General features: G+C 58.7%; 49 protein-coding genes (1 of these 49 running past the window's edge). 15 read left to right on the top strand and 34 right to left on the bottom strand.

Annotated features, from left to right (window positions below; genetic code table 11):
* The 4 genes from BUC26_RS17090 to BUC26_RS17075 form a co-directional block, all read left to right on the top strand.
* Nucleotides 1–9, top strand: the final stretch of a protein-coding gene (locus BUC26_RS17090) for an electron transport complex subunit E (protein ID WP_073377937.1). It extends 603 nt beyond the left edge of the window; 9 of the gene's 612 nt are visible here — the last part of the coding sequence; its start codon lies off the left edge, out of view; the stop codon is at nt 7–9.
* Nucleotides 10–86: 77 nt separating this feature from the next.
* Nucleotides 87–659 carry an electron transport complex protein RnfA gene (locus BUC26_RS17085; RefSeq protein ID WP_073377935.1) on the top strand — a complete coding sequence of 191 codons (573 nt, stop codon included), beginning with the start codon at nt 87–89 and terminating at the stop codon, nt 657–659.
* A gap of 94 nt (nt 660–753) precedes the next feature.
* Nucleotides 754–2,817, top strand: coding sequence for an FAD-dependent oxidoreductase (locus BUC26_RS17080; RefSeq protein WP_073377934.1), 2,064 nt, complete (start codon nt 754–756; stop codon nt 2,815–2,817).
* A gap of 83 nt (nt 2,818–2,900) precedes the next feature.
* Nucleotides 2,901–3,398, top strand: coding sequence for a Crp/Fnr family transcriptional regulator (locus tag BUC26_RS17075; protein ID WP_073377932.1), 498 nt, complete (start codon nt 2,901–2,903; stop codon nt 3,396–3,398).
* A 15-nt stretch (nt 3,399–3,413) separates the two neighbouring features.
* Here BUC26_RS17075 and BUC26_RS17070 read toward each other — a convergent pair whose 3' ends face one another.
* The 3 genes from BUC26_RS17070 to BUC26_RS17060 are packed head-to-tail and all read right to left on the bottom strand — an operon-like array spanning nt 3,414 to nt 7,236.
* Nucleotides 3,414–3,710: an HNH endonuclease gene (locus tag BUC26_RS17070; RefSeq protein ID WP_073377931.1), complete on the bottom strand. Its 297-nt coding sequence runs from the start codon at nt 3,708–3,710 to the stop codon at nt 3,414–3,416.
* Nucleotides 3,703–5,052, bottom strand: a complete 1,350-nt coding sequence (locus BUC26_RS17065; protein WP_073377930.1) for a bifunctional folylpolyglutamate synthase/dihydrofolate synthase — start codon at nt 5,050–5,052, stop codon at nt 3,703–3,705. The genes BUC26_RS17070 and BUC26_RS17065 overlap by 8 nt, the downstream gene beginning before the upstream one ends.
* Before the next feature lie 27 nt (nt 5,053–5,079).
* Nucleotides 5,080–7,236, bottom strand: coding sequence for an ATP-dependent helicase (locus tag BUC26_RS17060; protein ID WP_073377929.1), 2,157 nt, complete (start codon nt 7,234–7,236; stop codon nt 5,080–5,082).
* Between the two features lie 237 nt (nt 7,237–7,473).
* On the opposite strand from BUC26_RS17060, the gene BUC26_RS17055 reads away from it, so the two are divergent.
* Nucleotides 7,474–7,887: a hypothetical protein gene (locus BUC26_RS17055; RefSeq protein WP_073377928.1), complete on the top strand. Its 414-nt coding sequence runs from the start codon at nt 7,474–7,476 to the stop codon at nt 7,885–7,887.
* Between the two features lie 76 nt (nt 7,888–7,963).
* Here BUC26_RS17055 and BUC26_RS17050 read toward each other — a convergent pair whose 3' ends face one another.
* Complete coding sequence (locus BUC26_RS17050; RefSeq protein ID WP_073377927.1) at nt 7,964–8,968, bottom strand: GGDEF domain-containing protein; 1,005 nt, start codon at nt 8,966–8,968, stop codon at nt 7,964–7,966.
* Nucleotides 8,969–9,348: 380 nt separating this feature from the next.
* Between BUC26_RS17050 and BUC26_RS17045 the strand changes: the two genes are divergently transcribed.
* Both BUC26_RS17045 and BUC26_RS17040 read left to right on the top strand, forming a co-directional pair.
* The gene (locus BUC26_RS17045) at nt 9,349–10,386 is read left to right on the top strand and encodes a glycoside hydrolase family 3 protein (protein WP_073377926.1); all 1,038 of its coding nucleotides are present in this window, start codon (nt 9,349–9,351) and stop codon (nt 10,384–10,386) included.
* Nucleotides 10,386–10,811, top strand: a complete 426-nt coding sequence (locus tag BUC26_RS17040; RefSeq protein ID WP_073377925.1) for an NINE protein — start codon at nt 10,386–10,388, stop codon at nt 10,809–10,811. Before BUC26_RS17045 ends, BUC26_RS17040 begins: the two co-directional genes overlap by 1 nt.
* A gap of 66 nt (nt 10,812–10,877) precedes the next feature.
* Here BUC26_RS17040 and BUC26_RS17035 read toward each other — a convergent pair whose 3' ends face one another.
* Nucleotides 10,878–12,752 carry a hybrid sensor histidine kinase/response regulator gene (locus BUC26_RS17035; RefSeq protein WP_073377924.1) on the bottom strand — a complete coding sequence of 625 codons (1,875 nt, stop codon included), beginning with the start codon at nt 12,750–12,752 and terminating at the stop codon, nt 10,878–10,880.
* A gap of 273 nt (nt 12,753–13,025) precedes the next feature.
* On the opposite strand from BUC26_RS17035, the gene BUC26_RS17025 reads away from it, so the two are divergent.
* Both BUC26_RS17025 and BUC26_RS17020 read left to right on the top strand, forming a co-directional pair.
* Nucleotides 13,026–13,310 (top strand): HP0495 family protein, encoded by a 285-nt coding sequence (locus tag BUC26_RS17025; RefSeq protein ID WP_073377922.1) that lies wholly within the window; start codon nt 13,026–13,028, stop codon nt 13,308–13,310.
* Nucleotides 13,311–13,823, top strand: coding sequence for a hypothetical protein (locus BUC26_RS17020; RefSeq protein ID WP_073377921.1), 513 nt, complete (start codon nt 13,311–13,313; stop codon nt 13,821–13,823).
* Between the two features lie 192 nt (nt 13,824–14,015).
* Here the strand turns inward: BUC26_RS17020 and pabB are convergent, their stop codons facing one another.
* Together pabB and BUC26_RS17005 are read right to left on the bottom strand one after the other, a co-directional pair.
* Nucleotides 14,016–15,941 carry an aminodeoxychorismate synthase component I gene (pabB, locus tag BUC26_RS17010; protein ID WP_084540734.1) on the bottom strand — a complete coding sequence of 642 codons (1,926 nt, stop codon included), beginning with the start codon at nt 15,939–15,941 and terminating at the stop codon, nt 14,016–14,018.
* A gap of 376 nt (nt 15,942–16,317) precedes the next feature.
* Nucleotides 16,318–17,265, bottom strand: a complete 948-nt coding sequence (locus BUC26_RS17005) for a YkgJ family cysteine cluster protein (RefSeq protein WP_073377918.1) — start codon at nt 17,263–17,265, stop codon at nt 16,318–16,320.
* Nucleotides 17,266–17,557: 292 nt separating this feature from the next.
* On the opposite strand from BUC26_RS17005, the gene BUC26_RS17000 reads away from it, so the two are divergent.
* Together BUC26_RS17000 and BUC26_RS16995 are read left to right on the top strand one after the other, a co-directional pair.
* Complete coding sequence (locus BUC26_RS17000) at nt 17,558–17,752, top strand: hypothetical protein (protein WP_073377916.1); 195 nt, start codon at nt 17,558–17,560, stop codon at nt 17,750–17,752.
* Nucleotides 17,753–17,826: 74 nt separating this feature from the next.
* Nucleotides 17,827–18,639, top strand: a complete 813-nt coding sequence (locus BUC26_RS16995; RefSeq protein WP_073377914.1) for a histidinol-phosphatase — start codon at nt 17,827–17,829, stop codon at nt 18,637–18,639.
* On the opposite strand, the gene BUC26_RS16990 is transcribed toward BUC26_RS16995, so the two are convergent.
* Nucleotides 18,593–20,212 (bottom strand): HEAT repeat domain-containing protein, encoded by a 1,620-nt coding sequence (locus tag BUC26_RS16990; RefSeq protein WP_073377912.1) that lies wholly within the window; start codon nt 20,210–20,212, stop codon nt 18,593–18,595. The genes BUC26_RS16995 and BUC26_RS16990 overlap by 47 nt on opposite strands.
* 98 nt (nt 20,213–20,310) lie before the next feature.
* Nucleotides 20,311–22,035 (bottom strand): FAD-dependent oxidoreductase, encoded by a 1,725-nt coding sequence (locus tag BUC26_RS16985; RefSeq protein WP_073377911.1) that lies wholly within the window; start codon nt 22,033–22,035, stop codon nt 20,311–20,313.
* Between the two features lie 443 nt (nt 22,036–22,478).
* Here BUC26_RS16985 and BUC26_RS16980 point away from each other — a divergent pair, with 443 nt between their 5' ends.
* On the top strand, nt 22,479–23,240 hold the full coding sequence (locus BUC26_RS16980) for a class I SAM-dependent methyltransferase (protein WP_161949874.1): 762 nt from the start codon (nt 22,479–22,481) through the stop codon (nt 23,238–23,240).
* Nucleotides 23,241–23,796: 556 nt separating this feature from the next.
* Here BUC26_RS16980 and BUC26_RS16975 read toward each other — a convergent pair.
* The 23 genes from BUC26_RS16975 to BUC26_RS16865 all read right to left on the bottom strand — a co-directional run bounded on the left by BUC26_RS16975 (nt 23,797) and on the right by BUC26_RS16865 (nt 50,505).
* Nucleotides 23,797–24,603, bottom strand: coding sequence for an ABC transporter permease (locus tag BUC26_RS16975; protein ID WP_073377908.1), 807 nt, complete (start codon nt 24,601–24,603; stop codon nt 23,797–23,799).
* Entirely contained in the window at nt 24,600–25,292 is a 693-nt protein-coding gene (locus BUC26_RS16970) for an ABC transporter ATP-binding protein (protein WP_208609822.1), read from the bottom strand. The genes BUC26_RS16975 and BUC26_RS16970 overlap by 4 nt, the downstream gene beginning before the upstream one ends.
* Nucleotides 25,240–26,694 carry a sensor histidine kinase gene (locus BUC26_RS16965; RefSeq protein ID WP_084540732.1) on the bottom strand — a complete coding sequence of 485 codons (1,455 nt, stop codon included), beginning with the start codon at nt 26,692–26,694 and terminating at the stop codon, nt 25,240–25,242. Before BUC26_RS16965 ends, BUC26_RS16970 begins: the two co-directional genes overlap by 53 nt.
* Nucleotides 26,687–28,483 carry a radical SAM protein gene (locus tag BUC26_RS16960; protein ID WP_244155886.1) on the bottom strand — a complete coding sequence of 599 codons (1,797 nt, stop codon included), beginning with the start codon at nt 28,481–28,483 and terminating at the stop codon, nt 26,687–26,689. Before BUC26_RS16960 ends, BUC26_RS16965 begins: the two co-directional genes overlap by 8 nt.
* 23 nt (nt 28,484–28,506) lie before the next feature.
* Nucleotides 28,507–29,724: a cell division protein FtsZ gene (ftsZ, locus tag BUC26_RS16955; protein WP_073377906.1), complete on the bottom strand. Its 1,218-nt coding sequence runs from the start codon at nt 29,722–29,724 to the stop codon at nt 28,507–28,509.
* A 117-nt stretch (nt 29,725–29,841) separates the two neighbouring features.
* A complete protein-coding gene (gene ftsA, locus BUC26_RS16950) occupies nt 29,842–31,122 on the bottom strand; it encodes a cell division protein FtsA (protein WP_244155885.1) in 1,281 nt (426 codons plus the stop codon).
* Nucleotides 31,122–32,120 carry a cell division protein FtsQ/DivIB gene (locus BUC26_RS16945; RefSeq protein ID WP_073377903.1) on the bottom strand — a complete coding sequence of 333 codons (999 nt, stop codon included), beginning with the start codon at nt 32,118–32,120 and terminating at the stop codon, nt 31,122–31,124. Before BUC26_RS16945 ends, ftsA begins: the two co-directional genes overlap by 1 nt.
* Nucleotides 32,117–33,067, bottom strand: a complete 951-nt coding sequence (murB, locus tag BUC26_RS16940) for a UDP-N-acetylmuramate dehydrogenase (RefSeq protein ID WP_073377901.1) — start codon at nt 33,065–33,067, stop codon at nt 32,117–32,119. Before murB ends, BUC26_RS16945 begins: the two co-directional genes overlap by 4 nt.
* Before the next feature lie 10 nt (nt 33,068–33,077).
* The gene (murC, locus tag BUC26_RS16935) at nt 33,078–34,460 is read right to left on the bottom strand and encodes a UDP-N-acetylmuramate--L-alanine ligase (protein WP_073377899.1); all 1,383 of its coding nucleotides are present in this window, start codon (nt 34,458–34,460) and stop codon (nt 33,078–33,080) included.
* A 6-nt stretch (nt 34,461–34,466) separates the two neighbouring features.
* Nucleotides 34,467–35,579: an undecaprenyldiphospho-muramoylpentapeptide beta-N-acetylglucosaminyltransferase gene (murG, locus tag BUC26_RS16930; protein ID WP_244155884.1), complete on the bottom strand. Its 1,113-nt coding sequence runs from the start codon at nt 35,577–35,579 to the stop codon at nt 34,467–34,469.
* Nucleotides 35,576–36,967, bottom strand: a complete 1,392-nt coding sequence (gene murD, locus BUC26_RS16925) for a UDP-N-acetylmuramoyl-L-alanine--D-glutamate ligase (protein ID WP_084540731.1) — start codon at nt 36,965–36,967, stop codon at nt 35,576–35,578. Before murD ends, murG begins: the two co-directional genes overlap by 4 nt.
* Complete coding sequence (gene mraY / locus BUC26_RS16920; RefSeq protein ID WP_073377897.1) at nt 36,967–38,046, bottom strand: phospho-N-acetylmuramoyl-pentapeptide-transferase; 1,080 nt, start codon at nt 38,044–38,046, stop codon at nt 36,967–36,969. The genes murD and mraY overlap by 1 nt, the downstream gene beginning before the upstream one ends.
* Before the next feature lie 14 nt (nt 38,047–38,060).
* Nucleotides 38,061–41,159, bottom strand: coding sequence for a UDP-N-acetylmuramoyl-L-alanyl-D-glutamate--2,6-diaminopimelate ligase (locus BUC26_RS16915; RefSeq protein ID WP_084540730.1), 3,099 nt, complete (start codon nt 41,157–41,159; stop codon nt 38,061–38,063).
* A complete protein-coding gene (locus tag BUC26_RS16910; protein WP_073377893.1) occupies nt 41,160–43,067 on the bottom strand; it encodes a PASTA domain-containing protein in 1,908 nt (635 codons plus the stop codon). It lies immediately after the preceding gene.
* Between the two features lie 12 nt (nt 43,068–43,079).
* On the bottom strand, nt 43,080–43,445 hold the full coding sequence (locus BUC26_RS16905) for a hypothetical protein (protein WP_073377891.1): 366 nt from the start codon (nt 43,443–43,445) through the stop codon (nt 43,080–43,082).
* 16 nt (nt 43,446–43,461) lie between these two features.
* Nucleotides 43,462–44,361: a 16S rRNA (cytosine(1402)-N(4))-methyltransferase RsmH gene (gene rsmH / locus BUC26_RS16900; protein WP_073377889.1), complete on the bottom strand. Its 900-nt coding sequence runs from the start codon at nt 44,359–44,361 to the stop codon at nt 43,462–43,464.
* The gene (locus BUC26_RS16895) at nt 44,361–44,831 is read right to left on the bottom strand and encodes a division/cell wall cluster transcriptional repressor MraZ (protein WP_073377887.1); all 471 of its coding nucleotides are present in this window, start codon (nt 44,829–44,831) and stop codon (nt 44,361–44,363) included. Before BUC26_RS16895 ends, rsmH begins: the two co-directional genes overlap by 1 nt.
* A gap of 500 nt (nt 44,832–45,331) precedes the next feature.
* Nucleotides 45,332–46,393, bottom strand: coding sequence for a Holliday junction branch migration DNA helicase RuvB (ruvB, locus tag BUC26_RS16890; protein WP_073377885.1), 1,062 nt, complete (start codon nt 46,391–46,393; stop codon nt 45,332–45,334).
* Complete coding sequence (ruvA, locus tag BUC26_RS16885) at nt 46,390–47,016, bottom strand: Holliday junction branch migration protein RuvA (RefSeq protein WP_073377883.1); 627 nt, start codon at nt 47,014–47,016, stop codon at nt 46,390–46,392. Before ruvA ends, ruvB begins: the two co-directional genes overlap by 4 nt.
* 15 nt (nt 47,017–47,031) lie before the next feature.
* The gene (ruvC, locus tag BUC26_RS16880) at nt 47,032–47,505 is read right to left on the bottom strand and encodes a crossover junction endodeoxyribonuclease RuvC (protein WP_073377882.1); all 474 of its coding nucleotides are present in this window, start codon (nt 47,503–47,505) and stop codon (nt 47,032–47,034) included.
* Nucleotides 47,506–47,539: 34 nt separating this feature from the next.
* Nucleotides 47,540–48,286, bottom strand: a complete 747-nt coding sequence (locus BUC26_RS16875) for a YebC/PmpR family DNA-binding transcriptional regulator (RefSeq protein WP_073377881.1) — start codon at nt 48,284–48,286, stop codon at nt 47,540–47,542.
* A gap of 59 nt (nt 48,287–48,345) precedes the next feature.
* A complete protein-coding gene (locus BUC26_RS16870) occupies nt 48,346–48,963 on the bottom strand; it encodes an SAM-dependent methyltransferase (protein ID WP_073377880.1) in 618 nt (205 codons plus the stop codon).
* 3 nt (nt 48,964–48,966) lie between these two features.
* Nucleotides 48,967–50,505, bottom strand: a complete 1,539-nt coding sequence (locus BUC26_RS16865) for a tRNA nucleotidyltransferase/poly(A) polymerase-related protein (RefSeq protein WP_143166053.1) — start codon at nt 50,503–50,505, stop codon at nt 48,967–48,969.
* Nucleotides 50,506–50,644: 139 nt separating this feature from the next.
* On the opposite strand from BUC26_RS16865, the gene BUC26_RS16860 reads away from it, so the two are divergent.
* Genes BUC26_RS16860 through BUC26_RS16850 form a run of 3 tightly spaced genes read left to right on the top strand, consistent with a single transcriptional unit; the run spans nt 50,645 to nt 53,760 of the window.
* Nucleotides 50,645–51,940 (top strand): mechanosensitive ion channel family protein, encoded by a 1,296-nt coding sequence (locus BUC26_RS16860; protein WP_073377878.1) that lies wholly within the window; start codon nt 50,645–50,647, stop codon nt 51,938–51,940.
* Nucleotides 51,937–52,893, top strand: coding sequence for a tRNA-dihydrouridine synthase family protein (locus BUC26_RS16855; protein ID WP_244155883.1), 957 nt, complete (start codon nt 51,937–51,939; stop codon nt 52,891–52,893). The genes BUC26_RS16860 and BUC26_RS16855 overlap by 4 nt, the downstream gene beginning before the upstream one ends.
* 21 nt (nt 52,894–52,914) lie before the next feature.
* Nucleotides 52,915–53,760, top strand: coding sequence for a DMT family transporter (locus BUC26_RS16850; protein ID WP_208609821.1), 846 nt, complete (start codon nt 52,915–52,917; stop codon nt 53,758–53,760).
* Nucleotides 53,761–53,787: 27 nt separating this feature from the next.
* Here BUC26_RS16850 and BUC26_RS16845 read toward each other — a convergent pair whose 3' ends face one another.
* On the bottom strand, nt 53,788–55,104 hold the full coding sequence (locus tag BUC26_RS16845) for a histone deacetylase family protein (RefSeq protein WP_073377875.1): 1,317 nt from the start codon (nt 55,102–55,104) through the stop codon (nt 53,788–53,790).
* A gap of 116 nt (nt 55,105–55,220) precedes the next feature.
* A complete protein-coding gene (locus BUC26_RS16840) occupies nt 55,221–56,912 on the bottom strand; it encodes a hydantoinase/oxoprolinase family protein (protein ID WP_073377874.1) in 1,692 nt (563 codons plus the stop codon).
* Nucleotides 56,913–57,671: the final 759 nt, after the last annotated feature.

The raw sequence follows: 57,671 nt of genomic DNA, 5'->3' as shown, positions 1-57,671 counted from the left end.
GGTAAATGATGTGTGCCGATCGCCGCAGGTCAACCGGCAGTTTACGCGAACTGCCATGACGGAGACCATTACCGCAGGGAGGTTCCATGGGATATCTTGAGCTCATTGTCAGCTGCATTTTCGTCAACAATATCCTGCTCGCCCAATTTCTCGGCAACTGCCCCTTTCTGGGAACCTCGAAGAAAATGGAAACCGCCGTCGGCATGGCTGGTGCCGTTGTTTTCGTCACGGTGCTCGCCGGAACGATTACCTGGATTATTTATCACCAGATCCTGGTTAAGTTCGATCTCGTCTACCTTCGGACCTTCTCGTTCATTCTGATAATCGCGACACTGGTTCAGTTCGTCGAGATGTTCCTGAAGAAAATGATACCGGTGTTGTACGCCGGTCTTGGCATCTTCCTGCCCCTGATTACCACCAATTGTGCGGTGCTGGGCATTTGCGTAATCAATATCGACGAAGAATTCACGTTCTCCGAAGCGGTCTCCGCTTCCCTGTTTTATGCGGTCGGATTCGGTCTCGCCCTGATCCTTTTTGCCGGAATACGGGAAAGAATCCTGTTGGCCCGGGTACCGAAAGCCCTGCAGGGAACGTCTATCGCGCTGATCACCGCGGGTTTTATTTCCTTAACGTTTTTCGCTTTCAGGGGCATGGTTTGAGCCCGGCGACGAACAAAGAGGCGACAGGCGCAGGCCCCCAGCCCACCCCTGTCATTGCGGATAACAAACTGAAACGCAATATGGTACTTATCTCATGCTCGAATCCATCCTGGTCACCTTCTCCATTGGCGCGGTTTCCGGCGTAGCGCTCAGCTATGCATCGAAGCTTTTTTATGTCTACGAGGATCCCCTGATCGCCAAAGTCGAGGGACTTCTTGCCGGCGCCAACTGCGGCGGTTGCGGGTTCGCCGGCTGTTCGGCGGCGGCCGAGGCGATCGTCAACGACAAGGCTCCGGCAAATGCCTGCATCCTGATCGATGAAGAAAATATCAGGGAAATTGCTGCAATTACGGGGGCCCATGCCGGTCCTCCCGAACCGCCATCGTCCTACAACAACTGCAGCGGCGGCAAGCGGGCGACCGACCGGTTCATCTACAGCGGCATCTGGTCGTGCACTGCCGCCGCCGCTCTCTATGGCGGTAATCGAGACTGCGCAATCGGCTGTCTTGGCTTTGGCGACTGCATCAGGGCCTGCAGGTTCAATGCAATCAAAATGGGAGGCCACGGTTTCCCCGTAGTTGACTATGACAAATGCGTCGGGTGCGGAGCCTGCGAAGCGTCCTGCCCGAAAACAATCCTGGAAGTCAAAACCCTCTCCCAGCGCCTGTTTCATCTCAGTTCCGCCGGCGACCCGCTTGCCCCCTGCTCGCAGGGGTGCCCCGCCGAAATCGATATACCCCGGTACATCGACCATATCAGGAACATGCGGTATGAAGAGGCACTCGACACCATCAGGGAAAAAAACCCGATGCCGCTATCCTGTGGCAGGGTCTGCCCTCACCCTTGTGAGTCTCTCTGTCGGCGAGGGATAGCAGATGAACCGGTCTCCATCAACCAGCTCAAACGATTCGTCGCCGATTACGAAATGAATTCCGGCCGGCGCCTGCCCATCGCCTGCAGCCCCGCTACCGGTAAGCGGATTGCCATAATCGGCGGAGGCCCCGCGGGAATCAGCTGTGCGTATTTTTTGAGACGGGCCGGTCATCACCCTGAAATTTTCGAAGCGATGCCGAAACTCGGCGGTATGCTCCGGTATGGCATCCCAGAATATCGCCTCCCCAAAAAAATACTGGACTGGGAGATCCAGGGAATCCTGAAACTGGGAATCGAAAGCCACACCAATGTGAGACTGGGCCTCGATTTTGATTTCTGCTCCCTTGTTGCCGCTGGATTCGACGCCGTCTTTTTCAGCGTGGGCGCCTGGAAGGATTACAATCTCGGCATTCCCGGCGAAGAATTGTCAGGTTGTATGACCGGAATAAATTTCCTTTCACGGGTGGGCGGCAGCAAGCCTCCCGCTATCGGTAAACGAGCGGCGGTGATCGGCGGTGGCAACACAGCCATCGATTGTTGCCGAACCCTGATCCGAATGGGTCTCGATAAAGTGTACCTGGTCTACCGAAGAACCAGGAAAGAAATGCCGGCCAATGAAGCTGAAATCGTTGCTGCCGAACATGAGGGCATCGAGTTTGTTTTTCTTGCGGCTCCGAACAAGATTATCGCCGACGAGGAAAAACAGGTGGCAGGACTTGAGTATCTGGCCATGGAACTCGGAAAACCGGACGCAAGCGGTCGGCACCGACCCGTTCCCATCGAGGGGTCGGAGCAGATTCTCGCCGTGGACACGGTTATCACCGCCATTGGCCAGTCGCCGCTGCTTTCGTTTCGCGGACGGGGCAATCGACTCGACGATTTGAATATCAGTCGGTGGAATACCTTTGAAGTGGAACCATCGACTTGCCAGACGAACGTTCCCTACATTTTCGCCGCCGGGGATGCGGCGACCGGGCCGGCACTCGTCGTCGATGCGATTGGGGGCGGCAGGAAAGCCGCTCGTTCAATCGATCTGTTTTTACGGGGAGAGGAGGTTAATCCGCAGGAAGACGCACTGCTGAACAAACCCATTGGCGAATCGATTTTCCCGTCCGTTCCCGGAGTCAGACCCATGGGCAGAATAGGACTGGATGAGATCGATGTAACTAATCGAATTCAAACGTTTGCCGAGGTTGATCTGACCATTTCCGAACGTGACGCCCTCGCCGAATCAAACAGATGCTTGAGTTGTTGCCGGCTCTGTTATAATGTGGATACTCACTGAAACAGATCAGTATCGCACGGTCATTTTTCCGCCGATCGGGAAATACCCGCATCGGTCCTGATTCTCACTTGCCGGGAGAACCCATGGTTTGGCTCAAAGAGTTGGAGACGACTTCGGTATTCAGGGGGTTGAACGATCAGCAACTGGAAACATTGAGTGCCCTGTGCACGATGGAATCCTACAAGCGCGACGACTGTCTGTTCAAGGAAGGCGAACCGGCGGAACACATGTGGATCGTCACCGAGGGGCAGGTGGATCTGCGTTTTGAACTCCCGGGGAACAGAACATCTTCCGCAGAAAACACGGTGTCGTCCTTTACTGCGCAGGAGGACAGGAAAAGAGTTCTCGGCTGGTCGTGCTTCGTGCCTCCCTACAGGATGACGCTCTCGGCGTATTGCGTCAGTCGGACCTGTTCCGTGATAAAAATCGGTCGTGCAGATCTGCTGGAAACATTTGAGCAGGACATGGCAATGGGATACAAGGTCATGTCCTACCTCATCAAGGTAGTCGGCTATCGGTTTCAGCAGTTCCAGGAAGAACTCGTCAAAGTTCAGGGACGCGATATCATGCACTCCTGGTAGCCATCCATCCTGTTCTTACAAAAATCGCTTCAGGTAATCTTCCCACTCGATGGGCAGTAACGACTTCTTCTTGTTGTTGCACTCTTTGCAGCAGGGCACCAAGTTGTCCTTGGTGCTGCGGCCACCGCGGGTCAGCGGCACGAGATGATCCATGGTCAGGTCGCGATGGGCGACTCTCTGGCCGCAATAGTAACAGGTTCCGGCAGCGGTCTTCTGCTGCCACCAGCGGGTCCTGCGCAGCTGGCGGGCCTTGGCCCGCTCCCGCTTGATCTGGGCTTCGTCAATCCCGTCCAGCCAGGAATAATCATTCATCGCCGACCACCTCCCCGACCAGCAGTCGGCGAAATTCACCGATCAGGTAGAGCGAACCGGCCGCCACCACCAAATCACCGGGTTGGGCCAGGATCGTGGCGCGAGACAATGCCTCGGCAACAGTTCCATGACAACTGACCCGTGACGGGTCGCTCTTTACAAGTATTTTGGCCATCTCCGCCGGCGCCGCCGCCCGCTCGCTATGCGGTCTGGTCAACAGCACCAGGTCGGCCAGGGAGGCCATCGCCCGGAGCAGGGGGGCGTAGTTCTTATCGGCCATAGAGGCCCAGACAACAATCAGCCGCTCGTAGATGAATTGCTCTTCGATACCGGCAATCAGGCACTCGACACCGGCCTGGTTGTGAGCGCCGTCGAGCAGAAACCGCAGAGGAGTACCCTGGCCTCCCTGCTCGTTGCGATCTTGACAGGGGACGATCACTTCCAGGTATTCCATGCGTCCCGGCCAGAAGGCAGCACCGATTCCGGCACGGATCATGTCGTTCGTCAGCGCAAAGCCTTGATCACGCAGGGATAGTGCGGCGGCAATGGCGCAGGCGCTGTTATCGAGTTGCCAGACCCCGTTTCTCGAAACGGGCAAGCAATCGATAACGGTTTTTCCACCCCGTTCCTGCCATGCCCAATGGTCCTCCCCGTCAGCTGCCGCCCGGAAGTCGCGCCCCAGGATGGAGAGCGGCGCCGCGCGCTCGACGCAGGTCCGCTCGATAACCTCCCGGGCCGGGGAATCGGTTACTCCGGAGATAACCGGAACTCCGTCTTTGATGATACCGGCTTTTTCGAAGGCGATCTGCTCGATGGTATCGCCGAGATATTGCTCGTGGTCGAGACTGACCGTGGTGATCACCGAAAGCAGCGGCACCACCACATTGGTCGCGTCGAGTCGGCCGCCCATGCCGGTCTCGAGGATAACGACATCACAGCCGCTGTCGGCGAACCAGCTGAAGGCCAGGGCGGTGGTGCACTCGAAATAGGTGATTTTCTCGGTGCCGAGACTGCGCCGGATACGCTCCAGCAACCGGGTAAACTCGCTTTCACCAATAAAACGGTCGTCGATCCGGAACCGCTCTCTGACCGAACTGAGGTGCGGCGAAGTGTACAGGCCGGTTCGATAGCCGGCACGGCTGAGCATCTCTCGCAGCATCGTACAGACCGAGCCTTTGCCGTTGGTGCCGGCCACGTGAATGGCCGGACAGCGCTTTTCCGGGGATCCGAGCTCGGCCAGGACGGCACGCATCGCCTCAAGGCCGAGTTTGATCTTGTGCATCTGCAGGTCGTCGAGAAAACAACAGGCCTCGGAATAGGTCGTCAGCGGGGATTCGGTCATGGTCACCCGGGATGGCAGCAGGAAATCCTAGCCATCGACAATATTCAAGGTAGCGTAATCAAGGTGCAGCGTCTTCAGGCCGTGGCGGTCAAAGGCCACATCGAGCGAGCGCGGGGCACTCAGTTTCCGTACCGTTCCGGCACCGAAGAAGGGGTGATTGACCCGGCAACCGACGGAAAAATCTTTCAGCGCCAGTTTCTTCTTTTTGGTCGGTGACGGCAGCGGCTCCGACGGCCGCGCCCCAAAGGAGAAAACGTTGCTGTCGGCGGGACGCGGCTCGAGCCGCTCGTAACTCCCCGGCGACAACTCGGAAAGAAACGGCGACATGCCGACCCGGGCAAAACGCCGGTCGGCCCCCATCAACTCGCGTGGGTAGCTGAGGTACAATTGCTTTCTCGCCCGGGTCGCCGCCACGTAGAGCAGGCGCCGTTCCTCCTCCCACTGCTCGCCGGGAAAGGCCGAGGCATGTGGGAATCGACCGTCAGCCAGACCAATAACGAACACCACCTCCCACTCGAGCCCCTTGGCCGAATGGATGGTAGACAGTATCAGGGCCTCACCGTCGTCACGATAGGCCTGCGGGTCGGCTTCCGGCGGGTCGAGTGCCGTGTCGTCGATAAAGCGCCGCAGGTCGTCGTAGGAGGCGATGATGGTCTGCAATTGTTCAAGGTCCTTCTGCCGTTTCGGATAATCGTCGGCATAGAGCCGCTCGAATACCGGTTGATACCAGACCAGCACCGCACCACAGAGTTCTCCGGGAATCGGTTCGCGGCGCTGCAGGTCCTGAAACAGGCCGACCAGCCGGGCAAATCCCTCCTGCCAGCTGCGGCCGGCCGGATAGGCGGCCAGCGCGGCAACCGGATCGGCGGCGTCGGAGAGAACGGCGGTGATCTTTTGGGCCGTCTTCGGCCCGAGCTTGTCGATAGTCAGCAGCAGGCGGTTCCAGGACAGGTTGTCGAACGGATTGACGAGCAGGCGCAATACGGCCAGCACATCCTTCATGTGCGCCGACTCGGTCAGCTTCAGACCACCCCGTTTTTCGAACCCGATGCCATGGCTGCCAAGCTCGAGTTCCAGTTTGAAAGAGTGAAACCCGGAGCGAAAGAGAACCGCGATATCACGGAGGCCGACACCCTCGTCGCGCAACTCCCGAACCCGGCTGACAACGAAATCAGCTTCGGCCTTTTCGTCGCGTGCGGCATAGAGCATCGGCTTGCGAGTCCCTTCGATCCTGGTGTACAGAGTCTTGGTGTATTTCTCGACCGCGTTGTTGATTATATCGTTGGTCAGGGTCAGGATCGGCTGGGTCGACCGGTAGTTCTGCTCGAGCTTGATGATCCGGGTGCCCGGAAACGTCTCGGGAAATCGCATGATATTGTAGAAATCGGCACCGCGGAAAGAATAGATCGACTGGGAATCGTCCCCGACCACCATCACGTTATCATGGCGATAGGCGGCCAGCCGAACGATGTCGGCCTGGATTGGGTTGGTGTCCTGATACTCATCGACCATGATATAGCGATAGCGGGCCGAGATCTGTTCACGGGCCTCCGGCGATTGCGTCAGCAGCCGCTTCCAGTTGACCAGCAGATCGTCGTAGTCCATCAGGCCGTGGTCGATCTTGAAACTGTGGTAGTGCTTCTGCAGCAAGATGATATCTTCGGCAAATTCGCTCAAGTGCGCGTAATCTTCGAAGATCAGATCCTCGAGTGGCCGTGCCTTGTTTACCGAACCGCTGAGCATGTTGACGATGATCCGCTTGGATGGAAATTGCTTACGGTTGACGGTGAGCTGCAACGAGGACTTGAGCAGATTGATGATCCCTTCGGCATCGGCTCGATCGATGATGGTGAACGACGAGCTGAAGCCGATACCGGCGCCGAATCGTCGCAGCAACATATTGGCGACGCTGTGAAAGGTGCCGCCGGTCACACGGCTGCAGGAATCGTTGAGCAGTCGACCGGCCCGCCAGAGCATCTCCTGGGCGGCTTTTCTGGTAAAGGTGAGCAGCAGGATGGCCTCCGGCTCGACACCACCGTTGATCAGGTGCGCGACCCGGTAGACAAGGGTGCGCGTCTTGCCGCTGCCGGCACCGGCGATGACCAGTACCGGTCCTTCGGTCGTTGATACCGCCTGAAATTGAGACTCGTTGAGTTCGTCGCGATAGGAGGATAGTTGATTCATGGCTGGCAACTGTACCACGACGCCGGAAGGCCCGCAACGCCGGTTGACAATGCTTTGACCGAACGGGTATTATTTGGCTGTTTCGGGGCTTTTTCAGAGCCACAACCGCCGGCGAACGTTGCACGGTTGAGGTGGCCCGCCATTGGGCCGGCTCTGGCCGTTTTTCGCAAGGATACCACACACCACATATCCGATGTGGTGTACACGTTTGCAAACCAGAACACTTCAGGTTGTCAGATGACTTCAACCAACGATCCGCTGGCTTCCCTGTTTTCCAGCCAGACCTGCGCCACCCTGCTGCCGCCGTCACGGGCGGACGAATTATTCGAGGCCATGTTCGGTGATGCCGAGGACGGGGCCTACGATTTGGCAATCGAATACATCGACACACACGGCTCGACGCTGCGCTTCGATATCCTGCTGACAGAACGACCCGGCCACTGCCTGGCCTGCAATCTCACCTATGGCCTGCCGCAGGTCTTTTCCCGACATCCGGTCCTCGATATTGCCGGACTGGTCGATAAAATCGATGCGATCCTCGGCCAACGGGGCACTGTCGGCGGTTGGCTGCTCGGTTCTACCAGCCAGCGCAGCCGCTCGTTGCACGTTATCCCGCTGACCATCGATTATCAGCCGACTGCTGCCCTCTGAGCACGGAAACAAAAAGGCCGGCTCACAACTGAGCCGGCCTTTTGCCTATAGATCTACTGACTCGTTTGCTGTGCTGTCAGGAAACCGCCACCCGGGCCCTTCCCTGCGCCTTGGCATGGTAGAGGATGTCGTCGGTCCGCTCCAACCAGCTGCGCAGATTTTCGCCCGGCACCATCTGGGCCATCCCGATGGAAACGCCGAGTTTTACCGTCTCTGAGGCCCGCACATCGAGATCATCGATTTTCTTGACCAACCGTTCAGCCAGGATCCGTCCCTGCTGCTGGTTGGTATTGTCCAGCACCAGCAGGAATTCATCACCGCCCATCCGCACCAGCAGGTCTGTCGACCGCACCGCCGCTGCGAGCACTTCGGCTACCGATTTAAGTACCTCGTCGCCGGCCTGGTGACCGAGATTGTCGTTGATATCCTTGAAGTGGTCGAGATCGAGCGACAGCATGGTCAGCGGATGCTTGTAGCGCGTGGCGCTGTCCATCATGCCGCTGATTCTTCGATCAAAGACGCGCCGGTTGGACAATCCGGTCAGTGGGTCGGAGCTGGCCCGTTCGAACAGGTCTTCGTATTCCAGCCCCCGCTGCAACGATTCGGCCAAGATGGTCAGAGAGTCGTTGATGATCGCCATTTCCGTATCGTCAAGTTCCCTGCCTTCTTTGAGGACCAGCAGAATACCGGCATCATCCACCGTCTCGAAAATCCACTTGTGGCCGAATTGTCCGTCATCGCTTTTAACCGCCCGACGCGGCGAGGTGCCGTCTTCTATCAACTGCTCGGCAAAGGCAATCGCCCGACGGCGATTAGGGCCATGACCGGAACAGAACAGATGCTTTTTCCCCCGGGCATTGTTGTTATAACCGATCAGTTCATGTTCGACGATCGGCATGAGCCAGACCGAATAAGCCTCAATCATGCCCGGCACACTGAGAACTCCGGCCAGTCTGGCGTGCAGGCGGTTCATCTGATCAAGACGTTCCGACTGACGCTTGAGCTGATGCAGCTCGAGCATCACTTGACTCAATTCATCGAGACTGGATGCCAGGGATGTCAGTTCAGGTCTTTGGGTCATGGTACTCATGGCTGCTCGCTTTCTGTGATGCACGAACCGGGTATTATTATTATCTATATCGGCTCATGACAGAGAATCTTTAGCGATTGTACACAATAATGACAGCAATATGCGTGCCAGCGCACGGAGCAGTTGATCGAGTCGTCGTCGACAGCAAATAAATCATACAAATACAATTAATTGTCAACACTAATACACTGTTTGGCCACCCGTCACGACCAAATTCCCGACAGCCGATGACAGAATACTGACACATGCGGGATCAAGAATATCATCGCCGGCAAAACAAGGCGAGACAACACGATCTGGACGAAGTAACATGGTAACTGCCTAAAACGATACCTCATTACGCTGTGCTTCGACTGTCGCTGTAACGAGACATGGATCTGACCAGACAAATCGCCACTCTGCTGATCGTCGGTTTTCCCGGCAGACGGTTCGCTGCCGATTCCGAGATCGCCCGAGACATCTCAAACCGCGGGCTGGGCGGTGTTATCCTGTTCAATCGCTGCCTGCATGATCCGGGGCAAGAGGGCAACATCGGCCCGGCCGAAGAGTTGCAACGCTTGACCACTGCACTGCAGGGCCTCAGGGACGAACCGCTGCTGATCTGTGTCGACCAGGAAGGCGGCTCGGTGCAACGCCTCGGCAGAGACAACGGCTATGCATCCATCCCAGCGGCACGGCAACTGGCCGAAAACGGGGCAGACACGTCGCAAACGGAACGCTATGCCGAGGAAACGGCGGCATTGCTGGCAGATGTTGGCGTCACCGTCAATTTCGCACCGGTGATCGATGTCGACCGCTGTCCGGAAAATCCGGTTATCGGCCGGTTGGGCCGCAGCTTTTCCGACTCACCCCAACTCGTTGCCACCCATGCCGCAGCTTGGATCAAGGCGCACCGCCGGCACGGCGTCATTTCCTGCGTCAAGCATTTCCCGGGACACGGCAGTTCCTGCGTCGACTCCCATCTCGGTTTCGTCGATATTACCGCCAGCTGGCATGTCGACGAGCTGCTTCCCTACCGATCCCTGTTGGCGGACGACCTGGTCGACATGGTCATGACCGGTCATCTCTGTAATCGGGCCATCGACCCATCCTTTCCGGCGACCCTGTCGCCAGCCACCGTCACCGGCCTGCTGCGCAACGAACTCGGATATCGGGGAGCTGTGGTCAGCGACGACCTGCAGATGCAGGCGATTACCGCCCATTACCCGTTTGGGGAGGCACTGTGCTGCGCCCTGACGGCCGGTGTCGACCTGTTGGTAATCGGCAACAACCTCACCTATCGCCCCGGTATCGTGGAGCACGCCGTGACGGCAATTCGAAACGGCATCGACCGGGGCCTGGTGACCGAAGCACGCATCCGTGAAGCTCACGGTCGCAGACAAAACCTGATAGCAAGGGAGAACCACTGATGACGAGTAGACAGTCGACAACCCATGAAGTGCTGGTTGGGTATTTCCTGTGGATTTTCGGCTTTCTCGGGGCGCACCGCTTCTACTACGGCAGACAGATTTCGGGAACCATCTACTTTTTCACACTCGGCCTGCTGTTCATTGGCTGGATTGTTGATCTTTTTCTTATCCCTTCTATGAACCGGGATGCCGATTTCCGTTTTATCGAAGGTCCGGTGAACTACAATATCGCCTGGCTGCTGCTCACTTTCCTCGGTATCTTCGGCATTCACCGAATGTATTGCGGCAAATGGCTTACCGGATTGATCTTTCTCTGCACCCTCGGTTTGTTTGGTATCGGAATCATCTATGATTTCTGGACGCTGAACGCACAGATCAGTCTGATCAACCACGCCGCCCGGAAAACCGCAACTCCCCCGCTCTGATCGACACTATCGCTCGGGGAGTCACACGTCAGGGTTGCCGGGGCGTACGCGTCGTCCAGACGGTAATCAGTGGGTATTGGCGATTAGCCGGGAGACCGTTCGCGCCAACTCGCGCAGGGAGACCGGTTTCATGCAGTATTCGTCTATGCCGGCATCCGCCGCCGCCTCCCTGCTGAGCCGCTCGGAGTAGCCGGTAAACAGGATAATCGGGATGTCCGGCCGGAGCTGTTTAATCCTGGCACTGAGTTCGGTACCGGTCAGGTGGGGCATGGTCAGGTCGGTCAGCACCAGGTCGTACTCTCCCTGATTTTCCTTGAAATGGTCGATGGCCTCGATCGAAGAGGTCCAGCCGCTGACCTGATAACCGATGCTTCGCAGCAGTTCCGCCGTTACCTGAACCACCTGCTTTTCATCGTCAACCAGCAGGATTCTCCCCTCACCGCCGGCAAGCTGTTCCGGACTGACGATATGATCAAGCTTGGTAGGTTTCTCGGTGATCGGCAGAAAAATTCGAAACACCGTTCCCGCCCCCTCCTCGCTTTCTACCTCGATCCTTCCGTCGTGCCGGGAAATGATGCTATGCACGAGCGCCAGGCCCATCCCGGTACCCCGTCCTTTTTCCTTGGTGCTGAAATATGGCTCAAAGATCCGCTCACGGAGTTCTCGATTCATACCGCAGCCGGTATCGCTGATGCTGAGCTCGAGCCATTCATTCTCGCCCCCGGAAAGCGACGTCTTTTTCAGCGCGACGGTCAAAACGCCATGACCTTCACCGATAGCATCGGCGCTGTTGGTGCAGAGATTGATCAGCACCTGGTGGATCTGAACCGGGTCGACCCGTACCGGCCCGCATTTCTCGTCGATATCTTGTTTAATCTGGATGGTCGAAGGCAAGGTGGAACGAAGCAGTTTCACCACCTCCTTGACAATCGGGTGCAGGTGTTGCGGGCTTTCCTTCTGTTCGGTATTGCGGGAAAAGGCAAGAATCTGCTCGACCAGTCCTTTGGCGCGCTTACCGGCACGAAGGATCTCGCCGAGATACTCGTCCATCGACTCGTCGGCAAACCCTTTCTGCTGCATTTTCAGCTTGAGGATTTCCGCATACCCCATGATCGGAGTCAGTATATTGTTGAAATCATGAGCTATACCACCGGCAAGCGTGCCGATTGCTTCCATTTTCTGAGCATGCCGGAGCTGTTTTTCGAGCTTGAATCGCTCGGTCACGTCACGGGCGATGACGATCACGCTCTCCACCATACCGGAACTGTTTTTCACCGGCGTACCGATAATCTCATAATAAAGCGACGCGCCGTTATTTCCCTGTTCGATCTGCTGAATACCGATTCTCACCTCTCCGGTCTGAACACTTTTCGGCACCGCGCATGCGGCGCACTGCTGATCGCTCTTGCAGATAATCTCGTGGCAGAATCTGCCGATCGGCATGTGTACCGACCGTCGGACCGTATCATTGACCCAGATCGCCCCCAAATCACGATCGAACAGCACGATCATCCCGGGAAAGCCGTCAAGGATGGCCTTTTTCTGGGACTCGCTGGCGACCAGGGCCTCCTCGATAGCCTTCAGATCGGTAAGATCAACCATCGTCGTAACGATGCCGGTTACCTCGCCGGCGCCATCATGGACGAGCGCCTTACGATACACCACGTGAAAGCGTCGTCCCCCGGCACCGAGAGCATCGTCTTCAAACGGCTGGATGGTACCGTTGTCCAGCAATGTCCGGTCAAGCTGCCGGTGCCGATCGGCCTGTTCTCCGGACAGCAAACGGTAAACTCCCTCGCGACGGACCTCGTCATCGGTTTTTCCGACAAATTGCGAGAAGGCTTGGTTAGAGCCGAGAAAAGCTCCGTTGATATCCAAAAAAAACAGCGGGATAGGAATGGCATCAACCAATTCCTGTTGATAGCTCTGGGATACGGCCATGGACACGTCCTTTATCTGTCAAACTCAGGTTTTCATGCAAACGGCACCGCCTCACATCCGGGAAGCATCATTGCCAGCCCACCGGGCAGCCATTTCCAGCAACAAGGAATTATAGCACCATTGGCCAGCAATTACCAAAAACCTGCCGAGACGTTGAAAACGTGCCGGAAGCCCGCTTTTGCTTGACTTTTCCACCGGCTCGTTTTCTATTTTCGGCAACTGACAGCCGATTTTTTCCCCGTAACCATAGCCGCAAACAAGGCCGACCAGCACATGACCGATTCTTCTGCAGACAATTCAACAGGCACCCCGTGCCGCCCCGAGATCAACTATCCCTGCATCTGGGAATACCGGGTTATCGGCACCGATCGGCAGCGACTCACGGAGATCATCATGTCCGCCTGCGAACCGGCTGTACCGACGATCAGAGACGGCAACCGCAGCTCGCAAGGCAGATATTGCAGTGTCAACGCGACCGTGGAGGTCAGCAGTGAGGACATGCGCCTGGCTATTTTCGCCAGGATCAGCAACAATCCGGAAATAAAACTAGTGATCTAAATGAGCACGACCGCTGCCAACAAACAATCCCGCTTGATCGCCATTCTTCGCGAAGGTGTCGGCCTGGTCCAGATGATCTTTTTCAAGGAGATGAAAAACCGCCTCGATCACGATCGTCCCGATCTCGACGTTCCGGCTCGATCCAAGCTTGCCGGCGCTGTGACCAACGAGCTCTTCGGCACCATCAACCCGGCCGCGGAATTCATGGCCTTTCGCCAAGAACACCAGGCCCTGATCGAACAGGAACTCCTCGGACTGGCGACCAACCTGCCGCACCTCCTGCCCGCTCTTACCGACGCCCTGCGCCTGCAGACTCTCTGCGACAACCAGGAAGGGGTGGCCACGGACGACACACTGGTAACCGCCGACAAGCTCGGTATATTGCTCAGGGATCGAGAGACACCGCTGCCATCAGCCTTTATGACCATGATCCGGGAACTCGGCGCCCGTTACCACCTGATTGTTCCCCCGACACCGATCACCGAGGAAGACGACCGCACCATCGTCCACTAACCCCCCATCACGAGACCTGACAACAAACATTAAAAACCGGCGTCATGGTCGGAAGGGCTGGCCGGTCCTGCCTCCAGGTGCTGCGCTGCGGCCTGATTCTCCGGCCCGCCGGGCCTTCGCGATGCAGCCTCCGACAGAACCGACCAGCCCGGGGAAATGATTTCCATATACCCCCCGGCCAGACGGGCGTCATCACGCCAACTGGCCACCACCATCGCCGATCAGCCGTGCCGGCAACACACCGCGCACCGCGTTGCAGAGATAGAGCCGCTCGGCCCGTAACAAATCATCGCGATAGATAATGCGCTCCCGCACCGGCAACGGGCCGGCAGTTGCCAGCAACCACCCGCGCATGGCTCCGGCCAAAAGGCCGCACTGCAGCGGCGGCGTCACATAACTACCGTCGAGCAGCACGAAGAGATTACTGATACAACCCTCGGTGATCTCCTGACGCTCGTTATGCCAGAGCACATCGAACAAACCGTCGGCTTCGGCCTGGAGCAGCCCCTGCTGGTAGGCCGGACGGTGGGTGGTCTTGTGAAAGAGCCAGGGGCTTGAAGAATCGACGGCCTGCCCGGCCAGACCAATCGCCACTTCGGCGGTGATCCCGGCCGCCTTTTCATCTGGCCAGTAGAGAAACTGCGGCGCAACGCACGCCGTTGTCGAAATCTGCAGATCGCCGTGCCGAGACAGGGTCACCCGGACCCGCCGGCACTCATCCCACGCCTCATCCTCGGCCAGATCGTGCAAGGTCCGCAGTATCCGCTGCCGGTCGCAACGAAAGGAAAAATACTCCGCAGAACGAGCCAGCCGATCAAGGTGGCCGGCCAGCAGGAAATAGCCTTCGTGCGGTTGATACAGCATCGTCTCCAGCAATTCGAACGTTGGCAACGGGTGGGTCAGGAACCGTGCTTTCAGCAAACACTCGCGCCACTCTTCAGCCGACGTGGAGTCGGCGACGATGCCGGAACCGATTCCCATTTCACCCTGCTCACCGTCGAGCACGACGGTGCGGATCGGCACGTTGAAGACGGCCCGCCCTTCCGGAGCGAAATAGCCGATGGCGCCGGTATAGACGCCGCGCGGCTCCGTTTCCAACTCGTCGATGATTTCCATGGTCCTGATTTTCGGCGCCCCGGTCACCGAACCGCAGGGGAAGAGCGCGCGAATCAGCTCGGCAGGGGGAACACCGTTGGTACGAGCGTACTCGGCAACCACCGTTGATGTCATCTGCATAACCGTTTGATACCGTTCGACATCGAACAGCGACGAGACCCGCACCCGGCCGCCGCCAAGACTCTCGACGAGCCGCGCCAAATCGTTGCGCAACAGATCGACGATCATCACGTTCTCGCTGCGGTTCTTCTCATCACGTTGCAAGAACTCGGCCTGAGAGCGGTCTTCCGCCAGCGTTCGCCCCCGGACACAGGTGCCTTTCATCGGCCGCGTTGTGATAGTGCCGGGCTCAGTGCGAAAAAACAGTTCCGGGGAAAACGACAGCAGATGGCGGCTGCCGTGTTTCAGAAAACAGCCATAGGGGACCGGCTGACTGCGCCGCAGATCGAGATATAAACCCGCCACCGAGCCGCTGAAGCGAAAGCGCATCTTGCAGGTGTAGTTCACCTGATAGGTATCACCGGCAGCGATATAGTCGAGGATGGCATCTACTGCCCGGCAATATGCGGCCTGCTCCATGTTCGGCGCCAGATCGCGGAGTCTATAATCATCCTGCTCAAGGGACGGAAGATCGGTCAGAACGGGAAACGATCCTGCATGCCGGTAGTGATCATAGATCAGTGGTCGGCGATAGACGCCGAATTCGGCCAGTATCTCCGGTGATGATTCGGTGACGGTGCCGCGCCGCTCGTGAAAAAATTCATAAGCAAACCAACCGGCAAGAAAAAAACCCCGGCCGAGCACGCTTTCCATCCGCCGCAAAAACGGTGCACGATTTTCGTTCGCCCGGCAGACCAGAAAGTCAACCGGATCGACGAAGAGGAGCGATTGGTTGTTGAGCCGGTCAGGTTTCGAGGTATCGAGCAGCAGATAGTGTTCGTGGCCGGACAGGTAGGCCAACAGGCCGGCGATCTGTTTGTCTGAAAGAGGGCTGCCGTTCATCACCGTCCACTGCGTCTACCGGGTGCCCCCGGGAAAACGTCTGCGACCATCAGAACCCCCTCGCTATCGTAGAGAAGCAACAGCCACCCGGCGAGCGGGCAAAAAATCCGTTCCGGCGCCCCCCTTGACGTGACGTCACAAAGAACAATGAAAATCGGCGCAAGGTCGAAAGGACTGGGCGGTCCAGCTTCGGGCCTGATTCTCCGGTCCGCCGGACCTTCACGATGCAGCCTCCGGCAGAACCGGCCAGCCCGGGGAGACTGATTTTCGTAGAAGAGCTTACCGACAAGGTGATGAACATCGGTACCGGAAAAAGAAAAGGGTCGCCAGAGCTGACTCTGCGACCCTCGATCTGCCCGGTTGCCACCCCTGCGATTCAACCTCCTGTTTTCCGATGCTTTTTCAGCTCTTCGTATTCCTCAACCGCCTTGAGAATCGATTCGTCCTGACGGGCTTTGATGGCAACAACCTTCTCCCGGATTTTTTCTTCCCTGATCGTCATCGTCGACACTTGGGCCCCGAACAGGGTATTGGCCAGGTAATCAAAGGAGAAAAACATCAATTCGATATCGTCGTTTTTAATCTTTTCGATGATGTCCTCAGCGACCTCGTAGGTCTGCAGAAACGAACTCTCGAAAACGAAACGGCGAAAATGGCCGAGATCGGTGGAGGCCATGAAAAACATCCGTTTTGCCTGTTCGGAAAGGCTCGCCTGATGCCCGAACGATTTTCGCCGCATGACCAGACGCAGCCACTTTTTATTCATCTCATCGCGGACATCGACGCCTTGATCGGCGCGCCACTCGGCAACGGTCCAGGTCTTGTCCTCTTCATGTCCCTTGCAATAATCTTCCTTGACCAGGAAAAAGAATTTTTCCTCCTCGGCGGTGATCTCGTTGCCATCGGCATCCTTGCTCCCTCCCTCACGAAAATCGGCCATTCCGACGGGATAGTAACGACAGGCGGTCGGGCGATCGCTGTAAACCGTACATCCGTCCGGCGTAACAAAAGGACACTTGTTATCTTCGGCGCGCATCTTGAACATTACGCCGGGCATATCGGTCTTTTCCAGATAGGTTGGTTCCGTGTAAACCTGCAGGAATTCGTGGGCAGGCATCTGCAGTCGCCTGGTCAGCATCAGGATATCGTAGGGGGTCAAGATGATCTTGATATTCCCGCAACAGGCGGTAAAACAGCTGACACCGGGATGGCAGCGAAACGTGATCCGGCTGTCCATGGTGAGCTTGAGCGGCTCGATATTCGACGGGTTGGTTTCTTTGCCGAAAAGAGTCTTTTCCTTTGAACTCAATATTGTTTCTGTCATAATATGCAACCTGCTGATCTTCCGAGGGAACGCCACAATGTGGCAGTCAGTTTGTCTTTTCCAAGCCGTCTATAATAAACCGTCGCTCAATCCCTGTCAAACCTCAAACGACAACACCACAGCACCTCAGTGTAATCGCCGATAATGGTCTCTCCCCGTTTTCCCGGCCGGGTCCACCGTATTTCATTGCAGTTTCATGGAAATGGTCTTATATGTTTCAGTCCACGAGAGCAGCTGCGGTTCCCGGGCCGCACCGGGCCGGAACGCGTGACAAGAAAGCAAGGATATGAGTATGAAATTGTTTGTTCGTCCCGTTGACCTGACCAGGGTCAACACCATCGTTTATCACCTGCCCGACGGGCCGTCACTATCCCTGAGCATTGACGGTATCGAGGAGTACATCGATCTTGAATTCGAAGTGGGTCACTACTGCGACACATCGGCCATTGACGGTATCTTGCATTTTTTCCCGCGCGGCAACGCCTGACCCACCGGTCGGCTCCCCGCCCCTCTTGTTTACCGGACTCTATTCCAGTACCGAACCACAGCAGGTTATCCCCGATGGAGCTTGATCTATCGGCCGACGGCCACGTGCACACGTATCTCTGCGGCCATGCCACCGGCACCATGGAAGACTACGTCATAGCGGCTATCGACAAGGGCCTGCAGCGTATCACCTTCCTCGAGCACCTGGAAGCCGGCATCGATTATGCCCCGCGGACCTGGCTCTGTGACGATGATTTCGATTTTTACTTCAGTGAAGGAGATCGATTGCGCAGTCGGTATGGCGATCGACTACAGATCGGTCTCGGCGTGGAGGTTGGCTACAATCCCGAATGCCCGGAAGTAATTATCGAACGGCTCGCGTCACGCAGTTGGGATCGGATCGGCCTTTCCTATCATTTCCACCGGTTGCCCGATACCCGGCGTCATCTGAACCTGCTCAGCCGGAAACGCGACAATCTGGAAATCATGGAACGCTACGGTTGCGAAGAACTGCTCAGTCACTATTTTGACGCGCTCATCGAGGCGGTCGCAACAATCCCCGCCGACGTGCTCTGTCATCTCGACGCCGGCCTGCGTCATCTCCCCGGCCGTCGTTTCTCAGGAGCACACCGGCAACAGATCGAGGTCCTGCTCGCGGCTGTCCGCCGCTCAGGCATGGCGCTGGAGGTCAACACCTCCGGCTTCGACCTGCAGGGAACTCCCTTCCCGCCGACCGATATTCTCAAGCGCGCCAATGAACTGGGTATTGCGCTCATCCCCGGTTCCGACGCCCACCAACCGAGCGACGTCGGCCGCTATTTCGATCGATTGCCGGAATTGCTCAGCGCAACTCGTCAGCCATTGCCGCCTTCAGAGAAGCAGCACTGAACGGTTTGTGCAGGATCCGATTCACCCCGGCCGTTCGGGCCGCTTCGTTATCCATCGCTTCGTTCTGGGTGGTCACCATGATGATCGGCAGGATTTTTGCCGGATAGATTTCCCGGATTTTTTCGGTCAACTGAATACCGGTTATTTCGGGCATATTCAGATCGGTCAGGACGAGCAGCGGTTTTTCCAGGCGCAGCCAGTCCAGCGCCGATCCGGGAAACTCAAAAAGCACCGGCTCGTAGCCAAGCTCATGCAATGTTGCCTTGTAGATGTTTAGAATCATGCGCGAATCATCAACGGCGACAACTTTTGGCCGGATGGTGGTTTCCTGTTCTCCCAGGATCTTGGCAGCGGCTTCGGCAAAACCGGCCTTCCTCAACAGACCGGCATAATGGGCGCGAATGTCTCGATGGGTGCGCGGCAGATAGGCTAGCGCCATTTCCAAAAAGAAATCTTCTCTGGCCAGGCTGAGAAACAAACGGTCGACCTGGGCGTCTACGATGATCTTGGTGATATGGTGTGCCTCGTCATCATCACTGCGCAGCAGATTTTTCAGACCGGCAACGATAATATCCGAATAATTCTTCTCGATTGCCCGGGCAGCGGCGATGCAGACATGCTCTTCGGCATCGGATAGACCGGCGGTCAGCGTATACGCCCCTTTGCGCAACGGCAGCAGGGCCAGCGCCTCGTAGGCGGCAAACCGGACATTGGCATCACGGGGCTCACTTTCCAGCAGTTTTCTGATCGGTTTGACCGCCGACTCATCACCGATTTCACCGAGGACATTGAGACTGTGAATCAAAAAATCCTGATCGTGATGGCGTAGGTTTTCAATGAGCAGCGGCACCGACTTCGGCCCGATGGTGATCAGTTCCTGTTTGGCAAAGGTCCGCATGTGTGCGTAATGCGAACGCAAGGTGTCGTTGAGCTTGTCAAGTGATACCTGGTCCTGGACTTCGGCGAAGATCGACAAGATCTTGAAGTCAATCTCGTTATCGGTGCCCATCCGTTCGGCCAGCCGGTGCATGGCCGTCGGCGTGCCGACTTGACCGAGGGCCCGGACAGCGGCCAGAATCATCTCGCGGTTGGCAGCATAGAGATAATCGGTCAGGGTATTGATGGCTTGCGGATCACCGATATCACCGAGCGTTTCGATGATCAGCAGAATCAAGGCCTCGTCATGCACCGTATCGATCAACTCGAGCAGCGCCGAGGTGGCATGCTCGTACTTCATTTCCCCGACCAGTTGAATGATTGGGGTCTTGTCGCTGATATCGGCGGACAGCAAGAATCCGTTGATCTGTTCTGGATAGGCGATCAAGCTGGAAAACAGCAGCTCCCGGATGGCCGACAACGAATCAGCCAACGTCGGGTGATCGGAGAGCAGATAGCAGAGCAACGGCACAGAGAACGATGGCTGCCCACGGGACATCTCGTAGACCAGCCGATTTTGTGTCCGTTCATCGACTTCGCCGATATGGGCCAGAACCAGCCGTGCTTTGAGACGATCACCGCTGCGCACGTTGGCCCTGATCTCTTCGATCATGTGTTCGGTGTTCGGTCCGGCCATTCCCCCCTCCCTGCTCCGAGAATTACAGATTGCTCCCCATCCTCTCACCTTCTAACAAATCAGCAACAATTCTCAAAGAGCAAAAATACAGGGCCCCGTTACGGTAGCCAGTCGACCGATAACCGACGCACGACATTCATGCCCCCGGCCAGCACCAGGGTCCGCTCGATACCGACCTGCCGGAGATAGAGCTGAGTCTCGTAAGAACGCGATCCGGCGTTACAGACGATAACCAGCGTCTTGTCGTTGGGAAGTTCGCGATAGCGCTCTCGGACTTCATCATAGGGCAGCGCCAGCCAGCGATCGCTGCCGAACTGCTCGACAAAAGGCTCCGCTTCACGTGGATGCCGCACATCGAGGAGCAGCCAGTCCGGCCGGCTGTCAGGATTCTCCATGAATGCCAGGAAATCACGGATGTCGATCTTTCGCATCCGCCCATCACAGATATTCTCGGCCACATAGGAAGCGGCGTTGATCGAATCGATGGCTGCCGAAAACGGCGGAGAATAGGCCATTTCAATGTTGTTGAAATCCTCGATAGCTGCGCCGGCGCAGAGCAGCGGCGCAGCCCCGTTAATCCGGGCGAGAATGCCCTCGCCCATCGGGCCGATTCCCTGCATGCCGAGCACCCGACGGGTACGACGGTCGAAGACCAGCAGGAAGCAGGCAATCGCCTGAGTCGGATAAAAATGGGCCCGATCGCTCGGCGATGTCAGCGACAAGTCGGCATCGTAACCGGCGGCCCGGGCCGCGGCCAGGGTGAGGCCGGCGGAACCGATGCTCATCTCGAAGGCCTTCATGATGAAACTGCCGACGCCGCCCTTGAAAACGGAAGGGATGCCGGCGATATTGTCACCGGCGACCCGGCCCTCCTTGTTGGCCAGTGAGCCGAGCGGGGCAAAGAACTTCGAGCCCGAGACCAGGCTGGTGATCTCGACACAATCCCCGGCGGCATAGATATCCGGATCGGACGTCTGCATGTGTTCGTTGACGACAATCGCCCCGCCTCGGGATACGTTGAGCCCCGCCTCACGGGCCAGGATCGATCGGGGACGGACCCCGGCGGCCATCAGCACCAAATCCGCCTCGATGGTGCGCTGGTTCGTCCGCAGACCACGGACCCAGCCGTCCTCATTGCCGAGAATCTCGACGGCCCCTTCCTGCAGGTAGACATCAACACCGTTGTCCCGCAGATGTTTAGCGAGTATTTCCGCCATTTCCCAGTCGACCAAATTGGGCAGCAGTTGCTCTTTGAACTCGACGAGGGCCACCTCGAGTCCCCAGAGATCCTTGCACGCCTCGGCCATTTCGACGCCGATGGCGCCGCCACCGATGACCGCGACTTTGCCGATCCGGCCCTTGGCGATCAGGTCCTTGATGGCAATCGCTTTATGCAGGTCGTTGACGGTGAAAACTCCCGGCAGGTCAACCCCGGGGATGGGCAGCACCACCGGCTCACTGCCGGTGGCCAGCAGGAGTTTGTCGTAGCTGAGTTGCTGCTGCTCGCCGGTTTTGAGGTTCTCGACCAGAACGGTTTTCTGCTGTCGATCGATGGCCAGCGCCCGGGTTCCGGTCATGGTTGTAACCCCTTTGGCCTTCTCGAAAAAACGCTCGTCCCGAACCATATGAAAACTGGTGGAGCGAAGTTCCTTTTCATCCGGAATATCGCCAGACACATAGTAGGGAATACCGCAGCCACCATAGGAGATGTAGGTATCCTGATCGATCAGCACGACTTCCGACTCGGCCTGTAACCGCTTGATCCTGACAGCCGCCTTGGGGCCCGCAGCAACCGCACCGATAACAACCACCTTCTGTTTCATGATTTCCACCTCATATCTTACCTGAAAAATGATGCGCAATTTTGATTTGTGGCATATGAACACCGGAAATCACTTTTTGCAAGCATCGAAACACACGTCACGGTCACCCCGACTGGTGATGCGTGCAACCGGAACCACAGGTTACCGGGTTTGAGCGGGTGACGTTACCGGGCCGCGGCATCTGCGGGCTCCGCACACCATCATGAGTGTCCGAACCACCATCCGTGACGGGACCGGAATCGAGCGAGACAAAGATACCGCCTCCAACACCGTCGCCACACCAGCCTTGCAAACATTCAGTATCGTGATATCCTGTCACTTTCCGAACTAACCCCCATGACAAAACGTCACAACAGACTACGAAAATCAACGTCATGGTCAGAAGGGCTGGCCGGCTCTGGCCCGGCAAACAATCGAACAGTACAGCCGGCAAAACAGCTGTCATGACCACAAACGACCAACCCGGCATCATCAAACACTGGGACGAGAGGGCCAGCGACTACCTGCAATCCAGCCGGCGGGATTTCGCCAGGAACTCGACCACCAATCGCTGGAAGGACCTGCTCTCCCGCTCCATCGGCACCTCGGAGTCATTGCACATCCTCGATGTCGGCTGCGGACCCGGAATCATGACCAGGCTGTTGCTCGAGATGGGCCATCGGGTTACCGCGGTCGATATTTCCAGGCAGATGCTGGACAATGCCCGGCACACGCTGATCACGCCGGCAACAGCGGTATCGTTTTGCTGCGCCGAGGCGTCGCGCCTACCGTTCCCCGACAACAGCTTTGACGTCGTGGTCAGTCGTTATCTCGTCTGGACCCTGATCGATCCGGCCGGTGCTCTACGCGAATGGCAGCGTATCAACAAACCCGGCGGGATCGTCGTCATCATCGACGGCAATTGGTTCTGTTATCACCGTACCCGGCACCCGGCTCACTGGTGGACCTCGTGCATGAACCTCCTGTACCGGATCTGGACGGGGCACCGGTCAGGCAATGATCTGGCTGCCGGCTATGCACTCGATCTCCCCTGTTCCCATGTATCAAGACCAAGGTGGGACATCGGTATCATGTCCGACCTCGGCTATATCGACATTTGCGTAAACCGGAGCGTTGAGCGACAGATCTGGGGGATCGTCTCCGCCAAACGGCTGAAATATCTGGGGAGCCATCAATTCGTCATTTCCGGAAGGAAACCGGAGTAGCAGTTCGCACGCGCACGATGATCCGGGACATGGCAATGAACAGCAGGATCATGAACATTGTGCAGTCGGAAAAGGTAACGGCTTCCTATTGAGATGAAAATCTGCAGATTCGGGCTCGGCAGCTGCCAGCCCGGTTGGGCCTGACAGCCAAGGGGAAATGGTGTAACGTTCAATGACCGGCAAAGCTGCGGCTGGCAGAGTCGGTGGAGGTTCCGCAGCTTTGCCGGTTCAAGGGGCGGACGGCCAGAAGCGTTCGACAGTCGCGCAGGGAATAGGCTGTGTGGCCTTGCGTCCATCGACGGTAATACGTTTTCTATTATATTCACACTGACCGTGGTTCCCTATACCTTGCAACACGCATCCCGTCAACACATAATTCATATTATTTTAAATTTTGGGTGAAATCGGTCCGCCGTTATTGAGCGACGCCTCGTTCGGCAGGAAGTCACAACAATCATCGAGCAATACCGTTACCGTCGGAGATCGGTCGATTCTCCGAAGATTGGCATAGCGGTCACCCGACACGGTGGAAAATCAGGAAAACATCCGAGCTTGTTCACGACTGATCGCCGGGCAGCAGTCGTTCGAGGCAGAGACGGTGACGATGGTCGAAGAGATGGCGCTCGATCATCAGAATGGCGCTGACCACGCCGAATCCGGCACCCGCGGCGATGAGCAGCATGATCAGGATCTGGTATTTGACGGCTTCGACCGGCGGGCTGCCGCCGAGGATCTGGCCGGTCATCATCCCGGGCAGGCTGACCAGTCCGGCAGCGGCCATGGAATTGATGATCGGGATCATGCCGGTGCGCATGCAGTCACGCCGTAATTCGCTGATCGCCTGGTGCCAGGTCTCGCCGAGCATCAGTCGCTGCTCAATCAACTCCCGCTGTTCGTAAAACATCGTAGTCATCCGGTCGGCGGCCAGAGCGACACCATTCATGGTATTGCCGAGCAACATGCCGAGAATCGGAATAGCATAGCGGGGATCATACCAGGGATCCTGCTGGAGGATAACAATCAAGGTCAGGACCGTAACCGAAAAAGACGAGACGAACATCGACCCGACACCGACACCGAATCCGAAGAGCCCCTTGATTTTGCATTTCAGCCGGCTCCGCACTTCGTGCCCGGCGGCGAGCAGCATCACCGATGAAATCAACATGATGAACCATGGCGTCTTGCTGGCAAACAGCGCCTGCAGGACCATGCCGATCAGCAGCAATTGCACGGTCATCCGGGCGGCCGAGATGAGAAGCCGCCGGCCAAGGCCGAGATTGAGGAAAAAACTGAGGACGGCAAGCAGCAGGATCAGTCCACCACTAAGAGCCAGATCGACCGCGGAAAGGGTTGCAACATTCATCGACCGGCCGCCTCCTGTCGTGGTAGCGGAGAAATCTGAAGACGATCACGACCGAGCAGCAATACGTGATCGGCCACCCGATCAAGCTGGTTGTGATCGTGACTGACCCAGAGCACCGGTGCCTCGTGGTTCCGTCGATAGTCGGCAATGACCTGTTCCAACCGGCGACCGGCCTGCTCGTCGAGAGCCGAACCGGTTTCGTCGAGCAGCAATACGGACGGCCGGCGAATCAGGGCTCGAACAACGGCCAGCCGCTGTTTCTCCCCGGTCGACAACCGGCTGACCTGCCAGTCCAGAACATCCCGGGAAAAGCCGCAGCCCTCAACCAGGGCCGTGACCTCTTCGGCATCAGAATCCGGCGGCAGATGCCGGCCGACCTCGGGATACCACCACCTCGGCTCGGCCGGCACCAAGGCCACCAGTCGGCGCCACTGCGGTGCCGGATACGACTCGCAGGAACGCCCGCCAAGCAATACATCACCCTGATGCCGGTCGAGATCGACGAGCGCCCGCAGCAGTAACGACTTGCCGATACCGGAAGGACCGCTGACGCCGAGACATCGGCCCGGACCGATGCTGAACCGATACGGTCCGTTGTCGCCGAAACGCAGATCGCGGACGACCAGTCCCGACGCTTCAGGGAAGGATGATGGTGAAGGTCGACCCGACTCCTTCGCTGCTGTCGACAAGGATTTCTCCATGGTGACGCTCGATACTGTTATGGGCAATTGCCAGACCGAGACCGGTCCCTTTACGCTTGTCGGTAAAAAACGGCTGAAAAATCTGGTCCACCATCTCTTCGGACATACCGCTGCCCGTATCGGTGATACGGACGATGGCCCTGCCGTCCTCGTTCCGTGTTACTGATACCCGGACAGTACCGCCACCCTCCGTCGCCTGGATACCGTTGATCAGGATGTTGAGAAAGACCCGGTAAATCATGTCTTCATCGACCTGTTTGTAGATCGTCTCCGTTCCCAAATCTTCGGTTATCGTTATGGTTTTCTCTTCCGCCAGGGGACGAATGAAGCCGATGGCCCGCCGTAGAATCTGATTCAGGTCGTGCGGTTGCAATTTCGGTTCCTGAGGACGGGCGAAATCGAGAAATTCGGTAACGATGGTGTTGAGTCGCGTCGTTTCGTCGATGATGATCTGGGCCAGGTTCTCGTTGCCCGGAGCCAGTTTGGTTATCCGCTTCTTGAGGATGTCGGCGGTACTGCGAACGATGCCGAGCGGGCTTTTGATTTCATGGGAAACGGTGGCTACCATGGTCCCGAGCTGCGCCAGCCGCTCGGTTCGGTTAAGCTGCTCCTCGAGTTTGAGCCTCTCCACCGTACGCTTCTCGATAATCTTACCGGCCCGCCAGACAATGGTCCGCAATACCAAAAAGAGTATGGTCATCACGACACTCGACACCATGATGATGCGACTCTGCAGTTTCAGGATGGCGGTGTAGTCCCGGGACAGATCCTTGACGATCTCGATGACGCCCATGATCGCCTCACCCTCTTCCCCGCTCTCTTTCACCTGGCGAAACGGGATGAAGGTCTTCAGCTGGCAGCTGACATTCGGCTCCGTCGACAACAGGCTCCAGATCGACCCGCTGTAAATGAACCGCGAATTGGCGACGCCCTCAAGGGCCTTCTCGTATTCGATGCCGCCGCGGTCGCGCATGCCGACCAACTCGTCTACGGTCGAATAGGAAATGATATTTTCGCTCGAATCGTAAATGGTGACCGAATCGATGGCCAGTCCCTGCACCAGCCCGTTAACGATCCGGTCGAGATATTCGAACTGCTCCGGGTTACGCAGCGCGATCCGACCGTAGCGGACCACCGCCGGCAGTACGAAACGGCGAAAGACCTGCTGGTTGAGATTGCCGGCCAGCAGCAACGAGTAGTCCTCGCTCTGCTTGAGCATGACATTGCGGGCATGGTTGGAGATAATCCAGGAAAGCACCAGCGTGAAGATGAGAAACACCCCGAGGGCTGAAAACGAGAAATACTTGACGAGAATAAAGGGCTGCAGACCGGTGTCGAGACTCTCCGGCCGGCCGGCCTGTGCTCTGTTTCCAGCTCCCCCTTCAGTCATGGCATACTCCGCATCGCCTGCACCGCGCCGTGTCGCAGGGCGGTGTCGTTTTGGCCGTAAAGGACCGGCAATACTCGGCCCAGAGGTATGCCTCAGCGATCCCCTGATCGACCACCTGCCACGGCAGGAACGAGTCTGGACCGTATTGTCGGGTAGCGAACAATTCCTCGGTCAAGTCGTGCTGTTTCATGGCCCGCCTCCAAGATATACCCGACCGGGCCATGGTCAGCAAGACCGCTGCCAGTCTCCTGTCGCCACGGGCCAGCACGGCCTGAAAGAGCGCCTGGTCGGGACCGTCGAAGCTGATCCGCACGTTGGCTCGCCCGGCCACCGCCCGCTTGAGCAGCGATTTCCTGTCGCGCAGCAGCCCGATCGCACCGCTGCCTGAAATGGTCTGTTCCGTCGCCAATTGCCGGCTGCTGCCGAAGGGGTGATACTGAAACGGAGTCCACGGTTTCGGCACAAAGCAATTGACCGACACCAGCAATTCACACACCCGCCCGCGCTTCCGGCCGACCGTCAGAACCTGCTCGCGGATCTTGTCGAGCAGGTCGACGAATTCGTGCAGGTCGTCCTCCGTTTCACTGGGCAGACCGATCATCAGATAGATCTTTAACTTGGTCAAGCCGGCCGCGGCAAGTCGGTGAGCCGCCGTCAACAGGTCATCCTCACTGAGCCCCTTGTTGATCACCAAACGCAGACGCTGCGATGCACCATCCGGGGCAATGGCCACACTTTTGAGCCTGCTGTCGGCAAGCACGGCGATAATCTCGTCGGAAATACGGTCGGCACGCAGCGACGAAAACGACAACGCACAACCGACCTCACTCAGATATTCAGCCACCGCCTGCAGGGTCTGCGGATCGGTCATTTCCATGCCGACCAGGCCAACCCGCTCGATACCCTCCGGTCGGTGTCGCAGGCTACGCAGCACGGCCGCCGTATCCCAGAGCCGCGGCGGTCGGTAGATGAAGCCGGCGGTACAGAAACGACATCCCCGTGAACAACCGCGACCGAGTTCGGTCAAGTACAGGTCGGCAAATTCAGTCCTCCCGGTCAGCAGCTCCGAGTGACCGGCGGCATCGGTGGTGCCAAGATGGACCCGGGCGATACGCGGCGGCAGTTCGGGTGGCGACTCGAGCGCCCGCTGGCGCGACTGCCCGTCGTAGACCGGCCGGTAGAATCGCGGTGCGTAAAACCCCCGGTGATGCCGATTCATCTCCCACAGCAGCGACTTCCGCCTGTCGCCGCACTGCAGGAGATTCTCGATCAAGTGCGGGATCAACACTTCCCCCTCACCGAGTGCAAACAGGTCGACAAACGGCGCCAGTGGCTCCGGATTCATAAACGTCGCCACACCCCCGCAGACAACCAGCGGAGCCCCCGGTGCAAACGATTCAGGCCGCTTTTCAGCGAGCGGTTCGAGCCCGGCAGCCAGCAGCAAGGCCGGCAGATTGATGTAGTCGTGTTCGAAACTGATTGAAAAAAGCAGGACCGGGAAGTTGTCGAGTGGTCGCCCCGACTCGATGGAGAGCGGCAGCTCGCCGGTCTCGGGGAGGAAAATGCGTTCGCAGACGATCCGGTCGATATCGTTGAGCAACCGGTAGACCAGCTGCAACCCGAGGCTCGACATGCCGATCCGGTAGCTGTTCGGGTAGATAAGCGCAACCGGATAACGTCCCGTCCACTTCTTCAGGAACGTGCCCTTTTCCTGGTCGAGCCACGACCTGTCGTCGCCGGCCGAAGTCCCGCCGCCTTTCGGCTGTCCCCTGCGTTTGCTCCGATTCAAGGAATCATGTCGAGCCGGCGGTCTTAATTGGCCTTCTTTCTGAGATAGGTCGGCGTTTCCAAGTAATCCTCACGCCAGCCGTCGGTGCGCGGCCGCTCCTCGCGTTCGGAACCGCGTCCCGGCCCGAGGTTATCAAACGCTTCGAAATTGGAGTTGGGCAGCACCGCGATCCGCTGCGGCCGGTTGGCCGGCGCCGGCTTATAGCCCTGTTGTTCGCTCTCCACACGCTGGTGCTTGCGCGGCAGGTCATCGACCTGGGCGATGGTTTCCTGTTTTTGGCGCACGTCGCCGACCCCGGTGGCGATCACCGTCACGTGCAGCTCATCGCCGAGTGAATCGTCGTAGAGCGCGCCGATCACCACCTTGGCATCTTCGTCGACTTTTTCCTGGATCAACGCGGATGCCTCCATGAACTCGGCCATGGTGAAGCTCTCCTCGGTCGCCGAGATGTTGATGAGCAGACCGCGCGCCCCGTCGATACCGACATCTTCGAGCAATTGGTTATCGATGGCACGTTTGGCCGCCTCCGCGGCACGATTCTCGCCGATAGCCGACGCAGACCCCATGATCGCCGGACCGACCTCCTTCATCACCGTACGCAAGTCGGCAAAATCGGCATTGATCAGCCCCGGCACGTTGATCAGATCGGTAATCCCCTTGACGGCCTGGAGCAATACGGTATCGGCAAGCGACAGCATATCGGAAAGCTTGGAGGTCTTCTGCATCAGGCTGAGCAAACGGTCGTTGGGCACGGTAATGATGGTATCGGCATATTTCTGCAGCTCGTTCCATCCTTCATCGGCGTTTCGCCGGCGATGTTTGCCCTCGAAACTGAAGGGCTTGGTGACCACCGCCACAGTCAGGGCACCCAGTTCCTTGCCGACCTTGGCCACCACCGGCGCCGCCCCGGTCCCGGTACCGCCTCCGAGGCCGGCGGTGACGAAGATCATATCGCTGCCCTTCAGGGCCTGCTTGATGTCCTCGATCGATTCCAGCGCCGCCTGCGCTCCGGTTTCCGGATCTGCACCCGCCCCGAGCCCCTTGGTAATGCTCGGGCCGAGTTGCAGACAGATGTCCGCTTTCGACTGGTCGAGCGCCTGCTTGTCGGTATTGGCGGCAATGAACTGCACACCCTGCAGCCGGTTGGTCACCATGGTATTGATGGCATTGCCACCACCGCCGCCAACGCCGATCACTTTTACCAATGCCACACTCTCAGTCTCAGCCATTCTGAACGGCATACCGATCTCCCTTCAATATCTTCTGATTCCCGGAAATTACACCAAAGATAATCAGCAAATTCATATAATTACAAACCATATCATCCGCCGTGTCACGAAGAAACAAAAATTCTCGCCTCACATGATTTTTTTAAACCACCCTTTCATTTTGTCCATCACGCCCGTCTCCCTGTTCAACCCGGATAACTGGTGCTCCCGGCCGTATATGACCAGGCCGACACCGGTCGTGCAGCGTGGGGTGTAAATATCATCGACCCGACCACCGACGCCGGTTGGATAACCGATCCGTACCGGTAAATCGAAAATCTGTTCGGCCAGATCGACAAGGTTGGCAAGCAGCGACGTGCCACCAGTCAGAACGACACCAGCGTTGATTCGATTCTTCTGACCGGACACGGACAGTTCCCGATCAACCATCTCGAGGATTTCGATCATCCGGGCCTCGATAATATCGACCAGCACCTTCTGGGTCACCCGTCGTGGTTCGCGATCGCCGACCGACGGAACATCAACCACGTGATTGGGTTTGATGATTGAGGACAAGGCGCCGCCGTAATCTTCCTTGAGCCGCTCGGCCTCTGCCAACGGGGTACGCAGCCCGACCGACAGGTCGTTGGTCAGGTTGTGGCCGCCGAGCCCCAGCTCACAGGTATGCCTGATGGTACCCTCGTAAAAGACCGCGATATCGGTGGTGCCGCCGCCGATATCGACGAGCACCACACCGAGTTCCGTCTCGTCAGGCGTCAGCACCGCCTTGGCCGAAGCGATCGACTCGAGCACCAGATCGGCCACCTGCAGGCCCGCTTTGTTGCAACAGGTGACCAGATTGTGTACGGCACCGATATCGGCGGTGACGATATGGACATTGGTTACGAGCCTGACACCGGTCATACCGAGCGGATTCTGGATGCCGGTGTGGTCGTCGACCATGTATTCCTGCGGCAGAACGTGAATGACCTGCTGGTTTTCCGAGATCTTGACGGTCCGCGCCCCGTTGATGACCTCCTGGATATCGGCCTGTTTGATCTCCCGGCCGTTGATCGCCAGGATGCCCGGACTGTTGAATCCTTTGATATGGTTGCCGGCAATCCCGACGTAAACCGCCTCGAGATCACAACCGGCGATATCTTCAGCGATTTTCACTGCTTTGCGAATCGAAGAGACGGTTGATTCGATATTGACCACCACTCCCTTGCGCATGCCGAGTGACGGCGTTGTACCGACACCAATGATATCGATCCCGTCGTCGAAGACCTCCCCGACCACGCAGCAGATTTTGGTCGTGCCGATATCGAGACCGACGACGAGATCGCCACGGTCGACCCGGCGCTGTCGATCGGCTGAATCTTCAAGCTGCTCAGACTGCTGTTCGCTGATTTCTTCCATACTCGTACTCATCAAGACTCTCTGTATCCGACGATGACCTTGTCTTGCAAATAGTTCATTCTGATATAGGCGACCCGGGCGATATCCATCCCCGACTTCCTCGGTTTATACAACACCTCGAGCACCTGCCGTAATCTGATATACTTCTGCCTGATCTCGCCGCTGCCGAAAAAAATAGGGAACGGATGCTCTACCAGGTAGACGACCAGTCCCTCCTCTTCGTCGACATGGAGTTCGGATACCGACTGGGCCGGCAGATTGGGATTGTTGGCACCAACGAGATGCAGGAAGGACAGAGGCTCGCGCAAACTCTCCCGCCGGCGTTCGTCATCCACCTCCTGTTCCAGGCCGGTCACCGCCGGGTAGTCCAGATCCATACCGGCATCCGTCTGCAAAAACGGCGTACCGTCACGATCCAGGTAAGCAAGCCGATTGCCGTCCTGGTCTGCCATCGTTATCAGGGCATAAGGCCGGTATTCTCTCACTTTGATGACCAACCGATCGGGCCAGTGCCGGGCGATAGTAACGTCCTTGATCCACCGGTCTGCAGCGACGACGGCCGAGGCGATTCGCTCGGTATCGATGGTGATCAGGCTCGTATTGACAGACACCCCGGCGGCGCTCCGGACCCGTTGCTCGGAAGCAGCGTGACAGCCACGAACATCAATGGCAGCCAGACGAAAATAGTCGATGGACTCCAACAGTCCGAGCAGACCGCCCGGCCCCTTGCCGGTGACGAAGACCACCGCGGCCAGCACCAGACAAACGACGAGTAGACTGCTTCGCCATTTGACCCCGCCGCGCCGCTCTGATCCATACGATTCCCGGACGACCATTTTTTTCTGCGCCCAATAGGAATTGAGCTTCTTCAGCAGACTCTTCTTCAGGCGCTGCTCCCGGCTGTCCAGCCGAACGAACTGGCCGGCAGCGGGAGAGGCGGTGGTGATTCGCCGCCGGGCGCGCCACCGGCGAAACATCTCACGAATCCGGGTCGGCAGGGACGCCTTCATATGCCCGCCTCCGCCGATAGAAATTCCAATTCCGGCTCCAGTCGGACACCGCTGTGCCGATACACCCGCTCACACACCAACTCCATCAGCGCCTGGATGTCTGCTGCCCGAGCCGCACCGCAATTGACGAAGAAGTTGCCGTGGGTCTCATCGACCCGGGCATCACCGATCCGGGCGCCCTTCAGTCCGGCCTCATCGATCAACCGGCCGGCGCTCATTCCGGGCGGGTTTTTAAAGACGCAGCCACCACTGGGAAGTCCCGACGGCTGAGAAGATCGCCGCTTGTCCAGGAGTTGACTCATCCGCTTTTTGATCACCTTCTGTTTCTCAGGTTTCAATCTGACCAGCACCGCGCTGATAACTCGATCGGCCTGCCAGTCGGACCGGCTCTCACAGCAGCGATAGGCGAACCGCAACTGGTGCCCGTCCAGTACGAGGGTATCTTCGGCGCCGGTCAATTCGACCGCAGCAACCACCCCAGCCATGTCCTCACCCCAGGCCCCGGCATTCATGATCACCGCACCGGCCACCGAACCCGGTATGCCGGCAGCGAACTCCAGGCCGCTCAGCCCTTCAGTGCTGCACCAGTCGGCCAACCGGGGGAGCCCGACCGCCGCTCCGGCGTGAACAATTGTCTGTCGTTCGCTTGCAGTTCCCTGCCTGACAATGTACTTGAACTTTCCCTCAAGTACAATAATCACCCCGCGAAAACCATCGTCATCCGCCAGAATATTCGATCCTCGGCCGAAGACCTTCCACCTCAATCCTTCGCTCCGACACAGCGCCAACACGCGCTGCAGCTCTTCGACAGCAAGCAGCGTGACCAGGGCATCGGCAGGTCCCCCGATCCGATAGGTCGTTCGGGATGCCAACGGCACGTCCCATCGGATCGAACGATCACCGACCGCCCTGGTCAACGCTGCTTTCTGGGAGGAACTGAGCGTCATCGTTTTCTCTTCACTCCTGCGGGTCAAGCAGGGCCAGCAAGTCCTCGCCGGCCTTGACGATGTTACCGGCGCCAAGGGTCAACACCAGATCGCCGGCCCGCAACTCGTCTCTGATCGCCACGGCAATGTCGTTGACATCGGCAATATAGCGCGTATGGCGTTGGCCGTGACGACGAATCTCGGCGAGCAAGGCCTCGCCGGTAATCCCTTCGATCGGCTCTTCACTGGCGGCATAAATGTCGGTCATGACAAGTTCGTCGGCCAGGTGGAAGCAGGTAAGGAACTCGTTGAACAACCCTTTCGTCCGGCTGTAGCGATGCGGTTGAAAGAGCACGATCAAACGCTTGTCCGGCCAGGCCTGCTTGATCGCCGTCAGCGTGGCACGGATCTCGGTGGGGTGATGACCGTAGTCATCGACAACGTTGATGCCGCACCCTTCACCTTTGCGCTCCATACGCCGCTGGACGCCGGCAAAGGATCCCAGTGCCGAGGCCATGACAGCAAAGGGGATGCCGAGTTCAAAGCCGACGCAGATCGCCGCCAGCGCATTATAGACATTGTGCCGGCCGGGTGGCGCCACATCGACCGGACCCAGTTCTTCGTTGTTCTGCTTCACGATAAAATGAACCCGGCCATCGGCAAACACGATATCCTCTGCATAAAAATCGGCCTGCCGGGTCAAGCCGTAGGTGATCGTCCGCTTGCCGATCTCGGGCAGGATTTCGACGATATGCCGGTCGTCGAGACAGACGATGGCGGCCCCGTAAAACGGAACCTTGTCGATAAACTGCAGGAAAGACTCTTTGACATGATCAAGATCTCGATAATAATCGAGATGTTCGAGATCGATATTGGTGATGACCTCCAGGACCGGCGACAGTTTCAGAAAGGAACCGTCGCTCTCGTCCGCTTCCGCGACCAGGAAATCCCCGGCACCCAGCTTGGCGTTACCGCCGAGACAATCCACCTTGCCGCCGACGACAATGGTCGGGTCGAGTCCGGCGCTGGCCATGATCCAGCTGACCATCGACGTGGTCGAGGTCTTGCCGTGACTGCCGGCAACGGCAATACCGTATTTCTGCAGGCGCATCAGCTCGGCCAGCATTTCCGCCCGCATGATCACCGGAATGCCGGCCTCCCGCGCCGCCACCACCTCTGGATTACCGGCGGCGATGGCCGACGAAGTGACCACCACATCGGCTCCCGCCGACCATTCCCGGTTATGACCGATGCGGATGGTGCAGCCGAGTTCGGCCAGCCGATCGGTGATACGTGACCGGCTCAGATCCGAACCGGAGACCCGATAGCCGAGGTTGGCGAGCAATTCGGCAATACCGCTCATGCCAATACCGCCGATGCCGACAAAATGGATTCTTTTAGTTTTTTGATACATATCAGCCTATCTCCCGGCGACTGCCAGACAAATATCGACGATCCGGTCGGCGGCATCGGCGATGCCCAGCCCCGCCATCGCCGTCGACATCTGCCGCAGGTGGTGCCGGTCACCAAGTAATGCTGCGATCTGCTCGCTGAGCCGCTCGGCCGTCAGCTCCCGCTCGGCGAACACCACCGCCCCGCCGCTGTCGGCATACCACCGGGCATTACGCTGTTGGTGATCGTCGGCGGCGTGTGGGTACGGAATAAGAATGGCCGGCAGGCCCAGCACCGAGATCTCGGCCAGGGTAGTCGCTCCCGCCCGGGACACGACCAGATCGGCCTGACGGTACACGTCAGCCATATCGTTAAAAAAGGCGGCGACCTGGCAGTCGATGCCGGCCTGGCGATAGCGTTGTCCGACCCATGCCTCGTCACTGGCGCCGGTCTGATGAATGACCCGCAGCCCGCCCAGAGATTCGGCCCTGGTGATCAGCGCCTCGCTCACCAGTTCGTTGACCCGGTGAGCCCCCTGACTGCCGCCGAGAATCAACAGAGTTCTGTTATTGCCGGCGGGGCGTGCCCGCTTCTGCATCACTTCGAGAATCGGTCCCCGCACCGGATTACCGGTCAATTGAGTCTTGCCGGCCGGGAAAAACCGAGCACTGTCGGGCAGTGAAATGCAGATCCGATCGACGAAGCGACCGAGTTGCCGATTGGCCAGACCAGGCACCGAATTCTGCTCGTGAATAACGGTCGGCCGGCGCAGCAGCCAGGCCGCCGCCACCACCGGGCCGGTCACATAACCGCCGACCCCGCAGACCACATCGGGCCGGAAACGCAGGATCTGCCAGCACGCCTCGACCAGGGAAACGGGCAGCACCGCCAGCGCCTTGAGCAATTCCAGCGGCCGTTTGCCCTTCAATCCATAGCTGTGGATGGTGCGCACGGCAAAGCCGCACCGTTCCAGATGTTGGCGATCAAGCCAGCGACCTGTCCCAACGAAAAAAATGGCACTCTCCGGCAACCTGCTGACCAGCTTCTCGGCGGTGGCCACGGCGGGAAACAGGTGCCCGCCGGTGCCACCACCGGTCAGCAGCAGACGAAAGGCGTGTTTGCCGACGGTCATGGCGCTCATGAGGCCACCGCCTGGCGTTGATCAGCCTGTCGGCGACGACGGACTGCCGCAACAAAGCAGTCGCCGCGCTGTTGATAATTGTCAAACATATCGAAGCTGGCACACGCCGGCGACAGAAGCACCGTGTCCCCGGGACTGGCCAGTTCCGCCGCCCGGCTGACGGCGTCGTCCATGCTTGCGGCATAATGGACCGGAACCAGGTCGCCAAGCGCGGCCGCCAACTGCGGTGCAGCCTCGCCGATGAGCACCAGATTGGTCACTCGCTCCCGGACGGTTTCGCGCAGCAACCGATAATCATCGCCCTTATCCTTGCCGCCGGCGATCAACACGACCCGGCCGCCGGCCTGGCTGAGCCCGCTGCTGACCGCTCCGGTATTGGTCGCCTTGGAGTCATTGATAAACCGTATGCCATCGATATCATCCACCACCTGCATCCGGTGTGCGCCGACCTGAAACGAGACTAGAACCTGCTGGGCCAGGGTCGGATCGATCTCGAACCGTTTGACGGCGAGCAACGCCGCGGCGCTGTTCAAACGGCCGGAAACGGTATTGAGCGCTGCGCCGGACAGATCATAGACTGTCCCGCCGCCCGCGTCAGCGATCCATAGCCGCTCGCCATCAACGCTGGCCGCAGCATCAGGGTGAGTGCCGAACCGCACCGCCGAACCATGCCATTGCGGCGGTAGGGCGGTGATCAGCTGCGGATCTTCACCGTTGATTACCGCCTCGGTCCGCTTTGGACCGCCCTGCAACAACCGCATCTTGGCAGCCGCATAACGAGCCAGCGAGCCGTGGCGGTCGAGATGGTCCGGCGTGATATTGAGCAACACCCCGACCTGGGGCACGAAGGCGCCGCTCAACTCGAGCTGGAAGCTGGATACCTCCAAAACCACCACATCATAGTCTGTCTCGTCGAGCAACAATGAGCCGATCGGCGTTCCGAGATTGCCGCCGACAAAGACCGACCGGCCGGTCGCCGCGAGCAGCGCGCCAATCAACTCGGTCACCGTGGTCTTGCCGTTGGTGCCGGTGATGGCGATTACCGGGCGGCGCAGCAACGGAGCGGCAATGGCCAGTTCGCCGATCACTTCGACACCCGTGCGTTGCACCGCAGCAATAGCCGGATGCGCCGGATTCACCCCCGGGCTGAGGACGAGCAGATCGGCCCGGCTCAGAAAATCGGCGCTGTGCCGGCCGCATTCGAGTTCGGCAACGCAGGAAGAGAGCACGGCCCGCTCCGACTCGGCGAGTGCCGACTCCTGCCGCGCGTCCGACACCAACACCCGAGCGCCACGCCCGCTGAGATAGCGAACCATCGCCCGGCCGGCCAGGCCGAAACCAACCACCGCCGCTGTCATGCCCGGAGTTATGGTGTTTTTTTCGGTCATCAGCGCAACTTCAGAGTAGCAATGGCCAGAAAGCCGAGAATAATCGACACGATCCAAAACCTGACGACCACCTTCGTCTCATGCCACCCTTTTTTTTCGAAATGGTGATGGAACGGGGCCATCAGGAAAATTCGTTTGCCTTTGGTCATCTTGAAGTAGCCGACCTGCAGAATCACCGACAACGCTTCCATCACAAAAACGCCGCCAACGATGGCCAGCAGCATTTCCTGCTTGATGATGATCGCCACGGCCCCAAGCGCTCCGCCCAACGACAGCGAGCCGACATCACCCATGAAGACCTGGGCCGGATACGCGTTGAACCAGAGAAAACCGAGACAACCGCCAACCATCGCCCCGCAGAAAACGGACAGCTCGCCGCTGCCGGCGACATAGGGCACCTGGAGATACTGAGCGATATAGAGGTGTCCGGCAATATAGGAGAAAACCAGATAAACCGCAGCGGACACGACGGTCGGGCCGGTGGCCAGACCGTCGAGGCCGTCGGTCAGATTGACCGCGTTTGACGCACCGACAATGACGATCATGGCAAAAACAATATAGAACCAGCCGAGATCAGGCCGGATATTCTTCAGAAACGGCACGCTCAGATGACCGTCGAAGCCGGGGTAGAGATAGATGAACAGACCGATCGCCGCCGCTCCGGCGAACTGCATAAACAATTTGCAACCGGCGCTGAGTCCGGCGCTGGATTTCCGGCTCACCTTGCGATAGTCATCAAGGGCGCCGATCATGCCGAAGAAAGCGGTGACTGCCAGAATCAGCCAGACATAGACATTGTCGAGCCGGGCCCAGAGCAGCGAGGAACCGAGGATGGCGGCCAGGATGAGCAGACCGCCCATGGTCGGCACCCCCTGCTTGGCCAGGTGCGTCGCCGGTCCGTCGTCCCTGACCACCTGGCCGATCTGTAGCCGGCGCATGGTCCTGATGAACCAGGGACCGAGAATCAGAACGATGACAAAGGCGGTCACTGCGGCGGAAATCGAGCGAAAGGTAATATAGCGAAAAACATTGAACCCGATGAAACTGGTGTGCAATGGATAGAAGAGATGGTAGAGCATGGAATATGTGGTGGCTAAGGATTGTCCTGTTGGCAGCGATCGACAAAGGCCTCGACAACGGTATCCAGGGCAATCCCCCGGGACGCTTTGACGAGAACCCAGTCTCCCGTTTGTAAGCGTGCACTATGCACCAGCTCACTGAGCCAGTCAACCGCTCTTTCCCTGCTCTGCAGCACAACGATGTCCTCGTCGTGCATGCCGCCGGCCAGCGCGCCACGCTTCATGTCTTCGGCAAACCCGCCGACCAGGCCGAGGTAATTAATACCCAGCCGCGCCGCCTGCAGCCCGACCGCTTCGTGCAGGCCGGGGGCATCGGCGCCGAGTTCCAACATATCGCCGAGCAGCGCCGCCCGTCTGGCGGATGCAAGCCGGGCCAGGGTTTCCAGTGCCGACGACATCGAGGCCGGATTGGCGTTGTAGCTGTCGTTGAGAATCTGGATGCCACCGTGCGTCTGGACAGCCTGCATGCGGTTGGCGCCACTGCGAAAGGACTCGAGTCCCGCGACGATGCAGGCCAGATCGATACCGGCGGCATGGGCAATGGCCGCAGCGGCACAGGCGTTGGCCGCGTTATGTAGTCCCGGTGCCCGGATCGTCAGCCGCGCCTGCTGTTTACCGACATGCAACCTAAATGTCAGTAAGCCGGCCCCATCGGCCACGCTGTCTGCCGCCCATACCAGCGCATCGACCGGCCGTCGGCCGGGTTGCACCGAAAACCCGACGGTGACCCGATCATGGCGCCGGGCGCAGGCGATGACACGCTCGTCATCGAGATTGACGATCAGCACCGCCCGCCGGTCGACCGTGTCGAACAATTCTCCCTTGGCCCTGGCCACGCCATCGATCGAGCCGAGCCCTTCCAGGTGGGCACCATGGATATTGGTAATACAGGCAATATCCGGGTCGGCGATCTCCGTCAGCCGGGCAATCTCTCCCGGCCGGTTCATGCCCATCTCGAGCACCGCCGCCCGATGACGTGTGGTCAACGGCAGCAGGGACAAGGGCAGCCCGACCAGGTTATTAAAATTTCCTTTCGTCTTCAACACTCTACCTGGCGGTCGGTCAACCCGATCAGGCCAGCGACAGGAAAAAATTGCCGCCGTCATCTCTTTGACCGTGGTCTTGCCGCAACTGCCGGTCAACCCGACCACGACCGGATTGTGTAGTCGCTGCACGGCCTTGCGGCGCCAGTTGGCCAGATCACCGAGCGCGGTCAGCGTATCGGCGACTTCTATGCAGGCGGCCGGCAACCCGGAGGCCCGCCGGGCATCAGCCACGACCAGACAACCGGCGCCATTGGTGACGGCTTGGATAAGATACTCGTGGCCATCGTGCGTTTCACCGCTCAGGGCGACGAAGACATCCTGCCCGCCGATGGTTCGGCTGTCCGTCGAGATTGTCGAAAACCGCCGAGAGGGGCGATCCACGTCACGGACGAGACGGCCATCGACTGCCGCGGCCAGTGTCGCCGTATCCCAGAGCATTCCGGCCTCGCTCGCAACCAGACAGTCGTCGAAAAATCGCTTGCCGGCGGCGGTGATCTGGTACCGCTCGTGTCCTTTGCCGGCAATGAGCACAATGTCTCCGGGGCCGGCAACGGCGACGGCAAGCTCGATGGCGGCATGGCGGTCACCGATCTCGACGCAGCCCTTGCCCGCCTCGCCGCGTCGCGTCAGCCAGTCGGGGTCATGGATCGGCACCCCGCTATCGCGCGCACCGGCCAGAACCAGGGACCGGATCGATGCCGGTTCTTCGCTGCGCGGATTGTCGTCGGTGACGATGGTCACATCACTCAGGGTAGCGGCGATCCCGCCCATCAACGGACGTTTGCTCCGATCCCGATCGCCGCCACAACCGACCAGGCAGTAAAGCGTTCGATGCGGCACCCCGGCCAGGGTAGCCAACACGTTGGCAAGCGCATCGGGCGTATGGGCATAATCGACAAAGACGGTTGGTTGGCCGCCTGGTCGCTCGGCCATCTCGATACGCTGCAGCCGACCCGGGGCGCCCGGCGCGCTGCTGAGCAGCCGGCCGGCGGTTTCTTCGTCGAACCCCATGGCCGTCAGCGCCGTCAATGCGGCCAGCAGATTGTCCATGTTGAAGCGCCCTACCAACGGCGAGGAAAGCGATCGCTGCACGCCCTGCAACCCGCGATACACCATTTCCGAACCGGCCAGCGTCGAGTGCGACTCGAGCAGGCGGATCTGCGCAGCATCGCCGCCGCAGGTCAGCAATTGCACCGGCAGGGTCCGGCATCGCGCCAGCACCCGTTCGGCCCAGCCGGCCTGCGGGCTCTGTCGATCCTCCGGCAGGACGACGACGACATAAGCACCGGCGTGCAGATGACGCTCGAACAACAGCGCCTTAGCCGACCAGTATTCCTCCATACTGGGGTGGTAATCGAGATGATCCTGACTGAGGTTGGTGAACACGGCCAGCGCGCAATCAAGGGGGCCGAGGCGTTGCTGCTGCAGCGCATGGGAGGATACTTCCATCACCACATGGGTAACCCCGCCGTCAACCATCTCGCGCAGGATACGATGGAGCTGCAGCGGGTCGGGCGTGGTGAACGGCGCCGGGTAGCGGATCAGTCCGCCGTCTTCTCCCCGATAACGATATTCGACCGTACCGATTACTCCGACCTTTAGCGCGGCCTGGTTCAGGGCGTGTTCGAGCAGATAGGAAACCGTTGTCTTGCCGTTGGTTCCGGTAATGCCGATCAGCGTTAGTGATTCCGCCGGATTGCCGTAGAACCGCGCGGCCAAAATCCCGAGGGTCAGACGGGCATCATCGACCACCAGGATACAGGTGTCGGCAATCAGTTGGTCGTGCCCCAACAGGTCTTCACGGTCTACCAGCACCGCCACCGCGCCGGCGTGGAGAGCTTCGGCAATGAAGCGATGGCCGTCGCTGGCCCCGCCGCTCAGTGCAATGAACAGATGCGCCGGTCCAATCCGTCGCGAATCGGCGCTGATTCCCCGGATGACCAGGCCTTCCGGCCCTCGCCGTGAACGGCAGCGATAATCGATGCCTTCGATGAGTTCGGAGAGATGCATAGCTTTTTGTTGATCACCACCTGCCCGTGCCCTGCCTTTATCGTCTATTATGGCCATTCACCGCACCCCCGAAGCCGGATCGTTCTTAAAGTCGGCATCGACCCGATCCTGCTCGAGCATGAGCAGGACCTGCGCCCCGGAGGACAACGGCGAACCTGCTTCCGGCCGTTGATCGACCACGCGCCCCGTCCCCTGAACCCGGACGGTTATGCCCGCTGCTTGCAGGATGCGCAAACTTTTCCGCAGACTCATGCCGTCCAGCTCCGGCATGACCACCTCCAGCCGGTTCAGCTCTGTCTCCTCCGACGCCTGGTCCCGAACGGGAGCCGTAGCCGAGTCGGCACCCACCACGGAGCGGTAATTGATACCGGCCTGGTCTCCCGGGCTCATCATATCGGCGAGATTCTTCATTACCCGCTGCAGCGCTATTACCGGCGCAATCAGCGACAGCACGTTCCGATCGAGATCGGCCGCATCCTTCTTCTCGGTCAGGTAGCCGGGGTCCGACCCGACGGCCAGCACCACCAACTCCGGGCGCTCGGCCGGGACCAGCGCCAAGGAGAGGTGATGTTGCTGAAAAGAGTTCATGCCGCCGTTCATCCGATACGAAGTGCTCGTCCCCGACAACAGGCGCGAATCGACAGGGCCGGCCTGCCCCATTGCCTGAAATAAGCGACGCAACTCCGGCGTCAGCGAAGTGTCGATCACGTCCCGTTTACCGGGATCACCGAAACTCTCGAGCAGATACTCGCTCTGGTTGCGCCGCAGCACCAGGCGATCGGCTGCATGAGGGGTGACACCGACACCGCCGTTGACGCTGCGGGTGATCGACGTCAACAATTGTAGCGGCGTCTGCATCACCGGGACCGTTTCGTAGTCCGGCAGCAGCACCTGCGGCGGATCGAACGAGACCCGCTCCGACACCGTTTGTGAAGACGAGGTGAAATCATACCCTTCGCGGTTGCCGACGCCGAGTTTTTCCCACAACTGTAGCTGCACACCGAGCTTGCGACGCTCCGTGACAACACTCCACGGCAGCAGGCCGCCGGCACCTTCGGGCTGGCTTGCCAGCAGGGAAATCTCGCGAAGAAAGACCTTGAACGGCTCAGGAACGGCCATCATCTCGTCAAAGATATCGGCAAACAGTTCCTCCCGATAGGTATGAAACCTGTTCGGATCGAATGAAGGTGTCTGTGCGTAGCCGATCAGGGCGCCGGTGGCCGCTTCCATAACGACGATTCCCCGTTTGCTGCCTGACGGAAGATTTACATAAGATGCCAAATGGTTGTCGAGTATCCTCTGGATCTTCAGATCAAGAGTCAACAGCAGATGCCGACCATCGACACCGGGGTGGCCATCTGCAACCAACGGCAGCGTTTCAACCCCTCGCTTATCGAGTCGATATTTCCGCTCCAGCCGGTTGTAAAACTGCTCGATACCGGCCAGACCGGTATCCCGCTCGACAAACCCGACGAGATGCGCCGCCGACTCTCTCTCCGGGTAGTGGCGGACAAATTCCCGATGCAGATAGACGCCGCGCAGAGCCAAGTCGGTGATCAGCTCTTCCTGTTCCTGGCTGATATCCCTGGCCAGCCAGATTCTGGGACTCCCGGCGCCAAGCCGCTCGGCAATATCTTCGGCCGGAATCCCGAGAACCGTGGATAGCGGCTTGATCACGGCGGCCAGATCGGGAATTTCACGGACGGTGGCATACACCGAAACGCGCTCGTAGGAAACGGCCAATACCTGGTAATTCCGGTCATAAATCGTCCCACGGACAGATTCCCGGGATCGAGTGTCGCGGTCTTGTTCCACCGCCAGATAACCGGTGATACGGTGCCAGAATTCCGGTTGCCACCTGCTGACATACCAGGCAGCGCCGATACAAACTAAGGTGATCAGTACGATGATGACCAGTCGCCGCCTTCCGACCTGTTTTGTTCGCAGACGGGACCGCTTGACCATCGTGTCGTCGGCTTAGCGAAGCTTGAGTACCTGATCCTGCTCCGGCGCAAACAGTGCCAGTCTGCTTCCCGCTTCTCGTTGAACCTGTTGCTCAGACATCAAACCGGCCCGCTCGGCCAGCAAGGCCATCTGCTCGTCTTTAAGAACCAGCTGGTGCTCTGCAATGGTGGCGATATCCTGGCGAACGGTTGAGACGGCATGGCCGAGCCACAGGTTGACAATCAGCGCGACACCGACCGCTACCAGCGCAACTTTCACCGCCGCCAGCCACAGCATGGCGCCGCCCGGCAACTCAAAGGCCCGCCGTCGGCCGCGACGCTGGGTAAAACCCGGCTGAAATACCGGTCGCCCGATGGTACATGAATTTTGATAGTTCATATCTTCCCCCTGTTGCTTAAGCCAATCGTTCGGCGACCCGCAAACGTGCACTGCGTGATCGCGGATTAGCCCCAATTTCCTCTCTTCCCGGCACAATCGGTTTCTTCGTCAATACTTTCAATTCAGCCGCACCGGCAAACGCCCGTTTGACGATGCGGTCTTCCAGCGAGTGGAAGGAAATGACGCATAAGCGCCCGCCGGGCAACAGATGGTGAACGGCCCGATCGAGAAATCGGCCGAGATTGGTTAACTCGTCGTTCACCGCGATGCGCACTGCCTGAAAGACCTTTGTTGCGACATGGATCTTCGGCGGATGAAACGGTTTCGGCACGGCCCGGGCAACCAGCTCGGCCAGCTGTCCGGTGGTGGTTATCGCCTGCCGCCGTCGCTCCTCGACGAGATATCCGGCAATTCGTCTGGCCTGCTTCTCCTCTCCAAAATAATAAAAAATGTCAGCTAGCTCCTGCTCTGTCGCCGAAGCCAGGAGCGTCGTCGCAGTGAGTGTCCGGCGCCGATCCATACGCATGTCGAGCGGTTCGTCGAAGCGAAAGCTGAAGCCGCGATCACCGCTGTCAAGCTGCAACGATGAGAGTCCTATATCGATCATAATGCCGTTGACCATGTCATAGCCGGCTTCCGCCAGACCGGCATCAATCTCCTGGAAATTGCGACGCATGATGATCAATCGCTCCCGAAACGACGCGAGCGCGATCTCGGTGCGGGCAATCGCCGCTTCGTCCCATTCAAAGGCGATGACCCTGCCGTTCGGGGCGCTCCGCTCCAAAATTTCCCGGCTATGCCCGCCAAGTCCGAGCGTGCCGTCGACATAGAGGCCACCAGGCACCACGGCCAGCATCCCGATGGTTTCTGCCAGCAAAACCGGTCGGTGAGTCGTTCCATGGATGGTGCCCTCCATCAGAGAATGCCGAGTTTGGCCAGGCTGTCGTTGTATTGATCGAAATTATCCCGGGTCCGGTTGAACTCGGCAAGCCAGGCGTCTTTGTCCCAGATCTCGACGAATTCGAGCATGCCATTCAAGACCACATCTTTACTGATACCGACTTCAGCCCTGAGCGGCGCCGGTATCAACAGGCGGCCCTGTTTGTCCAAAGAACATTCGCTGATGCCGGACACAACGTGTCTGATAAAACCCGACAAATTCGGCTCTTCCCTGCCCCTGGTGAGCAATTTGTCTTCAATGATCTGCCATTCGGAGGCGGGATAGGCGCGCAGATACGTCCCCCAGGAGGTTATCATCAGTTCCGGAGAACCGTAATGGTGCAGCACTTCCCTGAACCTGCTCGGGACATTGAGCCGTCCTTTCGGGTCGAGCGCGTGCTCGGACCTGCTGCGAAACCTGCTCTTGATTATCTCGTCTCTGGCCACGGGGTTATCCACGGAAAACCACTATCAACCGCTTTGCATCCACTTTTTACCACTTTCTGTCATTTATACTATCAACCAGATTGAAGTCAAGGAAAAAGACAAGGAACTTCAAGACTCTAGCGCCCTTACTCAATTCTTTAATACCTACTACATATAGTCGCGCCACATCAACGATGACACCATATACAGTAGTAACAGCACATATCTGCGCGCCAAAGCCTGACTTTAAAATGCTTCAGAATATCAATCTATGTGGCTGATATAATATACTATTTTATGATCAGCAGAAAAATGGCCAAAATGTCCGGAAATAAGAGCTGGTGGTTAAAAGTGGCTATCAGAGGGAAGCGCGACTCGACAACGGCTATGTGGCGCCTGGCAGAGAGGTGGTCGCCGATGAGCGACAAGTGCTTGTTTTTGTCAGGCAGGGGCGGCTGGAAATCGGTGTTCAGATCCGGTCCGAGCGAGTCGCTTACTCGACCGATTCACGGTGCTCTCTTCTATTCGTCCTGGTCGAACAAGGATGGTTGCATTCGCGCCGACCCGGGTGGCTTACGACCGAAATGCTCATAGGCGGTAATGGTTGCAATCCGCCCACGGGGCGTCCGGGCGAGGAATCCGGACTGGATGAGGAATGGCTCATAGACGTCCTCGAGCGTGTTTTTTTCCTCACAAACGACAGTGGCCAGGGTCTCCAAGCCGATCGGCCCGCCCTGAAACTTGTCAATGATGGTCAACATGATACGCCGATCCATGTCGTCCAAACCGAAACGATCGACATTGAGCAGGTTCAAGGCACCGTCGGCAACCCGCCGATCGACGACCCGATGGTTACCGACCTCGGCATAATCGCGAACCCGTCGCAGCAAACGATTGGCGATTCTCGGTGTGCCCCGGGAGCGGCGACCGAGTTCCAGGGCACCTTCGTCATCGATATCGACACCGAGAATCCGGGCCGAACGCTTGACGATGGTCACCAGTTCCTCCGGGGCATAGAATTCGAGCCGCAACATCACGCCGAAACGATCGCGCAACGGCGGCGTCAGCAGTCCGGTACGTGTGGTCGCGCCGACCAGCGTGAAGCGCGGCAGGTCCATTTTGATCGAACGGGCTCCCGGCCCCTGACCGATGATCAGATCCAGTTGAAAGTCTTCCATGGCCGGGTAGAGGATCTCTTCAACGACATGATTGAGGCGGTGAATCTCGTCGATGAACAGAACATCGCCCTCCTGAAGGCTGGTCAGGATGGCGGCCAGATCACCCTGCCGTTCGATCACCGGTCCTGAGGTCACCTTGATGCCCGTGCCCATCTCGTTGGCGATGATATAGGACAGTGTCGTCTTCCCGAGGCCGGGAAATCCGTGGAACAGGACATGATCGAGGGGTTCGCCGCGCATGCGGGCGGCCTTGATGAACACCTCGAGACTGGCCCGCACCTGCTGCTGGCCGATATATTCGGCCAACCGTTTCGGCCTGAGATCGTTGTCGTTGCTGTGATCCCGACCGATGGGCGCCGGATCGACGAGACGATCGTCGCCGAACAATTCTTCTTCGAAATTCATGCCAGGCTCCTCAGGCATTCTCTGAGCAATTCCTCGAGGGACAACTCATAAAACGCCTCATTGCCGACCCGCTGCTTGACCCTGGTCAACGCCTGCCGGCAGGTCGGGTCGCTGTAGCCGAGATTCGTCAGGGCCGAGAGGACATCCATTACCACCGAAGACGTTCCCGGTCCATCGGTCGTGCCGCCATCGGCCGGGTGGAAGTCTCCGGCGGACGCCAGGTGACCGACCTTGTCCTTGAGTTCCATGCAGATCCGCTCGGCAGTCTTTTTGCCGACGCCCGGCAGAGTGGTCAGCCGCTTCACGTCACCGGTACCGATGCTGCGACACAACTCGTCGAGCGGCAGCCCGGCCAGCACCGCCAGTCCCAGTTTAGGCCCGACCCCGGATACGGAAATGAGCGCCAGAAACAGCTCTTTGTCTTCCGCCCCGGGAAAACCGAACAGGACGATGGCATCGTCACGGACCTGCATATGGACATGGAGAAAGGTCTCCTCCCCCTTGTCCGGTAGCCGGGACAGGGCGTCGGCGGTGAGAAAGACCTCGTAGCCGACGCCGTGGACATCGATAATAACCCGGTCCTTCTTTTTCACCACTACCTTGCCGGCAAGCGCTGCAATCATCTCTATCCTCCCGTCTCAGAGACGGAACTGGTTGGCGTGGCAGATCGCCACGGCAAGGGCGTCGGCGGCATCGGTACTTGGCATGGACGGCAGCCCGAGCAGGACACGGACCATATGCTGGACCTGGGCCTTGGCGGCCTGGCCGTAACCGGCAACACCCTGCTTGATCAATTTCGGGCTATAATCGTAGACCTGCAAGCCGTTCTGCATCGCCGCAACCACCGCCGCCCCGCGGGCCTGGCCGAGCTTCAGGGCGGACCGCGGATTGGTCGCCAGGAAGACGTCTTCGATGGCCGCCGCCGTCGGACTGTGGATTTGTATCACCTCGTTGACCCCGTCGAAAATCTGGTTGAGTCGATGGGCGAACGGCAGCTGCGGCGAGGCCTTGATCACCCCGCAGGCAATGAAGCCGATCCGGCCCCGGTCCGAGACGATCACCCCGTAACCGGTCGTGCGCGAACCGGGGTCGATGCCGAGTATCCGCTCCATGCCGACCGGTTGTCGCTGGTCCGGACAAACCGGGTCAGGACAGTTTCTCCATCAACACGGCATCGATGTCGAAGTTGGCGTGCACTTTCTGGACGTCGTCATGATCCTCGAGATTTTCCAGCAACTTCAGAAGGGCTACAGCGATATTTTCCTCGTTCACCTCCACCGTGTTTTTCGGAATCATCGAGATCGACGCCTCAAGAAAAGAGACCCCTTGCTGCTCCAAGGCCTCGCACACGTCGTTGAACGATTCGACATCGGTTAACACCTGAAATTCGTTCTCTTCTTCGACGACATCCTCGGCACCCGCCTCCAGCGCTTTATCCATCAACTCTTCTTCTGCTATTGACGACTTGTCCACCAGGATCTGGCCTTTTTTATCGAACATCCAGGCAACGCAGCCGTTCTCACCGAGATTGCCGTTGCTTTTGGCGAAGTAATGGCGAACATCAGCCACCGTCCGGTTGCGGTTGTCGGTCATGCACTCGACCAATACCGCCACGCCGCCCGGCCCGTAGCCTTCATAGAGGATCTCTTCGTAGACGACCCCGTCGCCACCGCCCGACCCCTTGTCGATGGCACGGGAGATATTGTCTTTCGGCATGTTTTCGGACTTGGCAGCGGCGATGGCTGCCCGTAGCCGAGGATTGCCATCCGGGTCCGCCCCCTGCCTGGCGGCAACGGTTATCTCTTTGATAAGTTTAGAGAATATTTTGCCGCGCTTGGCATCGATGGCACCTTTTTTCCGCTTGATGGTCGACCATTTCGAATGTCCTGACATATACCTTCCTGTAATGTTGTTTATTCTGCCCGGCCGACCCGTTGTCGGGCCGCCGTGTCTTACCGCTGTTGCGGGTCCACCGTCTTCCGGTACTCCATGCCGAGGACGAATAGTTCGCGGCTTTCCTTACGGGAACTGTTCGGCTTGATCACCTTGACCAGGGAAAACTGCTCCTTCAGCGTAGCGATAAAAGATACCGTTTCCTCTCCCTGAAACAGTTTGCACAGATAGTGCCCCTTTTCATGGAGCAGCTGCCCGGCAAGATGCAGTGTTTGCTCGGCCAAACGCATCGACTGCTGGTGATCGGTCCAGCGATTGCCCGTCGTCCGCGGGGCGATATCGGACAGGAGCACCTTGAACGCCGGCCGGATCCGGCGGATCCGGGAGATCTGCTCCGGGTCGGCGATATCACCGCAGAACCAGTGAATAGCAGCGCCGCCGGGTCGAGCTGCGATGGCCGTCTCCTGCAGGTCGATACCGACGACGACCCCTTTCGGACCAACCACCTCGGACGCATAGAGCGACCAGCTGCCCGGGTGGCAGCCGAGATCAAGGACGCTGTCGCCTGGCCTGAGCAGCCGGTACTTTTTCTGCACCTCTTCCAGTTTATAGATAGACCGTGCCGGATACCGATCCTTCTTGGCCTTCTGAAAATAGTAATCCCTGACTTTTCGCACGGTTCATCCCTTGTGCCCGGACCGGGTCCGCTCGGGTCCGGAACGCGCCCCGGTTCGCCCGGACATCTCATGTTCCCGCTCGGCAAGATAACGATCGACCCAGCCAAGCGCCTCCTCCCGGGTGTGCACTACTCCTTCAACCACCGCCGTTTCAACGCCTTCCAACAGCTCACGAAACAACGGCCCGGGCTCCAGGCGCAATGTAGCAATCAGATCGTTGCCGGTCAACAATTTCGGTCCGTTCAATACCGGGGCGATGGTCTCGTGATAGAGACGGTCGACCCGGGCGTACAGCCCGGCCAATTCTGTCTCGATGGTTGCCGGCCGATCCGTGCCCTGCCCGGCCAGCGTGTCGGCCATGGCCAGGACAAACAAACCGGCCAGATCGTCACCGGCCCGGCGACAGATCTTCAGCAGGGCTCGGCGGCTCACCTCGCCGTCACGCCGGGCAACGTTACAGAGATGAAACGGATGCATGTGCATCGCGATCAACTCGGCGACCCGCTGGGCCCGCCGCCGGTTCCAATGCAGCCGCTCGGCCCGGCGCAAAAAAATTTCCCCGCCCCGTTCATCGTGACCGTAAAAGGTAATGCGCGGCTCACAACTGCCTGCGTCGGGGCGCAGCGCCTTAGCCGTCGGCTTACCGACATCGTGAAACAGTGCCGCCCATTTGAGCTGCATCCGATGACTCGGCTCGGCGAGATAATCGACCAGTGAGCCGGACGATTCGGGAAAAAACTCCGCCGGTGTATCGATGACCCGTTCCAGACACCGCAGCGTTTCGATATTATGGTCGAGCACATCGAGATGGTGACAGGCCGGCTGACCGACCCCGTCACCATGCATCAATTCCGGGGCCACCTCTGCCAGCAGTCCACAAGAATCCATGGCGGCGCAGGCCGAAGCCGCCCGCGGCGTCGCCATGATCCGCTCCCATTCTGCATTGATCCGTTCGGCGGCACTGCTTGTGATCAGGTGTGCGACCGCGCCGATTTCGGCCAGTGTCTCGTCCTCGATGACAAAATCGAGCTCAGCGGCCAATCGGATGGCCCGTAGCAAGCGCAGTGGGTCGGCGACGAAAGCGCCCGGGCAGGAGCGGATGATACCGTTTTCGATATCCTGCTTGCCGCCGAGCGGGTCGATCAGGGGCGCCTGACCATGCCCGTCCTTTGCCGCCAGGTCGACAGCCATGGCGTTGATGGTGAAATCGCGCTTGACCAGATCCTTCGCTATCTCCGTCGCCCCGTCTCGGAAACCGGCCGCATCGATAACCAACTCGGGCAACACCAGTCGGCAGGTATCATCGGCGGGATCGCCGAGTACCACCACCGTGCCGCTGCCGAGCCGTCGCGCCAACCGCCGCAGAAATCCGGCGGCGTCGCACTGAACGGCCACATCGAGATCGGGCGGCACCACGGCGACCCTGCGCAACCAGTCGCGCAGAACCCCGCCAACCAGGTAGACACACTGTCCACGGCAGCCGGCAATCTCCGGCAACAGGTCAAACAACCCATCCGGATAAAACCGGGCCAAAGCTGCCAACGATATCTGCTGCTTCTGTCGCACCTTTTTTTTCTCGCCGAAGTTGTCTATAGTAGCCGCTAACGTGCTGCCCAGGAAATCAGGGTACCATAATCACCCGATCTGCACACCGTTTCTCAGACGATTTGCCGGAGACCAGATGTCCGACAATTGGTTTTATCAACAGCTGCTTGCCTTCGGCCTCGAAGCGACGCTTGCCGAGTCGGCCGCCCTGATCATCAGTGTATCCTTGATCCTGCTGATCATCATGATCGCCACCATCGTTCTGCGCCGGGTCCTGCGGGCTATCAGCATGGGATGGATCAGGCGAAACCGGCATCGCTGGGATGATGTGCTGGTCAATCACCGGGTGATTGACACTGTCAGCTGGTTCGTACCGCTGCTGCTGATGAATCTGTCCATCGATGCGCTGCTGCCTGAAGGAAGTGCCATCTACCTGATCCTGAAGCGTACCACCCTGGTCTTTTTCGTACTGGTCGGCGTACTCAGCATCAACACCGTCCTGTCGGCTGCTGGAGATATCGCCCGGCTGGTGAAAATGAAACGGGCCGACGTGCTCAACGGCTTCGTCGATGCGGCCAAGATCGCCAGCTATATCTTCGGTGCGATTTTCGTCATCTCGATTTTCTCCGGCATGTCACCGTGGGGAATCATCTCGGTGCTCGGCGGTATGACCGCGGTAACCATGCTGGTGTTCAGGGACACCATCGTCGGCTTCGTCGCATCGGTACAACTGACCGCCACCGACATGGTGCGGATCGGGGATTGGGTCGAAATGCCGTCCTATGGCGCCGACGGCGACGTGATTGGTATTTCGATCCACACCATCCGCGTCCAGAATTGGGACAAGACGATCACCACCATCCCCACCTATGCACTGGTGTCAAACTCCTTCAAGAACTGGCGGGGGATGGCCGAATCCGGGGGGCGGCGGATCAAACGAGCGCTGATGATCGATATCAACTCGATCCGTTTCTGCGATCACGACCTGCTCGAACGCTTCTCCAAAATTCACTTACTCAAAGACTATCTCAGCGCCAAGGCCAAGGACATTGAGGAATTCAACCGGCAACACTCGTTCCCGGACGATCCGGCCCTGCCGATCAACGGCCGCCGGCAAACCAATATCGGCGTATTTCGCGCCTATGTCATCGCCTACCTGAAAAGTCTGCCACAGGTCAACCAGGAGATGACCTTTCTCGTCCGTCACCTCGCTCCCACCGAGCACGGCCTGCCGCTGGAAATCTACGTCTTCAGCAAAGACAAGCGCTGGGCTCACTACGAAGCGATCCAGGCCGACATCTTTGATCACCTGCTCGCCGCGCTGCCGCAATTCGACCTGCTGGTCTTCCAGAACCCGAGCGGCCACGATATGCGCCACTGGGGCCGGCCGGCCGCGCTTTCCGCTGTGCAAACGGACCAGCACGCATCGTGAGCGAGTCTTTGCAACCGGAACTGATCATGGCCCCGCTCAAGGGCATCACCGACGCCCTGTTCCGCCGAGTCTACGCCGCTCACTTCTCCGGCCTCGACGGGGCCGTCGCCCCGTTTATCAATCCGCAGAGCACCGCCGTCTTTGCCGACAAGGTGCTGGCCGACCTGCAGCCGGAGGCCAATACTTCTCTGCCGGTCACCCCGCAATTGCTCAATACCGATGCAACCGGTTTTCTGGCCCTCGGTAATCGCCTGTTCGAACTGGGCTACCGGGATATCAACTGGAATCTGGGCTGCCCGGTGCGAATGGTCGCCAAGAAACGGCGCGGTTCCGGGCTGCTGCCCTACCCCGACGCCATCGTCGCGCTGCTGGAAGCGGTCTTGCCGGAGCTGAAGCCGTGCCTGTCGATCAAGATGCGCCTGGGCTACCATGACGCTCGGGAATCGCTGGCACTGCTCCCCCGGCTCGACCCCTTCCCGCTGACCGGGATCACCATCCACGCCCGTCTCGGCAGCCAGCTCTATAGCGGCCAAACCGATCCCGATGCCTTCGCCCGCTGCTGCTACCTGACCCGTCATCGCCTGACCTACAACGGCGATATCACCTCCCGGCAGGTCTTCCACGAACTCGCCGGGCGGTTTCCCGCCGTGGAAAGGTGGATGATCGGTCGCGGTCTGCTCGCCAACCCGTTTCTACCGGCGGAAATCAAAGGCGAGGTTGCTTCCGGTCCAGCGCGACTGGTCTCCCTGGCCGCTTTCCATGACGAACTGTTCCTGGCCCTCAAGGATCGACTGAGCGGTCCGGGCCACCTGCTCGGCCGCTTGAAACAGATCTGGATCTATTTTATCGATGCGTTTCCCGGAGCACACAGGCACCTGAAGAAAATCACCCGGGCAACCAGCGAACACGCTTATCATGAAGCAGTACAAGCAATCGTCGGCACGGCAGAATAACCGCCACCTTCGCTGGAGAAAATGATGCCGCTGGAAGTATTGCTCATCGTGTTGCTCGCGGCTTTGCTCCACGCCAGCTGGAATGCACTCATCCGCGCCTCCTCTCACAACCTTCAGGACACCTGTCTTCTGGTTGTCGGAGCGGCGTTCTGGACGCTGTTCCTGATACCATTCCTCCCACTACCGCAGAGCGAAAGCTGGAACTATCTGGCGCTGTCGGTGGTGCTCCACGTAATCTATTTTGTCTTGCTGGCCGTTTGCTATCGTTTCGGTCAACTCAGTTTCTCTTATCCGATGATGCGCGGCATCGCCCCGGTCATAACGGCATTGGCAATGGCCTTGCTGTACGGTGAGTCGCCGTCCGTCGGGGCTTGGCTTGGTATCGGCTGCATTTGCGGCGGGATAGTGCTGCTCTCCGGCGACGCCTGGCGAGCGAAATCGCTGGACTGGGCGACGGTTGGTCCAGTACTGGCCACCGCCGCTATCATCGTCTGCTATACGCTGGTTGACGGCCACGGCGTGCGGCTGGCCGGCCATGCGCTGGCCTATACCAGCTGGTTGTTTCTGCTCACCGCAGCAGTGTTCATTGTCTTGTCGGCACTACTCGGCCGGATAGCAAGCTGGCGGCGGACACGAATACAATGGGCACGGGGGCTGGTTGGCGGGGCGTGCTCGCTGGCATCCTACGGGTTGGTTTTGTGGGCCATGATGCGTGCGCCAATCGCCCTGGTCGCCGCATTGCGCGAGACATCTGTGGTCATCGCGGCGATCATCGCCGTCTGCTGCCTGGGAGAGAGACTCACCTGGTTGCGCGTGCTCTCAATCTGTACGGTAACCGCCGGCGCCGTGGTCATCAAGATCATATGAAATGGCGGGAGGGTACGCAGCCTGCGCTCAGTCCTTGCGCTCGCTATAGCGATCGGTGACACGATCCTGCAGGAAGATGTGGCGGTAGTGGTTACGATCACCGTTCTCATACCACTGGTGCCCCTGCTCGATACAACGGGAGCAGGCCTTGCGCGGGATGGTCACCCCGAGCATGCGGACGCCGCGGTCGGAAATACTGTCGATCCGCAGGGCGCCGGCGCAGTCATCACAAATGCGGATAGTCTCTTCCTGTGTTTCCAGAATGTTGTCGGTATCGTAGAAAATCTGGCGGCGCCGTTCGCCGCAATCCGGCTTTTTCCGAACCGTATGGGTGATGGCCGCCCGTTTGTTCCAGATCTCCAGCGCGTAGTTGCAGGTCTTCTCTATCACCCTGGTCACATCGGGATCCTGGTGCAACCGGTCCGGGTTGAAGTCCGGTTCGCGCAGGTGACTGTAATCGAGACCGGCCATGGCCATGATGATACCGGCATTGACGTAGGGAAGCGCCCCTTCGATCGCGTAGCCGCCTTCGAGAACGGCGATATCCGCCTTGAGCATCGACGTCAACCGGGCATAGCCGCGGGCGGAAAAATTCATATTGGTGATCGGATCGGAATAGTGATTGTCCTGCCCCGCCGAATTGATGATCAACTGCGGCTGAAAATCCTCGAGAATCGGCAATACCGCGTGCTCGATGGCGTAGAGGAACCCTTCGTCGCAGGTCTCCGGCGGCAGCGGCAGATTGATGGTCGTGCCGGCGGCATTGGGGCCGCCGAAATCGTTGAGAAAGCCACTTCCCGGGTAAAGGGTGCGACCATCCTGGTGGATGGAGATAAACAGCGTATCCGGGTCGTGCCAATAGATATCCTGGGTACCGTCGCCGTGGTGGCAGTCGGTGTCGACGATCGCCACCCGGTCGACCCCGTAAGCCCGGCGAAGATATTCGATCATGATCGCTTCGATATTGATGTTGCAGAACCCCCGCGCCCCGTGAACCACCCGGTTGGCATGGTGGCCCGGCGGCCGTACCAGCGCGAAACCGCGTTCGATGGTGCCGTCCATGACCGCCATGCCGATGGTCTTGGCCCCGCCGGCACTGATCAGGTGCGACTCGGTAATGACCGCCCAGGGATCCGGCACACAGAAATGAACACGCTGAATATCCTTGATGTTCACCAGATCGGACTTGAGTTCGACGATGCCGTCGATATCGAGTAACCCCTCCTCGAACACCTGGTCCTGGGTATAGAGCAGACGCTCTTCCCGTTCCGGGTGAGTGGGATCGATGGCCCAGTCGAAGGCCGGGAAAAAGACGAGTCCGGTTTTGTGGGTGGCGCGAAGCATAACTGGAGATCCTGGCACGTTATTGGTGACTGCAGGCACCGGCTCCTGCCGTGAGCGGTCCTGCCGCCCTGCCTCCTCGATGACCGACACCGGGAGAGGCAGGCCTGATTATAGTGCTACAAGTCGGAACGATTCAGCGTTTCGGTCTGCGGATCGTAACCGTGGATCAATCCGGGTTTGACCTGGGCCCGTACCCGGATATTTTTGCCGACCGTATAAAAACCGCGCACCATGTTGAATTGCGCCTCTTCAACGACCTCGGTCTGGACAAACTCCGGATTGGCCCCGCGGGCCAGGGCCTTTTTCCGTACCAACTCGAGAGCGATCTCCCGGATGTTGCCGAGATCGAAGCTGGCAGGAATATTCTGATGATAGCCCTCACCCTGGGCCGTCACCACCTGGCGGGCCGTATCGGCGTAAACCGTCACCTCGCAGGTGGTGCGCGCCAACGCGCAGCCGATGGCATTGGCGACCTGCCAGTGCGGCACCGGCATGACCTCGCCGGGAAACAGCGTGGTCAACCGCTCAGCGAACTGGCTCGCCGGCCCGCCGAGAACGAGCATGCGGTCCGGCTGAATCTGGATACCCTCGTGCATCTCGTGCACGGTGTAGACCGGGCGACTGTTGATATCGCTCACCATATTCCGCGCTGCGGTCAAGATTTCCCGGCAGGCGGTGGTAAAAATCAATTCGGCAATCTCCTCGACGGACAGCTGTAGAGCAGCGGCCAGCGGCGTCAATCCCTGGACCGAGCGAGATCGGTCGCCGCCGTCGGCCAGACCGAGGACACAAAAGGCGTCGGTCGGTGTCGGCAGCGGCCCGCCGTAGGCCATGGCCCGCCCGAGGCGATCCGGACCGATACTGATCTGAGAATCGCGGACCCGAACGACGCTGTCGCCGCCGATGCCGATGGAGCGAGTCTGCAATGCGCGGATCAAGGTCTTGTATGGCCCGATTTCAATGCCCCCGGAGGCGAGCACCGGCACCCCATCGAGGATGATCGCCATATCGGTGGTCGTGCCGCCGATATCGAGAACCAGACAACTCTCGTCCGCGCGGGCATAGGCGATTGCCCCCATGACACTGGCCGATGGCCCGCTCAGGATGGTCTGGGCCGGATAATCAAGCGACGTTGCCATATTCATGTTGCCGCCGTCGGGCTTGAGAATCCGGATCGGCACAACAATCCCTTTTTGCGCCAGGGATTCCTGCACCGCCGTGAAGAAATCCCGGTGCACCGGATAGACGGCGGCGTTGAGAAAGGTGGTGGCGATGCGTCGGGGAAAACTGAGCACACCGGACAAGGGGTGCCCCATAAAGACCCGCTCGACATAGGGGGCGAGCAGTTCGGCCAGGCGCAGTTCATGCTCCGGGTTGCGTACGGAAAACTTGGTGACGACACCCACGTAGGGCAGACCGGCGGCCCTGATCTGCTCACCGACGGCCTTGATCTGCTGCTCATCGAGCGGCTCGATCTCGCGTCCACCGTGATCCAGGGCGCCGCGCACCACGTAATAATGATCACCGACACGAAAATGCTCGGGGTCGATTCCCGGACCTCCCGACACGATCATGGCCACCGGCGGCAGCGTGTTCTGCACCACCATGTTGGTGGCCAGCGTGGTGCTCAGTACCAACCGCTTGACGTCCTCGGGCCGTTGCCCCTCCATCAGCAGGTCAAAGGCCGTAAGAAGTGTTTCGTAGAGGTTGTCCGGGTTGGTCGGTACCTTGATATCACGTACCAGTCCCCGGGAGTCGAAAAGAACCGCGTCGCTGTGCGTGCCACCGACATCCAGGCCAATGATCATGGGCGTGCCCCGCTGTGAATTGTAACGATCTGTCGCCTGCAAAAGATGTCACAGCGTACCGGAAGCGTTGCGGATTGTCAATTACGCTGATGCAATCGATCAATTCCGGTGGCAGTGTCGCAAGCCGGCTTCCATAGCTGAGGGTCTCAACAAACAATGACAATCGTCATCGTGGTCGGAAGAGCTGACTTTCGGATAATCCATATGACTGAAAGTCACGATGAGTAATGGTGAGCGGCGCTATAACATATGGATTGATCTGTGGAAATCGTGATCTGAGCTGACGCTTTCGGAGGGAGAATTTCAATTTAGCCTGACGCCTTCAGCTCAAGTAAATCTCAAAATTCACAAGAACTACCTCAGGTGCTCCCTTCCACTCCTGAGGTAAAGATGTTCATGGGTAAGTTCTGGTTTGAGATTCCTGTTTTACTTTTAGGTATTGGAGGATCATTACCCCATAGGTATACAGGAACTATACGTAACATATCCTGTTTTTTCTATTGATATAGATGTGTTAGTTGCTCATATATTGTGCTCTTTTGGTCCTCGCGTCAAGGTCTTTCTGACCAGAGGCCCATCAGGAACTAGTTCCTGATGGGCGGAACCTCTGCGGCCAGAGTATCGTCGTTTTGTGTCTCCAGCCGTTCCATAACCCGGTAGTAATCATGCTGGGTTTTTAGGTTAGACAGTCGGCTGTAGCGCATGGTCAGTTCTATTTCTGAGTGGCCCAGCAACTCCTGGATCGTAACGATATCAGCG

Origin of the sequence: Desulfofustis glycolicus DSM 9705 (assembly GCF_900130015.1) — a bacterium.
GTDB lineage: Bacteria > Desulfobacterota > Desulfobulbia > Desulfobulbales > Desulfocapsaceae > Desulfofustis > Desulfofustis glycolicus.
This window is presented reverse-complemented; position numbering and strand designations above follow the sequence as displayed.

Coding starts and splice junctions, on each gene's coding strand:
- ruvB (WP_073377885.1), bottom strand. CDS start 46,393: ATGAATTTCGAAGAAGAATTGTTCGGCGACGATCGTCTCGTCGATCCG.
- BUC26_RS17060 (WP_073377929.1), bottom strand. CDS start 7,236: ATGAATCAACTATCCTCCTATCGCGACGAACTCAACGAGTCTCAATTT.
- BUC26_RS16905 (WP_073377891.1), bottom strand. CDS start 43,445: ATGAACTATCAAAATTCATGTACCATCGGGCGACCGGTATTTCAGCCG.
- murD (WP_084540731.1), bottom strand. CDS start 36,967: ATGACCGAAAAAAACACCATAACTCCGGGCATGACAGCGGCGGTGGTT.
- BUC26_RS16965 (WP_084540732.1), bottom strand. CDS start 26,694: ATGACTGAAGGGGGAGCTGGAAACAGAGCACAGGCCGGCCGGCCGGAG.
- BUC26_RS16860 (WP_073377878.1), top strand. CDS start 50,645: ATGTCCGACAATTGGTTTTATCAACAGCTGCTTGCCTTCGGCCTCGAA.
- BUC26_RS17050 (WP_073377927.1), bottom strand. CDS start 8,968: ATGACCCAAAGACCTGAACTGACATCCCTGGCATCCAGTCTCGATGAA.
- ruvC (WP_073377882.1), bottom strand. CDS start 47,505: ATGGAGCGGATACTCGGCATCGACCCCGGTTCGCGCACGACCGGTTAC.
- BUC26_RS16915 (WP_084540730.1), bottom strand. CDS start 41,159: ATGGCCATAATAGACGATAAAGGCAGGGCACGGGCAGGTGGTGATCAA.
- BUC26_RS17055 (WP_073377928.1), top strand. CDS start 7,474: ATGACTTCAACCAACGATCCGCTGGCTTCCCTGTTTTCCAGCCAGACC.
- BUC26_RS16990 (WP_073377912.1), bottom strand. CDS start 20,212: ATGGCCGGACCGAACACCGAACACATGATCGAAGAGATCAGGGCCAAC.
- BUC26_RS16985 (WP_073377911.1), bottom strand. CDS start 22,035: ATGAAACAGAAGGTGGTTGTTATCGGTGCGGTTGCTGCGGGCCCCAAG.
- BUC26_RS17025 (WP_073377922.1), top strand. CDS start 13,026: ATGACCGATTCTTCTGCAGACAATTCAACAGGCACCCCGTGCCGCCCC.
- murB (WP_073377901.1), bottom strand. CDS start 33,067: ATGACGCTCAGTTCCTCCCAGAAAGCAGCGTTGACCAGGGCGGTCGGT.
- BUC26_RS17045 (WP_073377926.1), top strand. CDS start 9,349: ATGGATCTGACCAGACAAATCGCCACTCTGCTGATCGTCGGTTTTCCC.
- BUC26_RS16845 (WP_073377875.1), bottom strand. CDS start 55,104: ATGCTTCGCGCCACCCACAAAACCGGACTCGTCTTTTTCCCGGCCTTC.
- BUC26_RS17065 (WP_073377930.1), bottom strand. CDS start 5,052: ATGACCGAATCCCCGCTGACGACCTATTCCGAGGCCTGTTGTTTTCTC.
- BUC26_RS17000 (WP_073377916.1), top strand. CDS start 17,558: ATGAAATTGTTTGTTCGTCCCGTTGACCTGACCAGGGTCAACACCATC.
- BUC26_RS16850 (WP_208609821.1), top strand. CDS start 52,915: ATGATGCCGCTGGAAGTATTGCTCATCGTGTTGCTCGCGGCTTTGCTC.
- pabB (WP_084540734.1), bottom strand. CDS start 15,941: ATGAACGGCAGCCCTCTTTCAGACAAACAGATCGCCGGCCTGTTGGCC.
- rsmH (WP_073377889.1), bottom strand. CDS start 44,361: ATGGAGGGCACCATCCATGGAACGACTCACCGACCGGTTTTGCTGGCA.
- BUC26_RS16840 (WP_073377874.1), bottom strand. CDS start 56,912: ATGATCATTGGCCTGGATGTCGGTGGCACGCACAGCGACGCGGTTCTT.
- mraY (WP_073377897.1), bottom strand. CDS start 38,046: ATGCTCTACCATCTCTTCTATCCATTGCACACCAGTTTCATCGGGTTC.
- BUC26_RS17085 (WP_073377935.1), top strand. CDS start 87: ATGGGATATCTTGAGCTCATTGTCAGCTGCATTTTCGTCAACAATATC.
- BUC26_RS17080 (WP_073377934.1), top strand. CDS start 754: ATGCTCGAATCCATCCTGGTCACCTTCTCCATTGGCGCGGTTTCCGGC.
- BUC26_RS17070 (WP_073377931.1), bottom strand. CDS start 3,710: ATGAATGATTATTCCTGGCTGGACGGGATTGACGAAGCCCAGATCAAG.
- BUC26_RS17005 (WP_073377918.1), bottom strand. CDS start 17,265: ATGACAGAAACAATATTGAGTTCAAAGGAAAAGACTCTTTTCGGCAAA.
- BUC26_RS16995 (WP_073377914.1), top strand. CDS start 17,827: ATGGAGCTTGATCTATCGGCCGACGGCCACGTGCACACGTATCTCTGC.
- murG (WP_244155884.1), bottom strand. CDS start 35,579: ATGAGCGCCATGACCGTCGGCAAACACGCCTTTCGTCTGCTGCTGACC.
- murC (WP_073377899.1), bottom strand. CDS start 34,460: ATGTATCAAAAAACTAAAAGAATCCATTTTGTCGGCATCGGCGGTATT.
- ruvA (WP_073377883.1), bottom strand. CDS start 47,016: ATGATTGCAGCGCTTGCCGGCAAGGTAGTGGTGAAAAAGAAGGACCGG.
- BUC26_RS16975 (WP_073377908.1), bottom strand. CDS start 24,603: ATGAATGTTGCAACCCTTTCCGCGGTCGATCTGGCTCTTAGTGGTGGA.
- BUC26_RS16980 (WP_161949874.1), top strand. CDS start 22,479: ATGACCACAAACGACCAACCCGGCATCATCAAACACTGGGACGAGAGG.
- BUC26_RS17040 (WP_073377925.1), top strand. CDS start 10,386: ATGACGAGTAGACAGTCGACAACCCATGAAGTGCTGGTTGGGTATTTC.
- ftsA (WP_244155885.1), bottom strand. CDS start 31,122: ATGAGTACGAGTATGGAAGAAATCAGCGAACAGCAGTCTGAGCAGCTT.
- BUC26_RS16945 (WP_073377903.1), bottom strand. CDS start 32,120: ATGAAGGCGTCCCTGCCGACCCGGATTCGTGAGATGTTTCGCCGGTGG.
- BUC26_RS16875 (WP_073377881.1), bottom strand. CDS start 48,286: ATGTCAGGACATTCGAAATGGTCGACCATCAAGCGGAAAAAAGGTGCC.
- BUC26_RS17020 (WP_073377921.1), top strand. CDS start 13,311: ATGAGCACGACCGCTGCCAACAAACAATCCCGCTTGATCGCCATTCTT.
- ftsZ (WP_073377906.1), bottom strand. CDS start 29,724: ATGCCGTTCAGAATGGCTGAGACTGAGAGTGTGGCATTGGTAAAAGTG.
- BUC26_RS16910 (WP_073377893.1), bottom strand. CDS start 43,067: ATGGTCAAGCGGTCCCGTCTGCGAACAAAACAGGTCGGAAGGCGGCGA.
- BUC26_RS17035 (WP_073377924.1), bottom strand. CDS start 12,752: ATGGCCGTATCCCAGAGCTATCAACAGGAATTGGTTGATGCCATTCCT.
- BUC26_RS17075 (WP_073377932.1), top strand. CDS start 2,901: ATGGTTTGGCTCAAAGAGTTGGAGACGACTTCGGTATTCAGGGGGTTG.